The organism is Cupriavidus sp. 96C5-1 (genome assembly GCF_057798855.1).
On the sequence record NZ_JBYOJU010000017.1, the window covers coordinates 55837 to 111377 of the forward strand.

Genomic DNA, 55541 nt, shown 5'->3' on the forward strand with positions numbered 1-55541 from the left:
AGCGTCACCGGCAGGGTCAGGATCACCAGGATCGGGCGGATCAGGGTGTTGACCAGGCCCAGCACCAGCGCGGCGATCATGGCCGAACCGAAGCCGCCAAGGTGAATCCCGTTGATCAGGTTGCCCACCACGAACAGCGCGGCGGCATTGATGATCCAGACGGCCAGCAATCTCATGACGATTCCTTCGCTCGGGTTAAACGGATTCGGGGCGGGGCAGGACGACCAGGCGATCGCCCGCCGCCCTGCCGGCAATCAACAATCAATAACGGTAGTGATCGGCCTTGTAAGGGCCTTCCTTCTTCACGCCGATATAGGCTGCCTGCGCTTCGGTCAGCTCGGACAGCTGCGCGTTCAGCTTCTTCAGCTGCAGGCGCGCGACCTTTTCGTCCAGGTGCTTGGGCAGCGTGTAGACGCCGACCGGGTACTTGCCGCTTGCGCGTTCCTGCCACAGCTCGATCTGGGCGATGGTCTGGTTGGCGAACGAGCTGCTCATCACGTACGACGGGTGGCCCGTGCCGCAGCCCAGGTTCACCAGGCGGCCCTTGGCCAGGATGATCAGCTTCTTGCCGTCGGGGAAGACCACGTGGTCGACCTGCGGCTTGATCTCGTCCCACTCGTACTTTTCCAGCGAGGCGATGTCGATCTCGTTGTCGAAGTGGCCGATATTGCAGACGATGGCCTGGTCCTTCATCTTGGCCATGTGGTCATGGGTGATGACGTGGTAGTTGCCGGTGCAGGTAACGAAGATGTCGGCCTTGTCGGCAGCGTATTCCATGGTCACCACGCGGTAGCCTTCCATCGCGGCCTGCAGTGCGCAGATCGGGTCGACCTCGGTCACCCACACCTGGGCCGACAGTGCGCGCAGGGCCTGGGCGCTGCCCTTGCCCACGTCGCCGTAGCCTGCCACCAGCGCGACCTTGCCGGCGATCATCACGTCGGTGGCGCGCTTGATGCCGTCCACCAGCGATTCGCGGCAGCCGTACAGGTTGTCGAACTTGCTCTTGGTCACCGAGTCGTTGACGTTGATGGCGGGGAAGCGCAGTTCGCCCTTTTGCGCCATCTGGTACAGGCGGTGCACGCCGGTGGTGGTTTCCTCGGTCACGCCCTTGATGGCGTCCAGGTTGCGGCTGTACCAGGTCGGGTCCTTGGCCAGCTTTTCCTTGATCGCGGCGAACAGGAAGGTTTCTTCCTCGCTGCCCGGCTTGGAGATCAGCGCTGCGTCCTTCTCGGCGCGGGCGCCCAGGTGCAGCAGCAGCGTGGCATCGCCGCCGTCGTCCAGGATCATGTTGGGGGTGCCGCCATCCGCCCAGTCGAAGATGCGGTGGGTGAAGTCCCAGTATTCCTTCAGCGATTCACCCTTGAAGGCAAAGACCGGGGTGCCGGAGGCGGCGATGGCCGCGGCGGCGTGGTCCTGGGTCGAGAAGATGTTGCACGAGGCCCAGCGCACGTCGGCGCCGAGCGCCACCAGCGTCTCGATCAGCACGGCGGTCTGGATGGTCATGTGCAGCGAGCCGGCGATGCGCGCGCCCTTGAGCGGCTGGGCGGCGGCGAACTCGTCGCGGATGGCCATCAGGCCGGGCATCTCGGTCTCGGCGATGGCGATCTCCTTGCGGCCCCAGCCAGCCAGGTTGATGTCGGCCACCAGGTAATCGTTCTTCAGATCAGTCACTGCGTTCATGTTTCACTCCGATGAAGAGTGGCGACGAAGGACGAGTGCGGGAATACGGCCGCGCCATGCGGTGCCGGCAAGCGGCATGCTGCATGGCGGGCGGATAGGTCGACTCGCCTCCGTGTGTATGCCACGGATCAGCGAGCGCCGTTGAAGACAGTCCGAGCCTGGCGAATGGCACAATACCGTCCATTCGTTGCAACGCTCCTCGGAGTGGCGGTATTGTAGCCTGACCTGCGGCGGTGCGCATCGCCACGGCCACGATTTTCTTTGCCGCCCGCCTCACACATGACCCTGACGACACTCCGCCCTCCCCGCACCCTGACCATCGCCGGCTCCGATTCCGGTGGCGGCGCCGGCATCCAGGCCGACCTCAAGACCTTTGCCGCGCTGGGCTGCTACGGCATGAGCGCGATCACCGCCATCACGGCGCAGAACACCCTGGGCGTGACCGGCGTACACGCCATCCCGGCCGACATGGTGGCCGCGCAGATCGACGCGGTGGCCAGCGATATCGGCGTGGACGCGGCCAAGACCGGCATGCTTGGCAACGCCGCCATCGTCGAGGCCGTGGCCGCCGCGGCGGACCGCCACGGCATCCGGCGCCTGGTGGTCGACCCGGTGATGATCTCGACCTCCGGCGCCACGCTGGCGGACGACGCCACCACCCAGGCCATGGTGCGCCTGCTGTTCCCGCGCGCCTTGCTGGTCACGCCCAACCTGCCCGAGGCGTCCTACCTGCTGGGCCGCACGATCGCCCGGCGCGAGGACATGGAGCAGGCGGCACGCGAGCTGGTTGCGCTGGGCTGCCCGGCGGTGCTGCTCAAGGGCGGACACCTGGAGGCCGGGGACGATGGCCTGGACGACCTGCTGCTGGGCGCCGACGGCAGCGTGCGCGTGTTTTCGCACCAGCGCGTCGACACCCGCAACCTGCACGGCACCGGCTGCACGCTGGCGGCGGCCATCGCGGCCCAGCTGGCGCGCGGCGATACGCTGGAGGATGCGGTGGAAACGGCGCTGGATTTTGTGGCGGATGCGATCGTGGCGGGTGCGGATTTCGAACTTGGGGCGGGCAATGGGCCGCTCAATCACGGGTTCGCGCCGAGGGTGCTAGGCTGAATGAAGCGGGCAGCACTACCGATCCGGCCCGCGAGCAGGCTGCCCGGCCGCTCTTTTGGGCTGGCCGCGAGGGGGTTTTGAGCCCCATCCGGCGCGCCTTCCTTGCCTGCTTTCCTGGCAAGACAAGAAAGCAGGCCGCCTCCCCGCAGGGGAGGTGAAACTGACTTTGACTTTTGTCTTTGGCTTTGTAGCCAAGCCTTCGAGCCGACATCCCTGACCATGCCCACCCTGACCCACATCGACCTGCGCACCGACCCCGCCGCCGCCCCCTACCAGAAACATGAAGTCGTCCAGGTAGCCTTCGCCGCCGCGCCCGGCGAACTGCTCAGCCTGGAAGGCCCCAACCGCTACCAGCCCGGCGACGCCATCGTCACCGGCTCCACCGGCGACCGCTGGGTCGTATCGCGCGAGCGCTTCGACGCCAGGTACGCGCCGCTGCAAGCCGGCACGCACGGCCAGGACGGCGCCTACCGCAACAAGCCGGGCGTGGTGCTGGCAAAGCGGATGGACGCAGCCTTCAGCATCGCGCGCTCCACCGGCGGCGATGTGCTGCGTGGCGAGGCCGGCGACTGGCTGATGCAGTACGCCCCCGGCGACTACGGCATCGTCCAGCAGGCGCGCTTCGCGCAGGTCTACCGGCCGGCGGCAGGCAACGCCTGAAGCCTCAGTCTCCGCCGCTGCTCAGCGGCACCAGCTTGAACGCCGCACGCGCCACGCATACCACCTCGCCGGCCGCGTTCCTGACTTCGCCCTCGCAAAAGGCAATGCGGGCGCCACGCCGCATGCAACGCGCCTCCAGATGCAGCTCACCGCGCGCCGCGGCGAGAAAATGCGTGGACATATCGATGGTGATCACGCCGGTTTCCAGCGGCGCATGCGAGCGCGCGGCGCCGCTCAGCGTAAAGTCCAGCGTCGCCATCAGGGTGCCGCCATGCACGTCGCCCCGGCTGTTGACCAGGGACGGGCTGACCGGCAGGCGAGTGTGGCACAGGCCCTCTTCCATCCGCACCGGCTGCAAGCCAAGATGGCGCATCAGCGGCACGTCGATGCCGAAGTAGGGTTTCTCGGGGGTGCCCGGCGCCACCGGGACAATCTGCGCGTTGCTATCCAAAACCGTTTTCCTTTTATTCGAGTTCCACCACCGCCTGGCCCTCGGCGACGGCGTCGCCAGGCTGCACCAGGATGGCCCTGACCACGCCAGCATATTCGGATTCGAGCGGAATCTCCATTTTCATCGACTCGATCATCATCACGGCGTCGCCGGCCGCAATGGTAGCGCCGGCTTCCACGTAGACGGCGCAGACATGGCCGCTGACCGCGGCTTCGATCTTGTTCATCAGGCAACTCTCTTATCGGTAGGTGTTTCGTCTGTTTCGTCGTGCCGTGCCGGAGCGGCCAGCACACGCTGGACCAGCGCGGTATCGATACGCCCGGCCAGGAAGTCCGGATGCGCGAGCACGCGCAGGATGAACGGGATATTGGTCTTGACACCGGTGATGGCGAAGCCTTCCAGCGCCGCGCGCAACCTCGCGATGGCCTCGTCGCGCCCGGCGCCGGTGGCGATGACCTTGGCCAGCATGGGGTCGTAGTACGGCGTCACGCGGCAGCCCTCGGCATAGCCGGTCTCCACGCGCACGCCCTCGCCTTGCGGCGGGCGGAACACCTCGAGCGGGCCGGGCGACGGGAAGAAGCGCACCGGATCTTCGGCGTAGACGCGCGCTTCGATGGCATGGCCTTGCGCCGGCACGCCGCCGGTGCAGGCCGGCAGCACGTCGCCGATACGCTCGCCGCGCGCCAGCCGGATCTGCGCTGCCACGATATCGACGCCCGCGATCTGCTCGGTGACGGCATGCTCGACCTGCAGGCGCGTATTCATCTCCAGGAACACAAAGCCGGCGGCCGGCGTATGCAGCATTTCCACCGTGCCGATCACGTCGTAGCCGATGCCGGACAGCAGCGCCGACAGTTGCGCAGCCATGGCCTCGACTTCGGCGCGATCCAGCCCGTGCGCGCGCGCTTCTTCGATGACCTTCTGGTGACGGCGCTGCACCGAGCAATCGCGCTCCCACAGGATGCGCACGCCGCCGTGCCGGTCGGCCAGTACCTGGAACTCGATATGGCGCGGCTGCTCGACCAGCTTCTCCAGGTACAGCTCCGCCTGGCCGAAGCTGCGCTGCGCCACCGAGCGGGCTTGCTGCCAGGCCGCCGCCAGGGCGGCCGCGTCGCGCACCGGCACCATGCCGATGCCGCCGCCGCCGCCGGCGGGCTTGATCAGCACCGGGTAGCCAATGCGTGCGGCCGCTGCCGCAACGGTGTCCATATCGTCGGGCAGCACGCCGGAACTTGGCGCCAGCGGCATGCCTTGCGCCGCCATGAAGCTGCGCGCCTCGGTCTTGTGTCCAAGGCGCCGGATCCAGTGCGGCGACGGGCCGATGAAGCATAGGCCGGCTGCTTCCACGCGCTCGGCGAAGGCAGCGTTCTCGGACAGGAACCCATAGCCTGGGTGCACCGCATCCGCGCCGCTGGCGCGCGCGGCCTCCAGCAGCTTGTCCTGGTCGAGGTAGCTGGCCAGCGGCGGAGCTTCGCCCAGGCGCAGCGCGACATCTGCCTCGCGCAGATAGGGCAGGCCGGCGTCGGCATCGGAGTACACCGCAACCGACTCGAGGCCGAGCGCGCGCAGCGCGCGGATGATGCGCGCCGCTACCGCGCCACGATTGGCGACCAGCACGCGGCGCAGCGGCCGTACCGTGTCATAGGCGTTCGTAGCGGCATTCATGCGCTGACTCCCGCGCGGATCACCACCGCATCGACCAGCACCGGCGCCACCTCGCCGCGGTTCACCATGACGGGGTTGGCGTCCACCGAGCGAACCTGCCCCCGCGCCGCCGCCATCCAGTCGCCCAGGCGCACCAGCATTTGCGCCAGCGCGTCGATGTCGACCGCCTCCATACCGCGCTGCGCGCCGAAGGCGCGCGCAATGCGCAGCCGCCCGATGGCCTCGCGGGCCTGTGTGGCATTGAACGGCGCGACCAGGAACTGTACGTCGTCGATGGCCTCGACCAGTACGCCGCCCTGCCCCACCATCACCACCGGTCCGTAGACGTCGTCGATATGCGCGCCCACCGCCAGCTCGAAGGCGCCGCTCCGTTGGCGCGCCAGCAGCACGCCGCCGTGCCGGATGCCCTGGCTGGCGGCCAGTCCTCTCAGCGTGCGGTCGAGCTCGGCGAAGGCGGCCAGTGCCTGCGCTTGGTCGGCAAGGCCAAGGCGCACCAGGCCCAGTTCGGATTTGTGGGTGATGTCGGGCGACACGCCCTTGGCCACCACCGGCGCACCCAGTTCCGCCAGCGCCCGCCGCACGTCGTCCTCGCTGTGGCACAAGCGATGCGCCACCGCCGGCAGCCCGGCTTCGGCCAGCGCCGCCAGGCTCGCGACCTCGTCGAGCGTCACGCTGCCGGCAGCGGCATTGGAGAAGGCCGGCGGCAGCGCGGCCGGCGCGGCCCGCAGCGCCGCATTCACGGCCACGTGCCGCGCCAGCATCCCCAGCGCGCGCATGGCCGCGCGTTCGCTGTCGAACACCGGCACGCCTTGCGCACGGAAGGCTTGCGCCACCCATTCCTGGTTGGCGCTGACCGCCACCGGCACGCCGCTGGCCGCGGCAAAGCGACCGGTCTGCGCCGAGAAGCCGGCAAAATCGTAGCCTTCGCCGCCGATGGGAAAGCCCACATAGATCATGTCCGCCTGGCGCTGCGCGGCGACCACGTCGAGCGTCTGCCCATAGATCTGCGGCTGCCCCAGCAGCGCGGTGGTCATGTCGATCGGGTTGCGCGCCGACACGAAGGACGGCAGCACCGCCTTGAGCGCGGCAGCCCCGTCGCCTTCGAACTGGCACAGCGAGAGCGCGTGATCCTCGGCTGCGTCGGCGGCCAGCACGCAGGTCGCGCCCGAATTGCTGATCGCCACCACCTTGCGCCCGCGCGGACGCTGCCCGCCGACAAACACCTGGCTGTACTCGACCAGCTCGCGGAAGTCCGCCACGCGCTGGATGCCGTGCTGGCGCAGGAAGGCATCGGCCAGCGCGTCCTCTCCGGCCATCGCCCCCGTATGCGAGCTGGCGGTGAGCTGGCCGGCCTGCGTGCGGCCAGCCTTGACCGCAAGGATAGGGATATCGCGCCGATGCGCGATCTGCGCGGCCTGCGCCAGTACCGCCGGGTCCTTGAGCGATTCGACATAGAGCAGGAGCACGCGGATATCCGGGTCGTCCGCGACCGCGCGCAGCACCTCGGCGGCGGTGATATCGGCTTCGTTGCCGGTGGCAACCATATAGCGCACGCCAATGCCCTTGCGGCGCAATCCGCCATAGACGATGGAGGAGCCCGCACCGCTCTGGCTGACGATGGCGACCGGCCCGTCCTGCCCGGCTTCCTCGTTGATCATGGTCGAGAAATGCAGGATGGCGCCATCGCGGAAGTTGGCCACGCCCTGGGTGTTCGGGCCGAACAGGCGCAAGCCCCCGGCGCGCGCCCGCTCCACCAGGCGGCGCTGCTGCGCCGCGCCGCCCTCGCCCAGCTCCGCAAAGCCGGAGGAATAGATCACCGCGGCACGCGCCCGCGCGGCGATGCACTGGTCGATGGCCTGTTCGACCTCCTGCCCCGCCACGCTGACCACGACCACATCGGGCGCATCGGGCAGCGCGGCCAGTTCGGGATAGGCCTGCAGGCCCTGGATCCGCGCACGCTTCGGGTTGACCGGATACACGCGGCCGGCATAGCCGTAGCGGCGCAGATAGTCGATGGGCCGGCCGCCGGCCTTGATGGGGTTGTCGGAGGCGCCGAGGATGGCGACGGAGCGCGGCGCCAGCAGTTCGAGAACGTGATCGCTCATCTCATTCCACCTTCACCCTGGCCTCGGTGGCCACGCGCTTCCACTTGGTCAGTTCGGCCTGCACGAAGGCGCCGAACTGCTCCGCATTCAGCGTGCCCGGCGTGGTGCCGCTCTGCGCCAGGTTGGCTTTCGACTCCGGGCTGTTCATGCTTTTCACCGCATCGCGGTTCAACCGCTCCACCAGTGGCCTGGGCAGGTTGGCCGGGCCGTAGAAGCCGATCCAGGTGGTCGCCTCATAGCCAGGCACGCCCTGCTCGGCGATGGTGGGCACATTGGGCAGCGCCTCGCTGCGCCGGGCCGAAGTCACGCCGATGGCCTTGACCTTGCCGTCCTTCACGTACGGCGCCATCGTCATCACGTCGTGGAACAGCGCCGGAATCTGGCCGCCAAGCAGGTCCGACAGCGCCGGCGCCGCGCCCTTGTAGGGGATATGCGTCAGCGGCGCGTTCGTCATCAGCCGCAGCAGTTCGCCCGACATATGCGTGGCGCCGCCGATGCTCGACGAGCCGAACGACAGGCCGTCCTTCTGCTTCTTCGCATAGGCCAGGAATTCCTGCAGGTTCGACACCGGCACATTGTTGTTCACCACCAGCACATTGGGCGTGGTCGCCAGCAGCGCGATCGGCGTGAAGTCCTTGCTCGCGTTGTAGGGCAGCCTGGGCCGCACCGCCGGGTTGATCACCTGATGCGTGGCGGTAACCAGCAGCGTGTAGCCATCGGGATTGGCGCGCGCCACGATCTCGGTGCCGATCTGGCCGCTGGCGCCGGCACGGTTGTCCACCACGAAGGGCTGCTTGAACTCGGCCTGCATATCGCGCGCGATGCGCCGCGCCAGCAGGTCGGTCATGCCGCCGGCGGGAAACGGCACCACGATGGTGACGGGCTTCTGCGGCCAGTGCTCCTGCGCCTGCGCGCCGGCGGCGGGCAGCAGCGCGGCGGCGATGGCCAGCGTTGCGGTGGCGAGGCCCTTGAAGGCGGGGCTGTGCGCAAGAAAGGATCGGTGTTTGGACAAGGCGGTCTCCGGTTTTCTGTCTGCCTGGTATTGGTGGCTGGTGCTGGTCTTGTATTCGGCTCTTGTTCTTGTTCTTGTTCTCGTTCTCGGCTGCCGGTCCCGCTTCAGGGCCGGATGCCGAACCTGCTCACGCCCGGCACGCGCAGCGGTGCCGCCAGGTTGGCGAACTCGCACAGCAGCGAGCGCGTGTCGCGCGGGTCGATGATGTCTTCCACCACGAAGGCTTCGGCGCTGCGGAACGGCGAGGTCAGGCTGCGCACGCGCTGCTCGATCTCGGCGCGCTTTTGCACCGGATCGTCGGCGCCTTCGATCTCGGCCTTGTAGGCCACCTCCAGGCCGCCCTCGATCGGCAGCGAGCCCCAGTTGGCCGACGGCCACGCGTAGCGGAAATTAAAGCGCCCCATATGCTGGTGCCCCGCCGCCGCCACGCCATAGGCGCGGCGCAGGATCAGCGAACACCATGGCACGGTGGCCTGGTACACCGCCGCCAGCGCGCGCACGCCGTAGCGCATGGTGCCGGCCTTCTCGGCTTCGAGGCCGATCTGGAAACCGGCGATGTCCACCATATTCACCACCGGCAGGTGGAAGGCTTCGGCAAGATCGACGAAGCGGATGAATTTCTCCGCGGTGGGGCCGTCCCAGCCGCCACCGTAGTGATACGGATCGCTTGCCACCACCGCCACCGGCCAGCCGTCGATGCGGGCCAGCCCGGTGACGATGGCGCGGCCCCAGAAGCGGCCCATCTCGAAGAACGAACCCTGGTCCACCAGTGTCTCGACGATGGGGCGGATCTTGTAGACCGAGCGGCTGTCGCGCGGGATGGCCGACAGCAACCATTCGTCGCGGCGTGCGGGGTCGTCGGCCGGTTCGATGCGCGGCGGCAGTTCATGCACCGAGCCGGGCAGGTAGGACAGGAAGCGGCGCGCACGCGCAAAGGCCTCTTCCTCGCTGGCCACCTCGTCGTCGACCACGCCGTTGCGGGTGTGGATCTGGCTGCCGCCGAGTTCGTTCTTCTCCAGCACCTGGCCGATGCGCGCCACCACCGGCGGGCCGGCATTGAACAGTTGCGAGGTGCCCTTGACCATCACCGAGTAATGGCTGGCGGCCACGCGCGCCGCACCCATGCCCGCCACGGAGCCCAGCGCCAGCGACACCACCGGCACCAGCGACATGTTCTCCACCACGTGCTGCCAGACCTTCATGGTGGGAATGTTGGTATAGCCCTTGTTCTCGATATTGCGCACCGAGCCGCCACCGCCGGTGCCGTCCACCAGCCGCACCATCGGCAGGCGCAGGTCGTGCGCCATCTTCTCGGCGTGGATCAGCTTCTCGCCGACCGCGCCGTCGTTGGCACCGCCGCGCACCGTGAAGTCGTCGCCCACCAGCACCACCGGCCGGCCGTCGACCTTGGCGCGCCCCATCACCAGATTGGCGGGCGTCAGGCCCACCAGGCGACCGTTGCTGTCGTACTGGCCGCTGCCGGTGAGCGCGCCCACCTCGCGGAAGGAGCCGGCATCGGCGATCGCGCCGATGCGCTCGCGCACGGTCAGCTTGCCGGCATCCTTGTGGCGCTTGACCTTGTCAGGGCCGCCGAGCTGCGCGGCGAGTTGTTTGCGATAAGCCAGTTCATCGATTTCGGGCTGCCAGGACACGGCGGTCTCCTCAAGGCTGTCGTTATGTGCGCAGGCCGCTACGCGGCGCGCTTGTCGGCCTTTCTATCGCAGCAAACATGCCAGCCGCGCCAGTCCTTGATTTCATTGTTCTTTTTTTGAGCCGCTGTTATCGTGTCCGCGATAACGACACAAAAGGACACCGCGGTGTCCACGATGGAGACACGATATGTCGTCGACAGCGACAGCCGAAGACACGCGCCCAGACCCCGACGACAGCCTCGGCGTGCTGGTCGCCAGCCACGCGGGGGAAGTTCTCGCCACCCTCGGCATCGCCGCCGAGGCGGCGCTGGCCACGGCCGCCCTGGCTGCCAGCGCGCAACTCGGCGACGATCCGCACCACGACGCCGGCCGCCTGTTCGAATGCGGCCCGCCCGCTGCCGCGGGCGAGCCCGTGCGACGCTTTATCGCCATGCGCCTGCAGGACCGCGCGCGCCAGGTGATCCTGCTGCGCCCGGCCGGGCGCGATGCGGCGCTGTTCGATTTCATTGGCGCCGTGCCCTTTGCCGGCGCCATCCTCGACCACTTCATCACCAACCCCTACCAGGCCATCACCGTGGCGGACCGTGCCGGCCATATGCGTTTCATCAGCCCTGTGCACGAGCGGTTCCTCGGCTTGCGCACGGGCGAAGGCACCGGACGCCCCGCCGGACAGGTCATCCCAAACTCGCGGCTGGCGCAGGTGGCCGCCAGCGGCAAGGCCGAGATCGGGCAGCTGCAGACCATGAACGGCGTGACGCGCGTGGTGAACCGCATCCCGATCAGCGCGGGTGGCGAAGTGGTCGGCGCGATCGGGCAGATACTCTTCAAGGAACCCGAGGCCATCGGCCGCATGCATCGGGAAATGACGCGGCTGCGCTCGCAGCTGGCACAGACCCGGCGCGCGCTGGATGAACTGCGCGAGCAGCAGGCAGGACCCGGCCTGCTGATCGGCGACAGCGCGCCCATGCAGCGTCTGCGCCGCGAGATCGATACCGTGGCGCGGCTCGACGTGCCGGTGCTGATCCTGGGCGAAAGCGGCACCGGCAAGGAACTGGTGGCGCGCGCCATCCACGGCGCCAGCCGCGCTGCCGAGGGCAAGCCGCTGGTCAGCCTCAACCTGGCCGCGCTGCCCGCCACACTGATCGAGTCCGAGCTGTTCGGGCATGTGGCAGGCGCCTTCACCGGCAGCCAGCGCGGCGGCCAGGCCGGCAAGCTGGAACAGGCCGCGGGCGGCACGCTGTTCCTCGACGAAGTCGCCGACATCCCGATGGAAATGCAGGTCAAGCTGCTGCGCGTGCTGGAAGACCATATGGTGGAACGCCTGGGCAGCCGCCAGTCGCAGCGGGTGGACTTCCGCCTGGTGGCGGCCACCAACCGCGACATCCAGGCGCTGATCGACGGCGGACGCTTCCGCCTGGATCTGTACTACCGCCTGAGCGGCGTGGTGCTGCGCATTCCGGCGCTGGGCCAGCGGCGCGAGGACATACCTGCCCTGCTCGCCCATTTCGTGCGCGGCTTTTGCGCGCGCAACCAGGTGGCGGTGCCGGAGGTGGGACCCGAGGTGGCGCGCTACCTGGCCGAACGGCGCTGGCCGGGCAATGTGCGGCAGCTCCGGCAGAAGATCGAAGAGGCGCTGGTGTTCTGCGACTCACGCGTGCTGCGCGCGGCGGACTTCGCGCGGGGCGAGGAGAACATGGCGGCATTCAGCGTAAGCGAGCCAGCCTTGACGTTTGGCGCGGTGCCGGAAGACATGCCGGAAGCAACGCCGGACGAGGGCGCAACCGATGCTGCCGTGGCGTCGCCGGCGGACTTGCGGGAGGTCGCGCATGAAGCGGTGCTGCAGGCCATCGCGCGGCACGGCGGCAACAAGAAACGCGCCGCCGCGCAGCTGGGAATTTCGCGCTCGCATCTGTACAAGATACTGGAGCGCGGCCCGCGCGGCTGAGCATGCGTGCGCCTATGCCTTGAAACTCGTTTCAAGAGGAGAATTCATGTGACAGCCAATGTCACAACAGTCCGCGTCCGCACTGCCGGATGTTGCGGAGGTCGACGACCACGCCGATTGCGCAGACCCGGACTATCCAATCCGGAGCCACCGTGCCCGCCACGAATCCGCAAAGCCAGCAAGCCCGAGACGCCAGCCGCCTGCAGGGGCCGCTCTCTCGGGCGGCAGGCTTATCCCTCGAACAGCACGCGCAGCATGCGCTCGGGATTGGCCAGGAAATCGCGCGTCACGCGAAAGTGCTCGGTGTCCTGGTAACCGACGCGCGCCACACCCTCGGCCGAGCAGGCATAGATCCATGCATCCGGGTAAGCCATCAGGATCGGCGAATGCGTGGCGATGATGAACTGCGAACCATCGCCCACCAGGTCGTGGATACGCGAGAGCACCGCCAGTTGCCGCTGAGGAGAGAGCGCGGCCTCGGGTTCGTCGAGCAGGTAGAGCCCGTTGCCGCCGAAGCGATGCATCATCAGCGCGAGAAACGATTCGCCGTGCGATTGCTCGTGCAGGGAACGCCCGCCGTAGGCGTCGACAACGGGCGGGCCGAAGGCGGGCTCCGCGTCCAGGCGCTCGATTTCCGTTGCCACGTTGAAGAAGCTCTCCGCGCGCAGGAAAAAGCCATCTCGCGGACGCCTGAAACCACGCGCCACACGCAGGTACTGGTGCAGCTCCGAATGCGATCTGCGTGTGCCGAAACTGAAATTGCGCGAGCCGCCCTCGGCGTTGTAGCCCATCGCGACCGCGATGGCCTCCATCAGCGTGGACTTGCCCGAGCCGTTCTCGCCGACCAGGAAGGTAACCTTGGGATGGATCTCCAGCACATCGAGCGAGCGCACCGCGGGCAGGCTGAAGGGGTAGCGTTCGAAGCTCTCGACGATATCGCGCCGCAGGGTGACGCGGCTGATGAACTGGGAGGAGATCATGATGACAGCGAAGTGGATGGCCACGTCGCTATCGTAGCGCGGAACGAGCCTCAGAGCGGCAAGCGCATCGCGATACGCTGCCGCAAGCCAAGCGCTGCCTCGCGCGCAAGCGCTGCGGCCAGTTCGGGACACAGGCCAGCCTCTTCCAGGGGGCGGAAACCGAGCCGCTCGTAGAACGGCGCATTCCATGGCAGATGGCGGAAGGTGGTGAGCGCGAGCGATTGCAGGCCTTGCGCGCGAGCCCAGTCCGCCACGGCGCTCACCAGTGCGCGGCCGAGGCCACGGCGGGCATGGGCCGGGTGCACATCCATTTCATCCAGGTAGGCACGCTGTCCGCTGGTGCTGGCGAGCGCGAAGCCGGCTACGCCGCCATCGGAGGCAATGGCGACCCACAGGCGGCTTTCGCGCTGCGCGCGTTGCAGGTCTTCGAGCGGGGTGACGCGCCCGCGCAGCGCGGGCGGCAGGTCGTCTGCGGGAAACAGCCCGGCCGCTGCGCGTTCGATGGCGGGGAGTGTTGGCAGGTCGGCCGTGGTGGCCAGGCGGATGTCAGGGAATGGCATGGGTATGCGGCAGTATTCAGCGCGCCGGGGCGCCCGCCCTCTCCCATGGCATGGCAGAGGAGCCCGGAGGAGAGGGTGAGCGCCGGCCCGGAGCGAGCGCATTCCTGCCTGCGTACGCCGGCCTCGCCTCCGGGCCCCGTTCCGTACGCCGGAGGTTTCAGGCCGCCGGGAACATCCCCAGCAGATTCGCCACCGCAGCCGGCACGTCGTCCGCCTCGGTAATCGCGCGCACCACTGCCGCGCTGCCCACGCCGGCAGCCAGCACCTGCGGCAGGCGCGCGGCGTCCACGCCACCAATGCCCACCAGCGAAGGCACCACCGGCTGCATCAGCTTGGCATAGGCATGGAAACGGCCCAGGCCCTGCGGCGCGGTCGGCATCACCTTGGTGGTGGTGGGGAAGATCGCACCCAGCGCCAGGTAGCTCGGGCCGATGGTGGCCACGCGCAGCATCTCGGCGTAGCCATGGGTGGACACGCCGAGCCGCAGTCCGGAATCACGCAGCGCATCCAGGTCGGCCTCGTCGAGGTCTTCCTGGCCCAGGTGAATGCCGTAGATGCCGCTGCGCGCGCTGTCGTTGCCGTGGCTGGCATGGTGATCGATGGCGGCACGCCAGTGGTCGTTGATGAACAGGCGCGACGCGCTGCCGCGCGCGGCGCCGGCGGCGCGCTCGATCTCGCCGCGCACGGCCTGCGCATCGTTCGACTTGAAGCGCAGCTGCACCGTGGGCACGGCCAGCGGGACCAGGCGCTCGATCCAATCCGCCGTGGGCACCACCGCGTACAAACCCAGCGGCGGGCATGGCGCGAACGGCTTGGCGCTGCTCTCGGGCGCCACCAGCGCGGCGTGGCGCACCTGCGGGAAGCGCGCGAAATCCACCGGCCAGTCCAGCGAGCCGGGCTGCCAGGCGCGCGCCAGGCAAAGCGCGTCGTGCGCGGGAAAATGCAGCGCCAGGCAGGCCAGCAGTACCGCCACGAAGCCCGGCGAGTGGGCGGTATCGCCATCGGCACGGGCGCTGAAGACCCAGGTGCCCATCGGCGAGCGCACGGTATCGCTCCACTGCCCGCCCTCGCGGTCGCTCTCGATGGCGATGGCGCCGGCAGCGGCGATGCGAGCCAGCGTCGCCGCCTCGGCCTCGCCATCGAACAGCACCACGTCGGCATTGCCGAGTTCGGCTGGCGCGTCGGCCTGCGCCCATACGCGCCAGGCCTTGTCGGCGGTGCCAAAGGTGGCGCCGTAGCGCGCCAGCAGCGTGTCGCGCAGCGCGGCGTCGACGGCGGCCTTCACTCCGTTGCGGCTCATGCGCGGTCCTCCGCGCCTGCGGCGTGCCAGAACGGCATGCCCACCACCGGCGTGCTGGCCTGGGCGATATCGCGCTCGGGCATGGGACCGGCCAGGTAAGCGGTGCGGCCGGCATCGACCGCGAGCGCGAAGGCGCGTGCCATGTTCACCGGATAGGCCGCCTGCGCGACCGCGGTATTCAGCAGCACGCCGTCGTAACCCCATTCCAGCACCTGGGCCGCATGCGAGGGCAGCCCGAGACCGGCGTCGACGATCAGCGGGGTATCCGGCAAACGCTCGCGCAGCAGGCGCATGGCGTGCGGATTGACCGCGCCCTTGCCGGTGCCGATCGGCGCGGCCCAGGGCATCAGCGCCTGGCAGCCCACGTCGAGCAGGCGGCGGCACAGGACCAGGTCTTCGGTGCAATACGGCAGCACCTTGAAGCCTTCCTTGATCAGCGTCTCGGCCACCGCCGGCAGGTTGAGCGTATCGGGCTGCAGGGTATAGTCGTCGCCCACCAGTTCAAGCTTGATCCAGTCGGTCTCGAACACCTCGCGCGCCATCATGGCGGTGGTGATGGCTTCCTGCGGCGCCATGCAGCCGGCGGTATTGGGGAGCACCGGCACATCCATCGACCTGAGCATCTGCCAGAAGGCCTGGCCGCCCTCGCCCTCCCCCACCGCGCCCTGGCGGCGCAGCGCCACCGTCAGCATGGCGGGCCGCGCCACTTCCACCGCGGCCTGCAAGGTGGCGGGAGACGGATAGCGCGCGGTGCCCAGCAACAGGCGCGAGGCGAACGACTCGCCATAGAGCACGAAGGGGTCGCCGAGCAGGTCGCGGCGGGATTCTGCGGTATTGAGCGTCATGTAGGGTCAGCCTCCCGTCACGGGTTGCACAAGGTCGATACGGTCGCCGGCGGCGAGCGTGGTGGCCGCATGCGCGGCGCGCGGCACGAACTGGCCGTTGAGCGCGGCGGCAAAAGGCGGCGCGATGCCGGCGCAGGCCACCGCATCGGCCAGGGTCGCGTTATCGGCAAGCCCGAGCGGACGGCCGTTGAGCAGGATATCCATGGTCATTGTCGTTCAGTGCAGCACCGGCGAGCCGGCAACGGTGTCGAGCGCGGGCTCGATCATGCCGGGCCAGCGCAGCGCGGCGGGCACGGCATGGGCGGCGGGATCGTCATCGAGCAGCGCCCGCACCACCTGGCAGGCCGCCTCGGTGACCGCCGGGGCGATCAGGAAACCGTGCCGGTACAGGCCGTTGAGACGCACGATGCGGGCATGCTGGTCCACCCGGATGGCCGGCAGATGGTCCGGCCGCGTCGGGCGGCGCTGCACATTGAGTTCCAGCACGCGCGCCTCGCCGAACGCCGGGTCCAGCGAGTAGGCTGCCGAGAGCAGTTCCAGCGCGGAGCGCACGCTCATCGGCGAATCGTCCTCGCTTTCGAGTTCGGTGGCGCCGATCACGTAGAGATCGTTGGGCTTGGGCGCGATATAGATCGGATAGCGCGGATGCAGCAGGCGCACCGGGCGGTGCAGCTTGACCTCGGGCGCGTGCACGCGCACCACTTCGCCGCGCAGGCCGCGCAAGCCCGGCATGCTGCCGTGCGCGGCCGGCTGTCCGGGCCACGCGGCGCGCGCGCCCAGGCCGCGGCAATCCAGCACCACGCGGGCACCGATGCCAAGCGCCGGCAGGTCGCCCGCCTCGACTTCACCGGCTTCCCATACGCAATGCAGGCCGCTGGCAACCGCGCAGGCCAGCAGCGCACGCAGCGTGCCGCGGTTATCGAGTTGCCCTTCGCCGGCCAGCAGCAGGCCTTGCGAGAAGCGGCCCGCGAGCGCGGGCTCGAGCGCGGCCACGCCGTTGCCGTCCAGCGCGCGCATGCGCTCGGCCACCAGTTCGGGCGGCGCCACGGCGCGTACGCGGCTGGCGAACAGCGACATCTCGCTGCGGTCGCGCGTATGCCATACCACCAGCGTGCCGTCTTCCTGGAAAAACACCGGCTCCGGCAATTCGGCTATCCAGGCGCGCCACAGGTCCACGCTGGCGGTGCCCAGTTCGACGATGCGGCGCTCGGCAATGGCGGATTCCGCCAGGGGCGCCAGCATCGCCGCCGCCACATACGCGGCCGAGCCCGCGCCGTCGGGGCCGGCGCGCTCGATCAGCGCCACGCGCAGGCCGGCGCGTACCAGTTGCCAGGCGGATAGGCGCCCGGCCAGGCCGGCGCCGAGCACCGCCACATCAAACGACTGCACTGTCATGGGGATGATTGTGCCGGCGCGCCCCCCGCCGGGGGGGCGAGCGGCCGGCGCCCTAAAGTGCTGGGCGGCCCCGCATCCCGGGGCACGGAACCTCACGTGCCAGGCGCGCGCGTTCGCGCGCCTGGCACCCACTTCGTCACGAGTAGATCTTGCTGCCGCTCTTGACGAACTCGATCGACTTCTCCTGCATGCCCTGCTCGGCTTCCGGCTTGAGCGAGGCGGCGTAGTCGCGCACTTCCTGCGTGATCTTCATCGAGCAGAACTTGGGACCGCACATCGAGCAGAAATGCGCGATCTTGGCGCCTTCGGCCGGCAGCGTGGCGTCGTGGTACGAACGCGCGCGCTCGGGATCCAGGCCGAGGTTGAACTGGTCCTCCCAGCGGAACTCGAAGCGCGCCTTGGACAGCGCGTTGTCGCGCAGCTGCGCGCCCGGCCAGCCCTTGGCAAGGTCGGCCGCGTGCGCGGCGATCTTGTAGGTGATGATGCCTTCGCGCACGTCTTCCTTGTCGGGCAGGCCCAGGTGTTCCTTCGGCGTGACGTAGCACAGCATGGCAGTGCCCATCCAGCCGATATTGGCTGCGCCGATGCCGCTGGTGATGTGGTCGTAGCCGGGGGCGATATCGGTCACCAGCGGTCCGAGCGTGTAGAAGGGCGCTTCATAGCAGTGCTTCAGCTCTTCATCCATATTGGCCTGGATGCGCTGCAGCGGCACGTGGCCCGGGCCTTCGATCATGACCTGCACGTCGTGCTTCCAGGCCTTGGCGGTCAGCTCGCCGAGCGTGCGCAGCTCGCCGAACTGGGCGTCGTCGTTGGAGTCGGCGATACAGCCGGGACGCAAGCCATCGCCCAGGCTGAACGACACGTCGTACGCCTTCATGATTTCGCAGATCTCGTCGAAGTGCGTGTACAGGAAGTTTTCCTTGTGATGCGCCAGGCACCACTTGGCCATGATCGAGCCGCCGCGCGAGACGATGCCGGTGACGCGGTCCGCGGTCATCGGCACGTAGCGCAGCAGCACGCCGGCGTGGATGGTGAAGTAGTCCACGCCCTGCTCGGCCTGCTCGATGAGCGTGTCGCGGAACATTTCCCAGGTCAGGTCCTCGGCGATGCCGCCGGTCTTGTCCAGCGCCTGGTAGATGGGCACCGTGCCGATGGGCACCGGCGAGTTGCGCAGGATCCATTCACGGGTTTCGTGGATGTGCTTGCCGGTGGACAGGTCCATGATGGTGTCGGCGCCCCAGCGGATCGACCACACCATCTTTTCCACTTCCTCGGCCAGCGACGACGTCACCGCCGAGTTGCCGAGGTTGCCGTTGATCTTGACGCGGAAATTGCGCCCGATGGCCATCGGCTCCAGCTCGGTGTGGTTGATGTTGGCGGGAATGATGGCGCGGCCGGAAGCGATTTCGCGGCGCACGAACTCCGGCGTCATGTCTTCCGGGCGCAGCGGCAGCGCGGCACCCAGCGCATTGCCGGGGTGCTGGCGCAGCAGCGCCTTGTATTCGGGCTTGTCGTACAGGGCCTGCAGGTTCAGCGACTCGCGCAGCGCGACGTATTCCATCTCGGGCGTGATGATGCCGCGGCGGGCGTAGTGCATCTGCGACACGTTGGCGCCGGCCTTGGCGCGGCGCGGATTGGTCAGCTGGGCAAAGCGCAGGTGGGCGGTGGCCGGGTCCGCGGCGCGCGCCAGGCCGTACTCCGACGACAGGCCGGGCAGGACCTCGGTATCGCCGCGCTCTTCGATCCACTTGCCGCGTACCGACGGCAGGCCGGCCTTCAGGTCGATATGGATGTCCGGATCGCTGTACGGGCCCGAGGTGTCATACACGGGAATCGGCGGATTGGACATTTCGCCCTTGTCCGTGCGCGTGGACGTCTGCAGGATCGTGCGCAGCGGCACGCGGATATCGGGGCGGCTGCCGGTCAGGTAGGTCTTGCTGGATGCCGGATAGGCGAACTTCTTGTCGAGATCGGTTTCGAGCGACTCGAAGGAAGCGGCGGGGGCGGTATTTGTGCGGGCCATGGGTGTCGTCCTCTCTTGCGGGGATGGACGAAACCAGGAGCCCTGTGAGCATGTCCGCGGCGGTGAGGCCGGGTCATGTGCCTTGGAGAAGGCAGGAGCTGTTCGGTAACCATGAAACTTCCCACGCCGGTACTAGCCGGATCGGGTTCGAAGGGACTCTCTCAGCCGCACGGCCCATCCGTACGGCACCCCTGTTTCATCCAACGGGGTGAATTTAAGCACAAGGTTCCGGACTTGACCACCCCTGTTTCGATCTGGAGTGTCGTGCGCTGCGGTATGAGCGCCGGCAACGGCGCCTCCGGAGCGAGCCGCGCACCATCGCGCTGCAGCGCACAACAACACTGGGCAGCAACCATCACCCGGCGCCCCGCAAGTCAGGCTTTGAAGGTCACCCAGGGCTTCAGCCGCGCCACCGCCTCGATCAGGCCAGCCTCTTCCTGCGCCTGCAGCACCGGGCCAATCGGCTTGTACGCCTCGGGCGATTCTTCGATCAGGCGCTCCTCGCGCAGGGTGATGCAGCGCCAACTGTTGTCTGCCTGATGGCCTCTGACGCGACGCAAGGCCTGGCGCCGGACACTGCGGCCAGCGCCATGGCTGCACGAGGAGAGCCAGCCGGCATGCCCCAGACCACTTACGATAAAGGATGCGTCCCCCATCGAGCCAGGAATCAAAGCCAGCTCGCCGTGATGGGCGGGAGTGGCCCCCTTGCGGTGGATATTGAGATCCTGTTCACGCAGGACGACGTTATGCGGCACGTCGACCACCAGGCGCGATGCTGCCGCGCCGCACAGTTCCGCCAACTCCTTGCGGACCAGTTCGGCCAGCACCACGCGATTGGCCCATGCATAGCGGGCCGCCGTCCCCATCGCCACCATATATTCGCGCGCCAGGCCGCCCGACAGTCCGTAAAGCCCGCTTTGCGGGTGCTTCAGGCCGGCAGGCCAGGCCCGGCGCGCCTGGTCCATCCAGCGCCGGCCCACGTAGAAGCCGACATCGCGCGAACCGCTGTGGATCATCGCCACGACATCGCCTGGCGCGAGGCCGATGCGATACGCGGCGTGCCGGTCGAAAATGGCGTCCACGACCTGCAGTTCGACGAAGTGATTGCCGCCGCCAGGCGTACCGAGACAGGGATCGCGAAAGATCTCGCGATTGCCGACGTGCGCATCCGGCGCATGGCGGGCACTCCCGCCGAAGGCGTCCAGCCCGACGCAGGCGGCAAGTTCGGCCTCCAGACGGCTGCGATCCACCTGTCCCCACAATCCGTGCGGGGCCACGCGATCGATGAACGCGGCCGGCCCCTCGTCGAACAAGGCGCGAAACGCGGCGCCATGCACCGGCACGTCGCGGCCGTTTTCCAGCAAGGCACGCGTCAGCCTGCGCACCAGGCCTTCCTGCAGCGGCTCCAGGGCGGCGCGCGTCAGGCCGGTGGTGATCAGGCGCATGCCGCAGTTGATATCGGTACCGATCGCGGCGGGAATGACGAAATCCGCATCGGTGGCAACGACCGATCCGACCGGCGCGATGCCGCCCGGATGAAAATCCGGCGTTGCACAGGCTTTGCAGACGCCGTGGTGGCCGTCCGGAGAGCGCACCGCGGCAAAATCGAGCAACTGGCGCACGGCTTTTGCTTCCAGGGGAAGCGTGGCTGGCAACAGCACCGAGGCCTGGGCGTGTTCGTTGCGCAGGTGATAGACGCCTTCGCTGTGCTCGACGTGGATACCCTGGCGCTGCAGGGCTTTTTTAAGACGGGGAAATGAGGACATGGCTGCTGGAATTGCAAGGTACGCGGGTGCCTCCGGAATACCGGGGCAAAAAGTACCTTCTGCGCAGCAGCGTCGAGAAAGGAGCGTGCAGTGTAGCGCCGGAAAGCGGCGTGCGGCAAGCGCCCGGCCCGCAATGCCGTGCCGTTGCGGCGCAAAGTGTTGGCGGCCGGACACATTGCGAGCCCCGCACATAGTCCGCCGCTTGCTCTACCATGCAGTCAGGCATGCCCATTCGCAACGCGCGCAGAAGATTGCACAGGAGACCCCATGACCGAAGCCGCCACCCATCGCGTGTTCAACCAGGTACCGGACCTGACCGGCTACAACCTGTTCACCGGCGACCCCGCGCTGCGCGCTGCGCTGGAACGGCTGGGCGGCGGCTGGCACGCCGGTGCGCTGGATGCGTTCGGCGCCCGCCTGGGCGAGGCCGATGTGCTGCAGTGGGCGGCCGAGGCCAATCGGCACACGCCCGAGTTGCATTCGCACAGCCGCACCGGCGAGCGCATCGACGAGGTGGAGTTCTCGCCCGCGTGGCATGCGCTGCTGGCCTTGCTGCGCAGCCAGCAATTGCAGGCGCTGCCGTTCGCCCGGCCGCGCGAGGGCGCCTGGGTGGCGCGGGCGGCGGGCTACTTCCTGCAGGCACAGGCCGAGTCGGGCTCTCTGTGCCCGCCCACCATGACCTTCGCCAGCATCCCCGTGCTGCAGCAGGAAGCGGCACTGTTCGCCGAGCTGGGGCCAAAGCTGTTCGCCACCGAACACGATCCGCGCGACCTGCCCTGGCGCGACAAGCGCGCGGTGATGATCGGCATGGGCATGACGGAAAAGCAGGGCGGCTCCGATGTGCGCAGCAACACCACCATCGCGCGTCCCGTGCGCGGCGAGGGCCGCGGCGCCGAGTACGCGATCACCGGGCACAAATGGTTTTTCTCCGCGCCGATGTGCGACGCCCACCTCGTGGTGGCGCGCATGGGCGCCGAGGATGGGCCGCTGTCGTGCTTCTTCGTGCCGCGCTTTCGCGACGACGGCAGCAAGAACCCGGTGCAGATACAGCGCCTCAAGGACAAGCTGGGCAACCGCTCCAACGCCAGCAGCGAGGTGGAATTCCGCGATGCCACCGGCATCCTGATCGGCGAAGAAGGCCGCGGCATCCCGACCATCATCGAGATGGCCACCTATACCAGGCTGGATTGCGTGATCGGCAGCGCCGCCATCATCCGCGCGGCGCTGGTGCAGGCCATCCACCATGCGCGCCACCGCATGGCCTTTGGCCGCCTGCTGGCGGACCAGCCGCTGATGCGCAACGTCCTGGCCGACCTGGCGCTGGAGAGCCAGGCCGCGACCTTGCTGACGATGGAACTGGCGCACGCGTTCGAGCGGGCCGATGCCGATCCGCTTGCCACCGCCTGGAAACGCGTCGTCACGCCCGCGGCCAAGTTCTGGGTCTGCAAGCGCGCCATCGAGGTCACCGGCGAAGCCATGGAGGTATGGGGCGGCAACGGCTACGTCGAGGAAGGGCCGATGGCGCGCCTGTACCGCGAGGCACCCGTCAACTCGATCTGGGAAGGTTCGGGCAACATCATGTGCCTGGACGTGCTGCGCGCGCTGCAGCGCAATCCCGAGGATGCCGCGCGGCTGCTGCAGGACCTGGCCCAGCGCGCCGGCGGCCATCCGGCGGTGCGCGCCGAACTCGCCTCGCTGCAGGCGATGCTGCGCGATGCGCCGGAACACCTCGAAACCGGCGCCCGGCGCTTTGCCCAGGGGCTGGTGCTGACCGCGCAGGCGGCGCTGATGCTGGCCCATGCCGATGCGGACGACGCCGAGCGCTTCGCGGCCAGCCGGCTGGGACGCCAGCACGGCCGCGTGTTCGGCACGCTGGAAGGCGACGCCGCGGCGCTGGCGCGCGTGGTGGAACGCGCCTGGCCGGCCTGAAGGCAGCGCGCCTCGGGCGATGACCGGGTGCGCCCTCCGGCGCACTCGCGCACCCGCCAGAGCGGGCACGCCCTCTCCCCGTATCGCTTCGCCTCATCCCGTGCCGGCACCCGGGCATGCCCCGGCGTGCGGCATGCGTCGCCTTGCGCATCCTCCAGCGCTTCCTGCACGGTTTTTCCCCCGCTCCTGCTTCAGTGTGTCGAGGGCCTGCCGTAAACCGTTGATATTAAAGGCACATATTGAATGCATAAGTGCCTGATAGCCCCCATCCATGACTTAGCGGAACGCCCTGCCGGGCGCCGGAATCCTGACATGAACATCAGTCAACGCCTGCTGCTTTCCCTCTCCCTTGCCCTGCTCGCCTTGCTCGCCGTGGGCCTCGGCGGCATCTGGCAGCTCAGCCAGTCGGAACAGCGCTTCGAGTATTTCAACGACAACACGCTGGGCAGCGTACGCGTGCTCGACAGTCTCAAGGACAACGTCAATGCGATGCGCATCTCGCTCTACCGGCACAGCATGACTGACGACCTCAAGGCCAAGACCGATGCCGAAGCGGACCTGGCCAAGGCGGACGAGAAGTTCGACGCCACCGCGGCAAAATACGAGCGCGAGGATATCTCCGACGAAACCGACCGCAAGATGCTGGAAGCCGACCGCGCCACGCTCAAGCGCTATCGCGAGACGCGCGTCGCCCTGCTGGAAAAATCGCGCGCCAACGACCATGCCGCAGCGCACGCGATGCTGGTATCCGGCGAGCTGAACGAAGCGTCGATCGCCTTGCGCAAGGCGATCGACGATCACATCGCCTACAACGCGGACCTGGGCGAGCGCGCCGTGGTGCATAACCGCGCGCAATACGACACGGTCGTGGCGGTATTCGCCGCGGTGATCGCCGTGGCGATGCTGGTGACCGGCTACCTGGCGGTAACGGTGTACCGCCGCATCCACAGCAGCCTGGCCGAGATCGAGCACACCCTGGAATATGTCAGCGACTCGCTCGACCTCGACCGGCGCGCGCCGGTTGGCAGCATGGACGAGATCGGGCGCACCGCCACGGCTTTCAACCGCTTGCTCGAACGTGTTGCGGGGGCGCTGCGCGAAGTGCGTCACTCGACGGAATCGGTGGGCGTGGCGGCACGCCAGATCGCTGCCGGCAATACCGACCTGTCGGCGCGGACCGAGCAACAGGCGGCATCGCTGGAAGAAACGGCGTCGAGCATGGAACAGCTGACCACCACCGTGCGCCAGAACGCCGACAACGCGCGCCAGGCCAGCGGCCTGGCCAGCAATGCCGCCGACGTGGCGGAGCACGGCAGCTCGGCCGTGCAGCAGATGGTGCAGACGATGGGCGCGATCAGCGCCAGTTCCAACCGTATCGCCGAAATCACCAGCCTGATCGAGGGCATTGCCTTCCAGACCAATATCCTGGCGCTCAACGCCGCGGTGGAAGCGGCGCGCGCCGGCGAGCAGGGCCGTGGCTTTGCGGTGGTGGCGGGCGAGGTGCGCAGCCTGGCGCAGCGCTCTTCCAGCGCCGCCAAGGAGATCAAGGACCTGATCGAAAGCTCGGTCGACACCGTGCGCACCGGCTCGGCGCAAGCCGAGGGCGCCGGCAAGACCATGGACGAAGTCCGCCAGGCCGTGAAACGCGTGTCCGACATCATTGGCGAGATTGCCGCCGCCTCGGACGAGCAAAGCGCCGGCATCGAGCAGGTCAACCAGGCAGTCGGCCAGATGGACGAAGTCACGCAGCAGAACGCTGCGCTGGTGGAAGAGGCAGCCGCCGCCGCCCAGTCGCTGGACGACCAGGCCGGCAAGCTGCGCGATACGGTGTCGACCTTCCGCCTGGCGGCGGGCTGAACGGCGGCCGGCGGGCCGCGCAGCGGTCCGCGGATCGCCTCGCGCCCGGCATCGAGACCGGGCCGCGCTTCATACCGCCAGCACCTCGGCCAGCCGCAACACCACGCGCGGACCGTTCCGGATCAGGTCATGCGCGCGCTCGCCGATCATGATGGCCGGCGCATTGGTATTGCCCCCTATCAGCGTCGGCATGATCGAGGCGTCCACCACGCGCAGGCCTTGCACCCCCCGCACGCGTAACTGCGGGTCCACCACCGCGTATTCGTCCATGCCCATGCGGCAGGTCCCCACGGGATCGTAGCTGGTGTCCGCATGCTCGCGGATCATGGCGCGGATCGCGCTGTCGTCGCTGCCGTCCGCGGCCAGGTGCGACGAATACAATTCCTTGCCGCCGAACGCCGCAAGCTGCGGCTGGGCCAGGATGCGGCGCACGATCCGCACCCCCGCCACCAGATCGTCGAGGTCGCGCGGGTCCGACAGGAAACGGGGATCGATCAGCGGCGCATCGCGGACGTCGGGCGAGGCCAGCCGCACTTCGCCACGGCTGCTCGGCCGCAACACGCACACATGGCAAGCGTAGCCGTGGCCCAGGCGGATGTGGCGCATATGGTCGTCGGCCATGCCGACCACGAAGCGCAGCTGCAGGTCGGGTTCGTCGAGATCGGGGTGGCTCTTGAGGAAGGCGCCGGCTTCGGCGAAGTTGGAGGTCAGCATGCCGGTGCGCTCGCGCCGGTAGCGCAGGATCTCGGCCAGCAGGCGAAAGGCGCCACCCACCGACACGCCGAACAGTTCGGGCGCGGCGACGCGCTTGTGCACGACGATGTCGGGATGATCCTGCAGATTGCCGCCCACGCCTGGCAGATGGTGCACCACGGGAATGCCCAGTTCGCGCAGGTGCGCAGCCGGCCCCACGCCCGATGCCATCAGCAGTTGCGGCGAACCAAAGGCACCGGCCGACACGATGACTTCGCGGCGCGCGCGCAGCACCGTCTCGCGTCCATCCAGGCGCACCAGCACGCCGACCGCATGGCGGCCCTCGAACTCGATGCGCTGCACCTGCGCGCCGCTCAACACATGCAGATTGGCGCGGCCGCCGTTGCAGGCACGGTCGGCGGCATCGCCGCGATGCAGGTAGGCGCGTGCGGCGTTCCAGCGCTCGCCGCCGTACTGGGTCACCTGGTACCAGCCCGCTCCTTCCTGGTCCACGCCGTTGAAATCGTCGTTGCGGCGGTAGCCAGCCTGCTGTGCCGCCTCGATGAAACGCTGGCCAAAGGGATTGGGCGTACGCAGGTCCGACACAGGCAGCGGGCCGCTGCCGCCGTGCAGGGGATCGTCATCGCGCCCGGCGAGCCGCTCGTTGCACTCGGCGCGGCGGAAATACGGCAGGACGTCGTCCCAGGACCAGCCATCGCAGCCAGCCATGGCCCAGCCGTCGTAGTCGGACGGCCGGCCACGCGTGTAGATCATGGCATTGATGGAGGAACTGCCCCCCAGGCCGCGCCCGCGCGGCTGGTAGCCGCGGCGCCCGTCCAGCCCCGGCTGCGGCACGGTGCAGTAGCCATAGTTGTGGCTGCCGGCACGCGGCAGCATCGCCGCGTAACCGGCCGGGGTCGACACCAGCGCATGGTGATCGTGGCCGCCGGCCTCGAGCACCGCCACGCTGTCGCTGCCGCTGTCCGCCAGCCGGCTGGCCAGGGCACACCCGGTCGAGCCGCCGCCGACGACGAGATAGTCAAAGGTGGTTTCCATCTGTCTCCCCGCGTGGTCGGAGGTCAGGACGCCGGGGTTGCGCCGGCCTCTTTATCCGTCCGGGCATGCCGGGCACCCCGGTCTGGCGGGCACGCCGCGAGCACGCCGCGAAATCAGTTTAGGCGCTATGCCGGGGGGGTGGAAAGGGGGATGGAAAGGGCGGCACGCATGGCTGCCTGAAGCGCGGCGCTAGTGCCGTGCCGCCACTGCCGGGCGGCCACGCATGGCTAGGGCATGGGGGTCAGAACGCCTTGCCCGCCACGGCCCAGGAAGTGCGCAGGATGCGCCAGCGCGGCTTGAGTGCCCGAGGGTTGCCGCCCCCCTCCCACAGATGGGCGAAGGGGGCAGCAGACCTGCAGTGGTCTACCCCCAGGGCCTCACGCCACCACCATCGGCCGCCCCAGCATCCGCGACAGCACTGCCTCGGGCGAATGCGTGTGGTCGCTGATGGCCTTCGGCGACAGATAGTAGGTCTGCTCCATCATGGCCCGCCCGCGCATGGCCGCATGCAGCACCTGGTCGCTGAAGACGATCCAGGTCGATCCCGGCGGGAACTGGAATTCCTGTTGCGGCACACTGGCCTGGTAGTCGAGATCCGCCTTGGCCAGGTCATGCAGCTGCAGCATGCGATGGTCGTACTCCGAGCGCCGGCGCTTGGTGATGTGCAGCAATTCCATCATCCGTGCCTGCCCCGGCCACATCCCCCGGGTTTTCGGCACGAAGCGCTTCGCGAAGTCGCCAAAGGGCTCGCCCACCCGCCACACGCGCGGCGCCTGCGGGTCGATATTGTGGAACACGCGCAGCAGACGCTGGCCCAGCAGCGGATTGGACGGAAAGGAATCCACATGCAGGCGGGTGTCGTCCTTGCGCCAGCTCACCGGGCGGCCGGCGATTTCGCTCGGGCGCAGCGAGGTGCCGGCGCGCACCAGATGCGGGCCGTATTCGGGGAACAGGGTCAGCACCAGCTTCTCGCTGTATTCGGCATAGCGGCGGATCAGGCGATAAAGATCCTTCAGGTCCTGCTCGCCGCCGGTGGCGCCGCGCACGGCCTGGTCATTGGCGCGCAGGTTGATGTTCTTCGACTTGCCGTCCGACCAGCGGCTGTCGAGAAAGCGCTCCTCGCCAGCCTCGAAACGGAAGTGCAGTTGCGGGAAATACAGCACCGCGCCCTGCTCCAGTTCGCGGCGCAGCCCGGCTCTGGTGCCGGCATCGACCTGCGGTGCCCACTCGGTAAAAGGCTGCGGCCGGATCAGGTTGAACGCGTGCGTGCCTGCCGCGGACGCGGCGGCGCTGGACGCGGAAGGCGTAGGGGTCGAATCAGGTGACATGGGCATCCTCGGTATGCGGGCTCCGGCGACCTGGGCGCGTGCCTGCGGCACGGCGGCAGGATCACAAAGCGCCACTCGCCGGACCGCTTTGCCATCCCGCGATTCTACCCTCGCGGCCGTGCGGCGCCACGCCTGGCGGCGTCGCGCTTGATCCTGGACAAGATGGGCACGGGCCGGAGCCGCGCTTGCGCGCCATGGAAAAACGCCGCCCGATGGGCGGCGCTCAGACTGCCGGCAGCGCTGCGGTGCAGGCACATCCTGCCGGCCTGGTCTGCAGCCTTACAGGCCCGCGGCAGCGCGCAGCACCGCGGCCTTGTCGGTCGCTTCCCACGAGAATTCCGGCTCTTCGCGGCCGAAGTGGCCGTAGGCTGCCGTCTTCTCGTAGATCGGGCGCAGCAGATCCAGCATCTGCACGATGCCCTTCGGACGCAAGTCGAAATGCTCCTGCACCAGGGCGGCGATGGCCTCGTCGGAAATCTTGCCGGTACCTTCGGTATAGACAGTGACGTTGATCGGGCGCGCCACGCCGATGGCGTAGCTGACCTGGACCTGGCACTGGCGCGCCAGGCCGGCAGCGACCACGTTCTTGGCCACATAGCGGGCCGCGTAGGCGGCCGAGCGGTCGACCTTGGACGGATCCTTGCCCGAGAACGCGCCGCCGCCGTGCGGCGATGCGCCGCCGTAGGTATCGACGATGATCTTGCGCCCGGTCAGGCCGCAATCGCCCTGCGGGCCGCCGATAACGAAGCGGCCGGTCGGGTTGACCAGGTACTTGGTGTCCTTGAGCATTTCGGCCGGCAGCACCGGCTTGATGATTTCCTCGATCACGGCTTCGCGGATCTGCGCCTGGGTGATATCCGGCGCATGCTGGGTCGACAGCACCACGGTATCGACGCTGTGCGGCCGGCCGTCGACATAGCGCACGGTCACCTGCGACTTCGCGTCCGGACGCAGCCAGGGCAGGCGGCCATCACGGCGCAGCTGCGACTGGCGCTCGACCAGGCGGTGCGCATAGTAGATCGGGAAGGGCATCAGCTCCGGCGTTTCGTCGCAGGCGTAGCCGAACATCAGGCCCTGGTCGCCGGCGCCCTGGTTCAGGTAGTCGTCGGAGGCGCGGTCCACGCCCTGGGCGATGTCGGGCGATTGCTTGTCGTAGGCGACCAGCACGGCGCAGCCCTTGTAGTCGATGCCGTACTCGGTGTTGTCGTAGCCGATGCGCTTGATGGTGTCCCGTGCGACCTGGATGTAGTCGACGTTGGCGGTCGTGGTGATTTCCCCTGCGAGAACCACCAGCCCGGTGTTGCACAGGGTTTCGGCAGCCACGCGAGCATACTTGTCCTGGGCCAGGATGGCATCGAGGACAGCGTCGGAAATCTGGTCAGCGACCTTATCGGGATGGCCTTCGGAGACGGATTCCGAAGTGAACAGGAAGTCGTTTGCCACGAACTTTTTCTCCAGGTTAGCTATTGCGTGCCAACCTTTCAGCCCGGGCGGCGACGCTTTAGCGGTATTTTCACGCCGTTCCGGTAGAACGGTATCGCCCCGCAAGTTGTCAGTTAACTCGGCGATACGCGTTATTATACGCGCCTGCAAGCTGCCCTGCAGCGCTACTGGCCGGGCGCAAGGCCGCAGCCATGCAAACCGTACAGTGGGCTCCGTAATGACGGCGGGATCCATTTGCTTGCCCCCACTAACGGCACTGCCTGGCAAAACATTAATCACCCACCCGGCCCGCCGGGCCGCTATCCCAATCCGATGACCTTTCTGTTCTGGCTGATTTCCCGCTTGCCGCTCTCGTGGCTGCACGCCATCGGCGGTACGCTCGGATTGCTGGCGGCGCGCCTGCCGGGACGCTACGGCAGGCGGCTTGGCGGGAACCTGCGCCAGGCCTACCCCGACGCCGGCGAGGCGATGCTGGCCGAGGCGGCCCGCTCGACCGGGCGCATGATCCTGGAAATGCCCTACTTCTGGAGCCGGCGCAATCCCGAAGCCCGCATGTACGGCTTCGCCGGCCCGCTGTGGCCGGAAATCGACCGGCTGATGGCACAGGGCCGGGGGCTGATCATCCTGGTGCCGCATCTCGGCTGTTTTGAAGTGCTCCCGCAGGCATTCGCCCTGCGGCATCCCGTCACCGCCCTGTACAAGCCGCCGCACCAGGCATGGCTGCGCGACTGGATCGTCAAGATGCGCACCCGCCCCAACCTGGCCATGGCGCCGGCGCAGCCGCGCGGCGTGCGCATGCTGGTCAAGGCACTCAAGCGCGGCGAAGCCATCGGCATCCTGCCGGACCAGGTCCCCACCGGGGGCGAAGGCGCCTGGGCGCCGTTTTTCGGCAAGCCGGCCTACACCATGACCCTGGTGCAACGCCTGCAGCAGCTCACCGGCGCGCCCATCGCGGCGATCTTCGCCGAGCGCCTGCCGCGCGGCGACGGCTTCCTCGGGCATATGCAGGTCATCGACGACATGCTGCCGGAGGATCAGGCCGAAGCCGCCGCGGTGATCAACCAGGCCGTCGAGAAACTGGTAATGGCAGCCCCCACCCAGTACCTGTGGGGCTACAACCGCTACAAGCACCCGACCGGCGCCGAGTTGCCGCCGGCCCAGCCGCCCCGCGCGCCGCCACCCGGCGCCTCGCGCGATCCACTGGCGGTGCCGCCGGCGGCGGCGCCGCATCAACCAGCGCCGCTTGCGGCGCACAACCCGCCGGCGGTACCGGGCCCGGCGCCGGCATCCATCTCCCACGACCCCAAATGAGCCGTATTTTTACCTGGCTTGGCATCGGCCTGCTGACCGTGCTGGGCAAACTGCCCTATCCGCTGGTGGCGCGCTTTGGCGAAAGCCTGGGCAGCCTGCTCTACCTGATTCCCAGCAGCCGGCGCCGCGTGGTGCAGACCAATCTGCGCCTGTGCTTCCCCGACGCAAGCGAGGCCGAGATCGAAACGCTCTCGCGCCAGACCTTCCGTACCGTCTTCCGCAGCTTCGCCGAGCGCGGCATCTTCTGGACCGGCAGCGAGAAACAGATGCGCCGCTGGGTCCAGATCGACGACCAGGCCAACCTGGTCGCGCTGGACGGCACGCCCCACATCCTGGTCACGCTGCATCTCTCCGGCGTGGAGGCGGGCGCGATCCGGCTGACCATCCACCTGCGCGAGCACGTCGGGCGCTCGGGCGCCTCGCTGTACACCAAGCAGAAGAACGACCTGTTCGACGGCTTCCTCAAGCATGCGCGCGGCCGCTTCGGCGCCAAGATGATTGCCCGCAACGACAGCGCGCGCGACATCATCCGCTGCCTGCGCAAGGGCGAGGCCCTGCAACTGATCGCCGACATGGACTTCGGCGAGCGCGACTCCGAGTACGTGCCGTTCTTCGGCGTGGAAGCCCTGACCCTGACCTCGGTATCCCGCCTGGCGCGGCTGGCCGGCGCCAAGGTAGTGCCGATCTATACCGAAATGCTGCCCGACTACCAGGGCTACGTGCTGCGCATCCTGCCGGCGTGGGAGAACTATCCCGGCGACAGCGTGACCGAGGATACCCGGCGCATGAACGCCTTTTTCGAGGATTGCATCCGCCCGCGCGTGACCGAGTACTACTGGGTACACAAGCGCTTCAAGCACCGCCCCGGCGGCGAGCGCGAAAACTACTGACAACGCGGGCGCGGCGCAGGCTAACGATGTGCCGCCTCCGCCCTCCTCCGGCATCGCCCCCTCCCCCGACACCTCGCCAGCAAGTCCCCGCCGGCCCGACTACAATCGCACCATGAAACTCCAGTTCACCAAGATGCACGGCGCCGGCAACGACTTCGTCGTGTTCGACGGCATCCACCAGACCCTGAACCTGACGCCCGCGCAGTGGCGCGCGCTCGCCAACCGGCATTTCGGCGTGGGTGCCGACCAGATGCTGGTGGTCGAGAAGCCCACCCGCGACGACGTCGATTTCCGCTACCGTATCTTCAACGCCGACGGCAGCGAAGTGGAGCACTGCGGCAACGGTGCGCGCTGCTTCGTGCGCTTCGTCACGGACCACGGCCTGACCGACAAACGCTCGGTGCGCGTGCAGGTGATGAACGGCGTGATCACGCTGACGCTGCAGGACGACGGCCAGGTCACGGTCGACATGGGCGCGCCGGAACTCGAACCGGCGCGCGTGCCGTTCCGCCCCGACGGCCTGCCGACCCGGGCCGAAGGCCGCGATACCGTCTACGGGCTGGAAGTGAACGGCCGCACCGAATGGATCTCGGCCGTCTCGATGGGCAATCCGCACGCGGTACAGGTGGTGGACGACACCGAAACCTTCCCCGTACTGCAGGACGGCCCCATCATCGAGCACCACGCGAGCTTCCCGAACCGCGTCAACGCGGGCTTCATGCAAGTGCTGGCGCGCCATGAAATCCGCCTGCGCGTATTCGAGCGCGGCGCTGGCGAAACGCTTGCCTGCGGCACCGGCGCGTGCGCCGCCGTCGTGGCCGGCATCCGCCGCGGCCTGCTCGACTCGCCGGTGCTGGTGCACACCCACGGCGGCGACCTCACCATCGGCTGGGACGGCGAGGAAGAACCGGTGCGCATGACCGGCCCCGCCACCACGGTCTTCGAGGGCAGCATTGACCTGGACCGCTTGCCTGCCTGACCATAGGGGCCTGCGGCCGGCCCCGGCCGCGCCCTCCATGGAGTGCCAATGGCAATGCCGCTTGCAGATTTCCGCATCACCTCGGGCAAGAACTTCAGCCTGGACGGCTTCAATGCCGACGCAAAGCCGCTGTCCAGCGGCGACAAGGCTGCCGACCAGGCCCGCCTGACCGAACTGAGCACCCATCTGGACGCGCAGCAGGACATCTTCTACGCCGAGCATCGGCGCAAGCTGCTGATCGTCCTGCAAGGCATGGACACCAGCGGCAAGGACGGCACCGTACGCGGGGTCTTCCGCAGCTTCGACCCCCTGGGCATTCGCGTCGTCAGCTTCAAATCCCCCACCGCCGAGGAACTCGCGCACGACTACCTGTGGCGCATCCACGCCCAGGTGCCCCGCGCCGGCGAGATCGTGGTGTTCAACCGCAGCCACTACGAAGACGTGCTGATCACGCGCGTGCACGATTGGATCGACGAGGCCGAATGCGAGCGCCGGTACAAGCAGTTGCGTGCGTTCGAGACCATGCTGATGGAAACCGGCACGACCATCGTCAAGTGCTTCCTGCATATTTCCAAGGACGAGCAGAAATCCCGGCTCGAGGCGCGATTGGCCGACTCGCAGAAGCACTGGAAGTTCGACCAGAAGGATCTGGAAGAGCGGCAGTACTGGAAGAACTACATGGCCGCCTATGAGGCCGCGATCGCGGCCACCAGCACGCCGGAAGCGCCCTGGTACATCGTGCCGGCGGACTCGAAGACGCATCGGAACCTGATGGTGGCGGAAATACTGGCCGAGGTGTTCGGCAAGCTGAAGCCGCAGTATCCGGCCGGCAAGCCGGAACTGGCGAAACTGAAAGTGGTATGAGGGCGTTGCCTGCTGGCGCGGCAGATCGACGTTGGGGTCGAGGCCGTGGGGAATGAAGGAAGTCAAAGGCACCCGTGCCTTTGACCTTGGCGTCAGGCTGATGGCTTCGCCACCGCCATCACATCGTGATGCCCGTTCCCCCGATGGATATCGTGCGTGATGAACGGCCGTTCGTGCGTCGGCATGGCCAGCCACTCCGGATGCTTCAGCGTCTCCCGGATGTCATCCAGCCCGCTGGTCCAATGCTCGTTCATGGTCAGCAAGCCAAACTGGTAGTCCTTGGCGTTGCCCTCGAACGTCTTGTCCCGGTAGATCAGCTGAATCACATTGCGGCGGGCATCGCAGGCGTACTCCGCCGCCTTCCGGTACCAGTCGTTGTCGCGCTGCGCCTGCGGCACCAGCGCCATCACCTCGCTCAGCATGCGCCGGTAATTCTGCTGCTCGCCCATGTAATCGGTAATGGTGCGCGTGCGGCTGGAATACTGGATGTCTTTCTGGCGCTCGGCCACGTCCAGCAGGTTGTGCGGCAGCTTGCCGCGCGCGCTCCACAGGTCCACCTGGAAGATCAGCGCATCGCGGCGCGGCTGGGCGGTCAGCACTTCGGACAGCGGCGTGTTGGACACCAGGCCGCCATCCCAGTAGAACTCGCCGTCGATCTCCACCGCGGGAAATCCCGGCGGCAGCGCGCCCGATGCCATGAAATGCTCGGCGCGCAGCTTGCGGCGGGTATTGTCGAAGTAGGCAAAATTGCCGGTCCGCACGTTGACCGCACCCACCGAAACCCGCATCTCCTGGTGCGCGGCGTTGATGCGGTCGAAATCGACGAAGCGCTCCAGCGTGGACTTGAGCGGGCCGGTGTCGTAGTAACTGGCGTTGGCGGGACCGGCATGGCGTTCGAGCAGGCTCGGCCAGGGCCGCGGCTGGAAGAATCCACGCTGGCCTTCGAAGACCGCGCGCGCCGCCTCGATGCCATCGAACCAGACCCGCAGCGGGTCGGGCCAGTGGGTAGCGCTCTCCGCCAGCAATTCATATGGCAGCAGGCTCGGCAGCCACGGCTGCTGGCAGATGTACTCCCAGAAGGCGCGCAATTGCTCGACCCTGCGCTCCGGCGCGTTGCCGGCGATCACCGCGGCATTGAGCGCGCCGATCGAGATGCCGGCCACCCAGTTCGGCTGGATGCCCGCCTCGACGAGGCCTTGCAGCACGCCCGCCTGATAGGAACCGAGCGCGCCGCCACCCTGCAGCACCAGCGCCCTCACCGTGTACTCGTGATGCACCGGCACCCTTTGGCCGGCGCCCAGCGCAGCGGGGTCGGGGGGAGCGCAACCGCCAGGGGGCAGGTAGTTCGGCTCCGGCTCCCCTGGCGCTTCGGGCTTGGGCGCCCGCCCTGCCGGGTCCGCCACTACGGCAGCCGCCTCGCCCGCCACTGCGGGTTTCGCCGCGCCCGCGCCGTTTTCCTGTGCCACTTTGTCCAGCTTCTGCCGACGTCCACCAGCCACGGCCTCTCCTTGCTTGTTGTGTTTGCCAAAGCGGCCGGCTGCGATGCCGGCCGTGCGGCGGGACGGTGGCGCCTCGCGCCACACCATGCCGCCGCTTACTGCATATACCAGCCGTGACTCACGATAAAGGACTGCCCGGTCAAGGCCGCCGATGGGAACGCGCACAGGAACAGCGCGGTCTGGGCCACGTCGTCCACGGTGGTGAAGACGCCGTCCACCGTGCCGCCCAGCATCACGCGGCGGATGACTTCCTCCTCGCTGATGCCCAGTTCCTTGGCCTGCTCGGGAATCTGCTTGTCCACCAGCGGCGTGCGCACGAAACCCGGGCAGATCACGTGCGAGCGCACGTTGTACTCGGCGCCTTCCTTGGCCAGCACGCGCGCCAGCCCGAGCAGCGCGTGCTTGGCAGCGACGTAGGCGGATTTCAGCGGCGAAGCCTCGTGCGAATGGACCGAGCCCATATAGATCACGGTGCCGCCGCGCTTGTCCTGGTACATGTACTTGAGGGCCGCCTTGGTGGTCAGGAAGGCACCGTCGACGTGGATGGCCTGCATCTTCTTCCAGTCGGAGAAGGCGTAGTTCTGGATCGGGTTGACGATCTGGATGCCAGCGTTGGAAACCAGGATATCGATGCCGCCGAAGGCCTTGGCGACCTCGTCGGTGGCACTGTTGACGGCATCTTCATTGGTCACGTCCATCGCCACCGCGATGGCGCGCCCGCCGGCCGCCTCGATGTCGGCGGCGGCTTTCTGCGCTGCCTCGAGATTCAGGTCGGCGATGGCCACCGCCGCGCCTTCCCTGGCCAGCAAGTCAGCGATAGCCTTGCCGATGCCGCTGGCGGCGCCGGTAACGATGGCGGATTTTCCCTGGAGCTTCATGGACCTACCTCCTGTGCGGATGATTCGGTTGGACGGGTTGAGGGGTTGAGAGGTTGACCGGATGGACCGGCTGCATCGGAATGAGCGCGACCGATCGGAATCGGAGGCCGTTCAGGCCAGATAGTCGAACACCACCTCGCCCAGCGCGAGGGTGAGGTCGGCGACGTAATGCCTGGCGCCGAGCACTTCGAGCACCGGCAGGCTGGCCACCGGCGCCAGCGCATGGGGCGACAGCGATAGCGCGGCGGGACCGGTCCAGGCGCCTTTCATTTCCACGTCCTTGAGGAAGTAGCAGACCAGTTCGCAGATGCGCGTGCTGCCGTCCACGTGGGGAATGATCTTGAGCAGGTAGTTGGGCGTGGTGGCAAGCGCCAGGCCCAGCGCGTCCTTGTCCAGCTCGCGATGCTTGTACCCCATGGTGCCGGTGGCGATGCGCACCGGGCCGTAGTCGAGCGTGCCGACCAGGGTATCCGTATGGACGGCCAGCTGCGGCGAGGCGAGCTTCTTCGGAAAGCCCCATAGCTCGCGCCCGCCCGCCAGCGGCGGATGGTCGTCGAGGTACATGGCGTGGGTGTAGTTGCCGGGCTTGCCCTGGTAGGTGACGGGAATCACCTGGCCCGATTCGGTGTAGTCGCCGAAGCCGGTGGAGTCCGGCATGCGGATGAACTCGTAGTTGACCACCGCGTCGGCGATCTCCAGCGGTTCCGGCACCACCGCGCGCAGCAGCGCCGGATCGGTGCGGTAGGTGATGATGAAGAATTCCCGGTGGATGAAGCGGTATGGCCCCATCGGATAGGCCGGACTGGTGAGCGGCATGGCGAATGCCTGCTCGCGGATCGTCTTGATGTCCATCGCCAGCTAACCTCCTGAAGAGATGCTGCGCCGCCTTGCCGGACGGCAAGGCGAATCGCTGGCGGCCGGGGAAAGCCCGGTAGGCCGGCCAGCGAGATCAGTCAGACCGGCGATTTTCCTGCGCGGTTCCCGCTTTCTGCTGCATTGCGGTAAACCTTTGCAAGCGGCAGGCAACAGATCCCAGACTATACGCCGTAGCGCTGCCGATAGGCCGCCACCGCCTCGCGCGAGCCGCCCAGCGCGGGATCCTGGGATGCGTCCAGGTAAGCCAGCAGGTCCTTCAGGCTGGCGATCGAGATGACCGGCACGCCATATTCGCGCTGCACGTCCTGCACTGCGGAATGCGTGCCCACCTGGTCGGCGGTGCCGCTCTTTTCCATCCGGTCGAGCGCGATCAGCACGGCCGCGGGTTCCGCGCCCGCCGCGCGAATCATCTGCATCGACTCGCGCACCGAGGTACCGGCCGAGATCACATCGTCGACGATCACGACCTTGCCCTTGAGCCTGGCGCCCACCAGGGTGCCGCCTTCGCCGTGGTCCTTGGCTTCCTTGCGGTTGTAGGCGAAGCCCACGTCGCGCCCCAGGCCGGACAGCGCCACCGCCGTGGCGGACGCCAGCGTGATGCCCTTGTAGGCCGGCCCGAACAGCACGTCGAAGTCCAAACCGGAGGCGAGCAGGGTTTTCGCATAGAATTGCGCCACCTGGCCCAGCATCGCGCCCTGGTTGAACAGGCCCGCGTTGAAGAAGTAGGGCGACTTGCGGCCGGCCTTGGTCACGAATTCGCCGAAGGACAGCACGCCAGCGTCCAGCGCGAAGCGGATGAAGGTCTGGCTCAAGTCACCAGCGCCGGGCTGCGGTGTCGTCTGCTGCGTCATCATTTCTCTCTGATTTCAAAATTTCCCGAGATGTTACGGATTATCAGCGCCAACCTCAACGGCATCCGCTCCGCGGCCAAGAAAGGCTTTTTCGAATGGATGGGCAAGCAGGACGCCGACATGGTCTGCGTCCAGGAGCTCAAGGCGCAGGCCGCCGACATGACGGAAGCGTTCCTGGCGCCACATGGCTACCACGGCTACTTCCATTATGCGGAGAAAAAAGGCTACAGCGGTGTCGGCCTCTACACCCGGCACAAGCCGGAGCGCATCATCACCGGCTTCGGCGTCCCCGAGTTCGATAACGAGGGCCGTTATGTCGAAGTGCAATATCCGCATCTTGCCGTGATCTCGGTCTACGTGCCGTCGGGCTCCAGCGGCGAAGAACGCCAGCAGGCGAAATTCCGCTTCATGGAAGCCTTCCTGCCCCACCTGCTGCAGCTCAAGGCCAGCGGGCGCGAGATCGTGCTGTGCGGCGACGTCAATATCGCGCACAAGGAAATCGACATCAAGAACTGGAAGGGCAACCTGAAGAACTCGGGTTTCCTGCCGGAAGAGCGCAGCTGGATCGGCGAACTATTCGACCAGCACGGCTATGTGGACGTGTTCCGCAGGCTGGACCCCCGCCCCGAGCAATACACCTGGTGGAGCAACCGCGGCCAGGCTTATGCCAAGAACGTCGGGTGGCGCATCGATTACCACCTGACCACGGCGAAGATCGCGGAAACGGCGCGCGCCACCTCGATCTACAAGGACGAGAAGTTCAGCGACCACGCGCCGCTGTCGATCGACTACGACTTCCCGCTGTAGTGGAGTGGGTGCCGGGATGCGCCAGGCTACGCCGAACGCACCTCGTCCAGCAGCTCAGGGTGCCGCTCCAGCACCTTGAGCAGCTTGACCAGCGCCAGCGGCGGCCTGGTCTTGCCGGTCTCGTAGCGCGAGAAGGCATTGACGCCGCCGCCGAAGATCTCGGCGGCCTCGCGCTGGTCCAGGCTCAGCTTCTTGCGCACGGCGATGATGAAGGCCGGATCGACGATCGCGGCGTTGACCTGCTTTTGGAATGCCACTGCCGCTTCGCCGTACCGGTCCGCTTGATCCGGATCCAGCACGATTTCCCCGCATACCGGACAAAAGCCGCCCGAGACCGCGGGAACGATGACCGTTTCGCCCTTGTACGTATAAGGCACGTCGCGCGTGTCCTGCACCAGTTCCGCACCCCCGCATTCCGGACATTTCATGATTCCAGCTCCTTGAATGACACGACCAGCACGGCATCGGTGACCGTCAGTTTCAGATACAGTGCACCGGCGGCGGTCATCGGCCGGTAAACGTCCTGCCATACCTTGTGATCCGCGTAGGTCGTCATGCTCTTGTAAAAGTCGGCCGAAGTCAGCGAAGCAATGACGCCGATCACGTCGGCACTGTCGAATCCGAGCTTGCGACTGTAAACGGCAGCGGAGCTCGTCAGGCAAACTCGCCCTTCGATTGCCAAGGTCCTGACCACCGAGAGCCTACAGTGAGGTGTATGTTTCTCCATCAAATTTAACCTACTAGGTTATGAATGACAAGGGGATTTGCGCTGCACTGCGGCACGCTCCCTGCCACGTCCCGCCAACCTAGTTACAATGCTGGTTCCCGTCCGATTCCGGCATGGGACCTTTCGTATTTCCAAGTGAGTCCGCCATGGTTTTCAAAGTGTTCGTAGATGGTCAGGAAGGCACCACCGGTCTCCGGCTGCTCGACTATCTGTCCGGCCGTTCCGATGTGGAGCTGCTGCGTATCGCCGATGACAAGCGCAAGGATCCGGCCGAACGAGCACGCTTTCTGAATGCCGCCGACGTTGCTTTCCTGTGCCTGCCCGACGTTGCCTCGCGCGAGGCCGTGTCGCTGGTGACCAACCCCAACACCTGCGTGATCGACGCCAGTACGGCGTTCCGCACCACCGACAGCTGGGCCTACGGCCTGCCGGAACTGACCCGCGGCCAGCGCGAGAAGATCCGCACCAGCAAGCGCATCGCCGTGCCGGGCTGCCACGCCAGCGCCTTCGTGCTGGCCGTGCGTCCGCTGGTGGAAGCCGGCGTGATGCAGGCCGACTACCCGGTCTCGGCCTTCTCGCTGACCGGCTACAGCGGCGGCGGCAAGAAGATGATTGCCGAGTTCGAAGCCGGCGGTAACCCGAAGCTGGACAGCCCGCGCCCCTACTCGCTCGGCCTCGAGCACAAGCACCTGCCCGAGATGCGCGTGCAGACCGGGCTGGCGCAGGCGCCGATCTTCAACCCGATCGTCGGCAACTTCCTCAAGGGCCTGGCCGTGACGGTGCCGGTGTACCCGGATCGCCTGGCGCGCAAGGTCACGCCCGGGCAGATCGCCGATATCTACCGCAAGCACTACGAAGGCGAACAATTCGTGCGCGTGATGCCGGTGGGCGACGAAGCCAACCTGGACGGCGGCTTCTTCGACGTACAGGCCAGCAACGACACCAACCGCGTCGACCTGTTCGTGTTCGGTTCGGACGAACGCATCGTGCTGATGGCGCGTCTGGACAACCTGGGCAAGGGCGCTGCCGGCGCCGCGGTGCAATGCATGAACGTGCATGTGGGCGCGGACGAAGCGACCGGGCTGGCGATCTGATATCTGCAAGCCTACCGCGCCAGCGGCAAACGAAAAAAGCCGGCCATTGAGCCGGCTTTTTTTTTCGACGCGGCAAGGGCAACCCCGCCGCCGCCTTTACCGCTTCAGCGGCTTCTGCCGGTCGTCGTCGCCGCTATCCACCGGCGCGGCGCCCAGGTTGGCCATATTGGCCCGATAGGGCTGCAGCTTGGCGACGCTGGTATCGATGGCCCGCGCGTAAAGCGGCAGCACCTCGGGCATGTGCTTCTCGAGTTCGGCGATGCGGGTGCGGCCCGACGGGTGGGTGGAAAGGAACTCCGAGCCCGACTGCGCCGAGGCTTGCGATATCGCGCCCATCTTCTGCCACAGCGATACGGATGCGCGCGGGTCGTAGCCGGCGCGGGCCGCGATATCCATGCCGACCAGGTCGGCCTCGGTCTCGTCCGAGCGCGAGAAGCGCAGCGTGAGCAGTTGCGCCCCGGTGCCCAGGGCCATATTGCCCAGGTTGCCGAAGCCGAACAGCTGCGAAATCACGTTGGCGCCCAGATTGGTGATCTCGGACTTGGCGGCCCGCTCGCGCGCATGCTCCTGCAGCGCGTGGGCGATCTCGTGGCCCATTACCATGGCGACTTCATCGTCGGTCAGCTTGAGCTGGTCGAGCAGGCCGCTATAGAAGGCGATCTTGCCGCCCGGCATGCAAAAGGCATTGACCTGCCTGGAGTTGATCAGGTTGACCTCCCACTTCCATTGCTTCGCGCGTTCATTCCAGCGCGGGGTTTCCGGCAGGATGCGCTTGGCGATGGCGCGCAGGCGCAGCACCTGCGGATTGTTGTCGCCCAGCAGCGTGCGCTTGGACTGCGCCTCCTGCTTGAGCTGCTCGTACTCCTGCGAAGCCTGCTGCTCGATGACCTCGACCGGCACGATCTGGCGGACCGACGCCCCGCCGCGCTGCACGCGGATGCCGCCTTCGTCCTGGTCCGGGACCTGCTGCTGCGCCTGCGCCGCACCCATGCCCAGGGCGGCGGCCAGCGCCAGCGCGGCCAGCCGGCATGGCAACGTAATCCCGGTGCGCTGGTGGCGGCGCTGACAACGCTGGCGATCGGACATGGACAATTCCTTGGATGCTGTTTGCGGCAAGCAGGGGACGAAGAGGTCGCGTCAAAAAGATGCTGGCGCCGCGGCAGCGGCAACGCATCCCGCGAATCAGGTCGGGCGGGCACAAGCGGTAATGCAATAATACACGGCGCCTTGCCCCGCCCGATCGCCATCCTGATTCATGACCTTCCAAGACTATCTCGACATTTTCCGCAATCGCCGCATCGGCGCCATGCTCACGCTAGGCTTCGCTTCCGGGTTGCCGCTGGCGCTCACCTCCGGCACCTTGCAGGCATGGATGACGGTGGAAGGGCTGGATATCAAGACCATCGGTTTCTTCTCACTGGTGGGCCAGGCCTATATCTTCAAGTTCCTGTGGGCGCCGCTGATGGACCGCTACACGCCGCCGCTGCTGGGCCGGCGCCGTGGCTGGCTGCTGCTGACCCAGCTCGGCCTGGTGCTCGGCATCGCGGGCATGGCCTTCTGCCCGCCGCACGAGGCGCTGTGGACGCTGGCGGCGCTGGCCACGCTGGTGGCCTTCCTGTCGGCCTCCCAGGACATCGTGTTCGACGCCTACAGCACCGACGTACTGCGCGCGCCCGAGCGCGGGGTGGGGGCGGCGGTCAAGGTGTTGGGCTACCGGCTGGCGATGCTGGTGTCGGGCGGGCTGGCGCTGTGGCTGGCCGACCGCGTGATGGGCTGGCAGCAGATGTACATCCTGATGGCGGGCCTGATGGGCATCGGCATCTTCAGCCTGCTGTGGGTGCCGGAGGCGGAGTCTCCGGCGCGCACGCCGCGCTCCATGGAGGAGGCCATCCTTGGCCCGCTGCGCGACTTCTTCTCGCGCCCCGGCGCCTGGTGGCTGCTGCTGCTGATCGTGCTCTACAAGCTGGGCGATGCCTTTGCCGGCAGCCTGTCCACCACCTTCCTGATCCGCGGCGTGGGCTTCTCGGCCGGCGAGGTGGGGCTGGTCAACAAGACGCTGGGGCTGGCCGCCACCATCGTGGGCGCGCTGTTCGGCGGCACGCTGATGGTACGCCTGGGGCTGTACCGCTCGCTGATGCTGTTCGGCATCCTGCAGGCGGTGTCCAACCTGGGCTACTGGATCCTGGCGGTGACGCCGCAGCACCTGTGGACCATGGGCGCCACCATCGCAGTGGAAAACCTCTGCGGCGGCATGGGCACGGCGGCCTTCGTGGCGCTGCTGATGACGCTATGCAACCGCTCCTTCTCCGCCACGCAATATGCGCTGCTGTCGGCGCTGGCGTCGGTCGGGCGCGTCTACGTGGGGCCGAGTTCGGGCTATCTGGTGGAGGCGTTCGGCTGGCCGGCCTTCTACCTCAGCACGGTGGTGGTGGCGCTGCCCGGCGTGGTGCTGCTCTGGGCCATGCGCCACACCGTCCACCGCTACGAGGCGCAAGCCCGCGCCGCGGCCTGACGCCTGGCCGCGCGCCTACTGCTTGTAGTAGACGATCTGGTGCGAGGTCGCGAGCAGTTCGCCCCGCGGGCTCCAGATCTGCGCGCTCTGGTCGAAGAAGCCCTGGCGGAACACCTGGGCCTGGGCGCTGCCCAGCACATGGCTGCCGCCCAGCGCGGCCAGCGTGGGCGCGTCGGCATGGAAATACGTGGTCAGCGAGACCGTCCCGGCCGGCACGAAGCCGGCGCGCTTGAGGAAGATGCGCGGGTAAAACGTGTCGCACCATGCCGCCACCGCGGCAAAGTCCGGTGTCCGCGCCGGCGCGTCGCGCAGCCAGAACTGCGTCAGGCTGTCCGGGTTCTCGGTGCCCGCCTCGACATTCGGCTTGGCGCCGCGCACCGGCCGCAATTCATAGGCGTCCAGCCAGCGCACCGGCGCGAACCCCGCCATCGGCGCGATGTCGCTGGCGGGCGGCACCTGCGGAAACACGGCCTCGCCGCAGTCCCAGGTCTCGCGGCGCACCGCGAAGAAGGCGGTGGCGGTGGTCGCCACTTCGTCTCCCTGGCGCAGCTCGATGGACCAGTGCTGGGTGTTGCGGTTGGTGCGCACCGGACGCGCCTCGATCACGAACGGCCCTTCCACGATCGGGCCGGCAAAGTTGACGGTCAGCGCGGACGGATCGCCGAGCCGGGCCGGATGCTGCAGCACGGCCTGCAACAGCGTGGCCGCGGTGATGCCGCCGAACGGGCCGATCATGTTCCAGTAGGCCGGCGTGGTGCGGCCGTGGAACAGGTTGTCGCCTGCCGGCTCGAGCGCGAGCGCGTGATCGAAGGCATGGACGGACTGGCTGGCGGCGGGCGTGTTGGACATGATGGCTGAAGATCAAAAAAGTACGATCGTTCGATAATACGCCAAACCGCGACCATGCGCCGGGTGCGTCAACCGGGCACCACTTCCAATCCGGCGCAGTCCGTCTCAGCCCCTGGCCGCGCGCCCCCGCCGCAGCGGATTCCAGCCCAGCTGGTTGCCGATCACCGCCAGCAGGATCAGCGCCATGCCCGCCAGCTGCAGCGGCGTGAGCACCACGCCGAACACCAGTACGTCGATCACGATGGCCACCAGCGGGTAGACAAAGGACAGTGTGGCGATCGACAGCACGTTGAGGCGCTGGAAGGCGCCGTACAACAGCGTGTACATCACCCCGGTATGCACCAGGCCCAATGCCAGCAGCGCGCCCCAGGTGCGTGCGCCGAAGGTCGCGGCGGCCGGGTGCGCCAGGGGGAACAGCAACACCACCCCCATCGCCATCTGCAAACCCGCGATCTGCCCGGCCGGAATCCCCTTGAGGCGGCGCGTGGCCATGGTGGTGACGGCGTACAGCAAGGCCGCCAGCATCGCCAGCCCGACCCCGGACAGCATGCCGCCATCCGCCCCGCCATGCTCCAGCCCCGTGATCAGCACCACGCCGCCAAAGGCCAGCACCAGCCAGGCCAGCCGCCCGGGCGGGATGGCCTCGCGCTGGAACAGCGCCGCCAGCAGGAGCAGGAAGAAAGGCTGGGTGTGATAGACCACGGTGGACACCGAGATGCCGCTATAGGCATAGGCCGAAAACAGAGCCAGCCAGTTAAGGATCAGCGTGACGCCGCCGAGCGCCAGCCAGCCCCAGTCGCGAGCGCGCATGGGCCGCCAGCCCCGGCGCAGGGCCAGCGTGCCCAGCAGCGCCGCGCCGCCGAACAGGCAGCGGAAGAACACCACGTCGAGCGGCGGCTGCCCGCTGGTCACCACGAACCAGCCGATGGTGCCCGACAGGGCCATGGCGGCCACCATCCGCCACGCGCCGCCGCGCCGGGCGGGTTCGCTGGCCGGGGAGGCCGGGGTGCCGGCCTGCGCCGCGGCGGTACCTGCATTGATCGTCATGTCGTGTCTCCTGCACTGCTCACCGATGGACGTCATTGTTCCACCAATGCATCCAGATCAACAATCCATCCTCAGAGCAATTACTATTTGATCTCTGATCACGAATCCAGGAGACAGCGCCATGCCGGTCGCCCATCTGAATGCCATGGCGGTATTCGCCCGGGTGGTGGAATGCGGCAGCTTTTCGGCCGCCGCCCGCGAGCTCGGCATGACGCCTTCGGCGGTGAGCCGGCACGTGACGCGCCTGGAGGCGGCTATCGGCGGCAGCTTGCTGCAACGGACCACGCGCGCCTTCTCGCTGACCGAGCTGGGGCAGGCCGTGCATGCCGCCTGCGCGCGCATGGTGGCGGCCGCGCAAGAGGTGAACACCCTGGCCGGCGACCACGGCGGCACGCCGCATGGCTTGCTGCGGGTCAGCGCGCCGGTGGCATTCGGGCAGGCCTGGCTGGCGCCGCGGCTGCCGGTCCTGCTGGACCGCTTCCCGGCGCTGGAGCTGCAGCTGACGCTGGCCGACCGCATGGTGGACCTGGTGGAGGAAGGCATCGACGTGGCCATCCGCATCGCGCGCGAACTGGCGCCGGAGCTGGCGGCGCGCCCAATCCGCGCGGTGCGCTACCGGCTGGTGGCGTCGCCCGGCTGGCTGGCGCGGCATGGCACGCCGCCGGCGCCGGCGGCGCTGGCGGACCATCGCTGTCTGTATCTTGGCTACGGCGCCTTCGGCGAACGCTGGAGCCTGCGGCACCAAGGCGACGGGCAGGCCGTGACGCTGCGCATCCCGCCGCGGGCCACGCTGAACAACAGCGCGGCCATCGTCGCCATGGCGCAGGCCGGCGGCGGCATCGGGCTGGTGCCCGACTTCTCGGCCACCGCGGCGCTGGCGTCAGGCAGCCTGGTGACCGTGCTGGACGACTGGGAAATCCTGGAACCCTATGTGGGTACCGCGTTCGCGGTCTATACGCCGACCCGCCACCTTGCGCCCAAGGTGCGCGCCTTCGTCGATCACCTGGTGGCGCAGGCCGCGCTGGAAAACGGCACGGCAGGCGGCTGAGGGAAGCCGGCCGCCGGGCTGGCGGCGGCCGGCTTCCCGCTCAGGTGGAACAGACGCGGTACACCGCCAGGCTGCCGCGCCAGTTCACCCCCCAGTTGACGGTCACGCCTTCGTGCATCACCACGCGATCGAGGATGCGCAGCCCGACCTTGGGCGCCAATGCCTCGAAATCGCTGATGGTCAGCACGCGCACGTTGGGCGTGTCATACCACTGGTAAGGCAGCGACTCCGACACCGGCATGCGTCCGCGAAACACCGACAGCCGGTGCGGCAGGTAGCCGAAGTTGGGGAAGGACACGATGCATTCGCGCCCCACCCGCAGCGTGTCGCGCAGCACCTGCGCGGTGTTGTGGATGGTCTGCAGCGTCTGCGACAGGATCACGGTATCGAAGCTCTTGTCCTCGAACAGCGCCAGGCCGCCTTCCAGGTTCTGCTGGATCACGTGGACGCCCTTCTCCACGCAGGCCAGCACGCCCTCGTCGCGGATCTCGATGCCGTAGGCCTGCACGTCGAGCTCGTCCTGCAGCACGCGCAGCAGGCTGCCGTCGCCGCAGCCCAGGTCGAGCACGGTGGAGTTGGGTTCGATCCAGCGCGCGATGGCGCGGAAGTCGGGGCGCAGCGCCAGGATATTGGGGTTGGCCGCGGCATTCATGCGCCTATCTCCTCGGCGATGCGTTCGTAGTAGGCGCGCATCAGGTTGTGATAGCGCGGGTCGTCCAGCAGGAAGGCGTCGTGGCCATGGGGCGCGTCGATCTCGGCGTAGCTGACCGGTCGCTTGTTGTCGAGCAGCGCCTTGACCAGTTCGCGGCTGCGGTTGGGCGCGAAGCGCCAGTCGGTGGTGAAGCTGGCCACCAGGAAGCTGGCCTGCGTCTGCGCCACCGCGCGCGTGAGGTCGCCGCCGAAGGCCAGCGCCGGATCGAAGTAATCGAGTGCGCGCGTGATCAGCAGATAGGTATTGGCGTCGAAGTACTCGGCGAACTTGTCGCCCTGGTAGCGCAGGTAGCTCTCCACCTGGAACTCGACATCGAAGGAGAAGCGGATATCGTCGGTCTTGAGCTCGCGGCCGAATTTCTCCGCCATGTCCTCGTCGGACAGGTAGGTGATATGGCCGATCATGCGCGCCACGCGCAACCCGCGCTTGGGCTTCACGCCATGCGCGTAGTAGTTGCCGCCGTGGAAGTCCGGGTCCGACAGGATGGCGCTGCGCGCCACCTCGTTGAAGGCGATGTTCTGCGCCGACAGCTTGGGCGTGGAGGCCACCACGATGCAGTGGCGCAGCCGCTGCGGATACATCAGGCTCCAGGCCACCGCCTGCATGCCGCCAAGGCTGCCGCCCATCACCGCGGCGAACTGGCCGATTCCGAAGGCATCGGCCACGCGCGCCTGTGCATTGACCCAGTCCTCGACAGTGACCACCGGAAACAGCGCGCCGTACGGCTGGCCGGTGGCGGGGTTGGGGCTCATCGGCCCGGTCGAGCCGAAACAGGAGCCGAGGTTGTTGACGCCGATGACGAAAAAGCGGTTGGTATCGAGGGGCTTGCCGGGGCCGACCATATTGTCCCACCAGCCCACGTCGCGCAGGTCGTGCGCATACACGCCGGCCACGTGGTGCGAGGCATTGAGCGCATGGCACACCAGCACGGCATTGGAGCGCGCGGCGTTGAGCGTGCCGTAGGTCTCGACCATCAGGTCGTAGTCGGCGAGCGAGGTGCCGTTGCGCAGCTTCAACGGCTCGGAGAAATGCATGCGCTGCGGCGTGACGATGCCGACCGAATCGGTCGGCAGGTCCAGCACGGCAGGAGGCGGAGCTACGTCTGTCATGGAATCGGCCCGTCGGCGAACGGGCATAAAAAAACCCGACCGGCATTGCTTGGACGTTGCATGCACATGGCATGAACGACGGCGCAGCCAAATCGGGTTTTGCACGGGCCTTGATTCCCGCGTGTCGGTGCCTTGCGTGGCAGGGAACCGACCCACCTCTTTAGCCGCATTTATATTGGCTGCCGGATTCCCCCAGGACAATACTTCAGGGGTTACCATGCCGCCGCGCGCCCGCAAGCCAGTCATCAAATCGGCGCGACCCGCTTATTATAGAGCAAACAAGAGCGCCGGCGGCGGCGCATCGCTGCATAGCCAATCCGGAACCGAGCCCTGCCTTGACGAAACCACCCAATATCCTGGTCATCGAAGACGAATCCGCGATCGCGGACACCATCCTCTATGCGCTCTCGACCGACGGCATGGCGGTCGAGCATTGCGCGCTTGGCGGCGCCGCGCTGGAACGCCTGCGGGCGCAGGCGCCCGACCTGGTGATCCTCGACGTCGGCCTGCCCGACATCAACGGCTTCGAGGTCTGCCGCACGCTGCGCACCTTCTCCGATGTGCCGGTCATCTTCCTCACCGCGCGCAACGAGGAGATCGACCGCATCGTCGGGCTGGAGATCGGCGCCGACGACTACGTGGTCAAGCCCTTCTCGCCGCGCGAACTGGCCGCGCGCGTGCGCGTGATCCTGCGGCGCACCGGCTTGCGCGCCGCCCAGCCGCCGGCGGCGCAGGCACCCGCCGGCGCGCCGGCGCAAGGCTTCACGCTGGACGCGGACGGTGCGCGCCTGGCCTGGCGCGGGCAATGGCTGGACCTCACCCGCTACGAATACCGGCTGCTGGCGCTGCTGCTGCGCCAGCCCGGGCGCATCTATTCGCGCGCGCAGCTGATGGAGCTGGTCTGGCACGACGCCATCGACACCATCGACCGCACCGTCGACACCCACATCAAGACCGTGCGCGCCAAGCTGCGCGCGCTCGACCCCGACTGCGACCCGATCCGCACGCATCGCGGCATGGGCTACTCGCTCGAGCCCTGAACCCTTCCCTCCCGCACCGGACCTACGGCCACACATGCATATCGGGCTTCGCATCTTCTTCGGCTTTTTCCTGATCGTCGGGCTGGCCGCCTTCCTCACGCTGCGGGTATTCGTGCAGGAGGTCAAGCCGGGCGTGCGCCAGGCCATGGAAGACACGCTGGTCGACACCGCGCACGTGCTGGCGGTGCTGGCCGCCGACGACATGAAGAACGGCCGCATCGCCGACGGCAGCTTCGCGCGGCGGCTGGCGCGGCTGCGCGGCGACAAGGTCGACGCCAATGTGTGGGGCATGCACAAGAATGCGGTGGGCTACCGCATCTACATCACCGACCAGCGCGGCATCGTGCGCTTCGATTCCGGCGAGGCCGCGGTCGGCGCCGACTACTCGCGCTGGAACGACGTCTACCGCACCCTGCGGGGCGAATACGGCGCGCGCAGCACGCGCAGCAACCCCGAAGACGACGCCAGCACGGTGATGCACGTGGCGGCGCCCATCCGCGACGGCGACAAGACCATCGGCGTGCTCACCGTGGCCAAGCCCAACGTGACCATGGCGCCCTTCATCGAACGCAGCCAGCGCAAGATCCTGCAGAGCGGCCTGCTGCTGATGGGCGGCGCCTTCGTGATCGGGCTGGTCTGCACGCTCTGGCTGGTGCACGGGCTGCGCCGCCTGCAGCGCTATGCGCGCGCGGTGGCCGCCGGCGAGCGCGCCGAGATGCCGCTGCGCGGTGCGAGCGAGCTGGCCGAGCTGGGCCGCTCGGTGGAAAGCATGCGGCTGCGGCTCGAGGACAAGCAGTATGTCGAACACTATATCCACACGCTCACGCATGAGATGAAGAGCCCGCTGGCGGCCATCAGCGGCGCCGCCGAACTGCTGCAGGAAGACATGCCCGCCGCCGACCGCAACCGCTTCGTCGCCAATATCCGGCGGCAGGCGCAACGGCTGGAGGAAATGATCCGCAAGCTGCTGGCGCTGGCGGCGCTGGAACAGCGGCAGAGCCTGGAGACCCACGAGCCGGTCGCGCTGGTACCGCTGATCGGGCAGCTGCTGCAGGAGCTGGAGCCGCGCGCGCGCCAGCGCGGGCTGGCCTTGCGCCTGCTGCCGCCGGCCCAGCCCGCGCCCATGGTGAAGGGCGACCGCTTCCTGCTGCACCAGGCACTGTCCAACCTGCTGGAGAACGCGCTCGATTTCGCCCCGGAAGCGAGCGTGGTGGAAATCGCCGTCGAGCGCCGCGGCGATCCCGCAGACACCATTGCCCTGCGGATCACCGATCACGGTCCCGGCATTCCCGACTATGCCCTGCCCCGCCTGTTCGAGCGTTTCTACTCGCTGCCGCGCCCCGGCGGGCAGGACAAGAGCACCGGCCTGGGCCTGTGCTTCGTGCGCGAGATCGCCACCCTGCATCACGGCGAGGTTGCGCTGGCCAACCGGGCCGAGGGCGGAGCCTGCGCCACGCTGACCCTGCCCGCGGCCTAGGGGCCTGCCGGCGTCGAAGCCAGCAGGGCGGCTTCACGTTCGCCACACACAGGCTTCACGCGGGCTTCCCCGGCACCTCACATGGCGGTCCTAAGCTGGCGGCATCGTGACTCCCGCGCGCCTGCCGCCATGAACCGAATCCTTCTCTGCAAGTCCGCCATCACCGCAGTGCTGATCCTGCTGATCCTGATCCCGCTGCACCTTGTCGGCAACGCGGTGCAAGACCGCAAGCATTTCCGCGAGGAAGCCGTGCACAGCGTCTGGCAGAGCTACGCCGGCCAGCAGACCCTGACCGGCCCGGTGCTGGTGCTGCCGTACAAGGAAATCCTGCGCGTGGCCGACAACAGCGACCCGAAGCGGCCCAATGCCACCGTGCTGCAGGCCGAGGCCCTGCAGGTGCTGGCCTTCCCCAAGACCCTGCGCATCAACGGGGAGGTAACGCCGAGCGAGCGCTACCGCGGCATCCACAAGGTGCTGGTGTACGAGATGCAGAGCCGCTGGCAGGGCACCATCGAACTGCCCGATCCGGGCGCGCTGCCGAAATCCGCGGGCCACGTCGGCTTTGAGGTGGGACAGCCCTATATCGCGATCGGCATCAGCGACACGCGCGGCCTGATGGCGGCGCCCACCTTCGAGCTCGACGGCAAGCCGCTGAAGCTGGAGCAAGGCGTGCGGCTGAAGAGCCTGACGCAGGGCCTGCACGCGGAGATCGACCTGCCGCCCGTCAAGGCCGCGAAACCCGGCCTGGATGGCCGGTCCGCGCAGGCACAGCGCGTGGTGCCGTTCTCGCTGACCCTGCCGCTGCTCGGCGCGCAATCGCTGGCCTTTGCCCCGGTGGCCGACCAGAACGACATTGCGCTCACCTCCGCATGGCGGCATCCGAGCTTCGACGGCGATTTCCTGCCGCGCACCCGCACCGTGGATGCGCAAGGCTTCCGCAGCAACTGGAGCGTGACCTCGTACAACACCAAGGTCCGCGGCCAGCTCGCGGGCACCGGCGACGGCATGCTGGAGACGGTTTCGGTGACGCTGATCGATCCGGTCAACATCTACCTGCAGGCGGAACGCGCGGTGAAGTACGGCGCGCTGTTCGTGCTGCTGACCTTCGCCGGCTTCTTTATGTTCGAGCTGGTCAAGCGGCTGCGCATCCATCCCATCCAGTACCTGCTGGTGGGCCTGGCGCTGGCGGTGTTCTTCCTGCTGCTGCTGAGCCTGTCGGAGCATATCGCCTTCGCGCTGGCCTACCTCGCCGCCAGCGCCGCCTGCATCGGGCTGCTGGGCTTCTACCTGTCCTTCGTGCTGCAGAGCTGGCGGCGCGGGCTGGCCTTCGCCGCGCTGCTGACCGTGCTGTATGGCGCGCTCTATGGCCTGCTGCTGTCGGAAGACAACGCGCTGATGCTGGGTTCGCTGCTGCTGTTCGTGATCCTGGCCGCCATCATGGTGATGACCCGGCGCATCGACTGGTACGCTGCGGGCGCCGCCTGGCAGCCGCTGCGCGACAAGCCCGCCGCCGACGCCCCCGCCGTGCAAAGCTGAGCCGGCGGCGCGCATCATGCCCACCTACCTCCACTGCGCTCCGCCGCTCGCCCTGGCCGCCGCGCTGGGCCGGCACCGGGTACCGGCAAGCCTGATGCTGGCCGGCGTCGCCGCCAGCATCCTGCCCGATGCCGACATGCTCAACGTCTGGTATGCCGGCGTGCGCTACAGCAGCGTGCTGGGCCATCGCGGCCTGACCCATTCGATCGGCTTCGCGCTGGCGCTCGGGCTGCTGGCCGCGCTGGCGGCGCGGCGCTGCGGCTGGCGGCGCGGCATCGCCTTCCTGTTTATCGCCGCCAGCGCCGCCTCGCACCCGCTGCTGGACCTGCTGACCGACCGCGGCATCGGCACGGCGCTGTTCTATCCGCTGCTGGACCGGCGCGTGACCCTGCCGTGGCGGCCGCTGCCGCTGACCGGCGCGGGACTGTTCGGCACAGCCCGCCTGTGGCTGGAATGCCTGTGGATCGGGCTGCCGATGCTGACGCTGGCCACGCTCGGCGCCGCGCTGCGCCAGCGGCTCGATCGCAAGCAGCCGCTCCAGCAGGGTGCGGCCATGGCGACCGCGCGCGCCAGTGCGGATTGAAACCGCCATGACCACCCGCGCCACGCAGATGCCCGACCTGCTCGACACACTCGACCCGCGCCTTGGGCCGCCCGGCGGCCCAGGCCCCTCGCACAACCGGCTCGACCGCTTCCTGACCGCGCCGCGCCCTGGCCTCGCTCTGGCCGGCACCGCACGCGCGCTGTGCGAGTTCCTGGCCTTCGGCGTCAAGGAGGCCCGCTCCTGCCTGTTCGCGGGGCTGTTCTTCCTGGCCGTCTTCGCCGTGCCGCGCGGCGGCTGGCTGGGCATCCCGCGCTACGACCTGCTGCTGGCGGCAGCGCTCGGCATCCAGGCGGCGATGGTCTGGGCGCGGCTGGAAACGCTGGACGAACTCAAGGCCATCAGCCTGTTCCACGTAGTGGGCTTCGCGCTGGAGGTATTCAAGACGTCAGGCGGCATCCAGTCGTGGAGCTATCCGGACTTCGCCTACACCAAGGTACTGGGCGTGCCGCTGTTCTCGGGCTTCATGTACGCGGCGGTGGGCAGCTACATCATCCAGGCCTGGCGCATCCTGGACGTGCGCGTGCGGCATCACCCGCCATACTGGATGGCGGGCCTGATGGCGGCGCTGGTGTACGCGAACTTCTTCACCCACCACTTTATCGGCGACTTCCGCTGGTACCTGGCCTGCGGCATCGCGGGGCTGTATGCGCGCGCCACCGTGCGCTTCCGGCCGCTGGACCGCGAGCGCGAGATGCCGCTGCTGCTGGCTTTCGTACTGATCGGCCTGTTCGTCTGGATCGCGGAGAACATCAGCACGTTCTTCGCGGTATGGCGCTACCCCAACCAGCTCGGCGCGTGGTCGGCGGTGCATGTGGGCAAATGGAGTTCGTGGTCGCTGCTGATCGTGATGACCTTCACCATCGTGGCCAACCTGAAGCACATCAAGGCCAGCATCCATGTGCCGGCGGCCTGATGCTGCCGGCAACGCCGCATCGGTGCTGCGCGCTTGCACTTGTGTCCCGGCTGGGAGGAAGGCCGGGGGAGAGGGAGTGACAACCCTCGGGCGCCGCAGGCCGCACTGGCGCATCCTGCCGGCTTCGGCCAGTGCCTCAGCTTTGCCGGCAGGCGCGATTAGCCCAGCAACACCCGCAACTGCGCGTCCGCGTTCTCGCTCGGCAGCTTGCGGAAGCCGCTCTTGGCATAGCGGTGCCACAGGCCCTGCACGGTCGCCACGATCAGCGCCGCGCGCACCGGCACGTCGGTGTCGGATGGGAAGGCGCCCTGGCTGATGGCGATCTTCAGGCACTGGCGCAGCGAGGCCTCGATGCGGTCCACTAGCTGGTTGATGCGCTCCTGCAGGCGATCGTGCTCGCCCACCAGTGCTTCACCGGTAAGCACACGCGTCATGCCGGGGTTTTTCTCGGCAAAGGACAGCAGCATGCGCACCACCGCGTGCGCCTGGCGCAGGCCATGCTCTTCCTGGGTGGTGATCTGGTTGATCAGGCCGAATACGGTCTGCTCGATAAAGCCGATCAGGCCCTCGAACATCTGCGCCTTGCTGGCGAAATGGCGGTACAGCGCCGCCTCTGAAACGCTGAGCTTGGCGGCCAGCGCCGCGGTGGTGATCTTTTCCCCGCGCGGCACTTCCAGCATCCCGGCCAGCGTCTGCAGGATCTGCACGCGCCTTTCGCCCGGACGCGGGCGCTTGCGTGGCGGCGCCTCGTCGGCGTCCACGCCTGTCCCGCCGGCGGCGGGAACCGCGCCCGGCGGGCGACCATTACTGTGCATCATGACCCGATTCTCCGAATTCGTCGTTGGAGTTGATGCATGGATTGTACTTTTACGTCCACATAGCCGGGGCGATTTACGATGCGCGCCCGCACGCGCGGTGCCGATGCCGGCAGCGCCTGCGGCGCCGTCGCGCCTTGCGGCCGCGACGGCGGGTCCTGCGTCTCGGCCGCCACCAGCGTTACCGAATGCTCCTGCGCGGCATGGCCGGCATGCCGCCGGTTTTCCGCGTCCAGCGTGGTACGCAGCACAGTGTCGCCGCTGACGCCGGCCACCGCGGCATTGGCGGGCATCGGCACGTCGTGCGGGCGCGACGGCGCCAGCGTGCGCAGATAGCCCGTCACCCAGGCGGTGCGGATGCCGGTGCCAGCATAGCGCTTGAGATGGGAGAGCGTGTCCTCCACCAGCACCGCGCGGTGCGGCGCCACGCCTTGCTGGACCAGCAGGCGGCGCAGCATGCGCCGGTCCGGCTTGGGCCGCAGGTGGCCGTGCACCCACATGTCCTCGATCGCTACCACGCGCTCGAAGCAATGCTGGATACCCGCCACGCGCATCACCGCACGCGCGTAATGCTCCGGCGCATTGGTCACCAGGATCTTGCGGCCCGGCAGGCGGCGCAGGTGAGCGACCAGGCCGCGCTGCACCCGCACCATCTCCGCCAGTTGCGGGAAGTCGTGCGCGGCGCGCAGGAAGTCGGCCGGGTCCACGCCGTGATGGCGGATCATGCCGAGCAGGGTCGCGCCATAGCGCTGCCAGTACTTGACCCGTACCTCGCTGGCGGTGGCCTCGTCGCTGCCCAGCACGCGCGCGACATACGCCGTCATCAACTGGTTGATAGCGGGAAAGATCGCGTGCGACGCGTCGTGCAGCGTGTTGTCGAGGTCAAACAGCCAGACCGTGCGGCCGGAATTGTCGCCCGCAGGGCGGCGTCGGCGCGCACCGCGCAGGCTGCGGCGCAAGGGCGGTGAAATAGGTGGCACGCGGGAAAGAAAGAGGGGTGAGGCGGCAGCGCGCGGCGCGCGCTGCCGGGGGATGCGTTCTAGTGCGAACGGATCATGGTGCCGAACGCCTGTTCGGTCAGGATTTCGAGCAACAGCGAGTGTTCGATGCGGCCGTCGATGATGTGCACCGAATTGACGCCGCTCTTGGCCGCGTCCAGCGCCGACGAGATCTTGGGCAGCATGCCGCCGGAGATGGTGCCGTCGGCGAACAGTTCCTCGATCTCGCGCGCCGACAGGTCGGTCAGCAGGTTGCCGGCCTTGTCCATCACACCCGGGATGTTGGTCATCATCACCAGCTTCTCGGCCTTGAGGATCTCGGCCATCTTGCCCGCCACCACATCGGCGTTGATATTGTAGGCCTGGCCGTCGTCGGAGAAACCGATCGGCGAGATCACCGGGATGAAGGCATCGTCCTGCAAGGCCTTGACCACCGCCGGGTTGATCGCCTCGATATCGCCCACGTAGCCGATATCGATAAAGGCCCCCGGGTTCTCGCGGTCCGGCATCTTCAGGCGCTTGGCGCGGATCAGGCCGCCGTCCTTGCCGGTCAGGCCCACGGCCTGGCCGCCGTACTGGTTGATCAGCATGACGATGTCCTGCTGCACTTCACCGCCCAGCACCCATTCGACCACTTCCATGGTCTCTTC

51 protein-coding genes and 2 riboswitches (2 of these 53 only partly in view) are annotated in these 55541 nt (G+C 67.8%); of the genes, 18 read left to right on the plus strand and 33 right to left on the minus strand.

From position 1 onward, the window contains the following. Nucleotides 1-176: the 5' portion of a phage holin family protein gene (locus AC3FOF_RS19445; RefSeq protein ID WP_017226151.1), read on the minus strand. 178 nt of this gene lie to the left of the window's left edge; 176 of the gene's 354 nt are visible here — the first part of the coding sequence; it begins with the start codon at nt 174-176; the stop codon falls past the left edge of the window. A gap of 85 nt (nt 177-261) precedes the next feature. After that, the gene (gene ahcY, locus AC3FOF_RS19450; protein ID WP_017226150.1) at nt 262-1680 is read right to left on the minus strand and encodes an adenosylhomocysteinase; all 1419 of its coding nucleotides are present in this window, start codon (nt 1678-1680) and stop codon (nt 262-264) included. A 126-nt stretch (nt 1681-1806) separates the two neighbouring features. Beyond that, nucleotides 1807-1887, minus strand: a riboswitch (S-adenosyl-L-homocysteine riboswitch). Between the two features lie 72 nt (nt 1888-1959). Here ahcY and thiD point away from each other — a divergent pair. Both thiD and AC3FOF_RS19460 read left to right on the plus strand, forming a co-directional pair. Continuing rightward, nucleotides 1960-2790: a bifunctional hydroxymethylpyrimidine kinase/phosphomethylpyrimidine kinase gene (gene thiD, locus AC3FOF_RS19455; RefSeq protein WP_488727516.1), complete on the plus strand. Its 831-nt coding sequence runs from the start codon at nt 1960-1962 to the stop codon at nt 2788-2790. A 219-nt stretch (nt 2791-3009) separates the two neighbouring features. After that, entirely contained in the window at nt 3010-3450 is a 441-nt protein-coding gene (locus AC3FOF_RS19460; protein ID WP_488727517.1) for a PGDYG domain-containing protein, read from the plus strand. Between the two features lie 4 nt (nt 3451-3454). On the opposite strand, the gene AC3FOF_RS19465 is transcribed toward AC3FOF_RS19460, so the two are convergent. The 6 genes from AC3FOF_RS19465 to AC3FOF_RS19490 all read right to left on the minus strand — a co-directional run bounded on the left by AC3FOF_RS19465 (nt 3455) and on the right by AC3FOF_RS19490 (nt 10335). Further along, nucleotides 3455-3901, minus strand: coding sequence for a PaaI family thioesterase (locus AC3FOF_RS19465; protein WP_017227265.1), 447 nt, complete (start codon nt 3899-3901; stop codon nt 3455-3457). A gap of 13 nt (nt 3902-3914) precedes the next feature. Next, nucleotides 3915-4127 carry an acyl-CoA carboxylase biotin carboxyl carrier protein subunit gene (locus tag AC3FOF_RS19470; RefSeq protein ID WP_017227264.1) on the minus strand — a complete coding sequence of 71 codons (213 nt, stop codon included), beginning with the start codon at nt 4125-4127 and terminating at the stop codon, nt 3915-3917. Further along, nucleotides 4127-5566 (minus strand): acetyl-CoA carboxylase biotin carboxylase subunit, encoded by a 1440-nt coding sequence (locus AC3FOF_RS19475; protein WP_488727518.1) that lies wholly within the window; start codon nt 5564-5566, stop codon nt 4127-4129. Before AC3FOF_RS19475 ends, AC3FOF_RS19470 begins: the two co-directional genes overlap by 1 nt. Beyond that, on the minus strand, nt 5563-7671 hold the full coding sequence (locus AC3FOF_RS19480) for an acetate--CoA ligase family protein (RefSeq protein ID WP_488727519.1): 2109 nt from the start codon (nt 7669-7671) through the stop codon (nt 5563-5565). Before AC3FOF_RS19480 ends, AC3FOF_RS19475 begins: the two co-directional genes overlap by 4 nt. 1 nt (nt 7672) lies before the next feature. After that, nucleotides 7673-8683 carry a tripartite tricarboxylate transporter substrate binding protein gene (locus tag AC3FOF_RS19485; protein WP_488727520.1) on the minus strand — a complete coding sequence of 337 codons (1011 nt, stop codon included), beginning with the start codon at nt 8681-8683 and terminating at the stop codon, nt 7673-7675. A 104-nt stretch (nt 8684-8787) separates the two neighbouring features. Next, entirely contained in the window at nt 8788-10335 is a 1548-nt protein-coding gene (locus AC3FOF_RS19490) for an acyl-CoA carboxylase subunit beta (protein WP_488727521.1), read from the minus strand. 187 nt (nt 10336-10522) lie between these two features. On the opposite strand from AC3FOF_RS19490, the gene AC3FOF_RS19495 reads away from it, so the two are divergent. Beyond that, nucleotides 10523-12280 carry a sigma-54 interaction domain-containing protein gene (locus AC3FOF_RS19495; RefSeq protein ID WP_488727522.1) on the plus strand — a complete coding sequence of 586 codons (1758 nt, stop codon included), beginning with the start codon at nt 10523-10525 and terminating at the stop codon, nt 12278-12280. A 230-nt stretch (nt 12281-12510) separates the two neighbouring features. Here the strand turns inward: AC3FOF_RS19495 and AC3FOF_RS19500 are convergent, their stop codons facing one another. The 8 genes from AC3FOF_RS19500 to AC3FOF_RS19535 all read right to left on the minus strand — a co-directional run bounded on the left by AC3FOF_RS19500 (nt 12511) and on the right by AC3FOF_RS19535 (nt 21149). Continuing rightward, nucleotides 12511-13260: an AAA family ATPase gene (locus AC3FOF_RS19500; RefSeq protein ID WP_035816088.1), complete on the minus strand. Its 750-nt coding sequence runs from the start codon at nt 13258-13260 to the stop codon at nt 12511-12513. 50 nt (nt 13261-13310) lie between these two features. Further along, the gene (locus AC3FOF_RS19505; RefSeq protein WP_488727523.1) at nt 13311-13820 is read right to left on the minus strand and encodes a GNAT family N-acetyltransferase; all 510 of its coding nucleotides are present in this window, start codon (nt 13818-13820) and stop codon (nt 13311-13313) included. A gap of 157 nt (nt 13821-13977) precedes the next feature. Continuing rightward, on the minus strand, nt 13978-15120 hold the full coding sequence (locus tag AC3FOF_RS19510; RefSeq protein WP_488727524.1) for a thiamine phosphate synthase: 1143 nt from the start codon (nt 15118-15120) through the stop codon (nt 13978-13980). Next, nucleotides 15117-15965 carry a thiazole synthase gene (locus AC3FOF_RS19515; RefSeq protein WP_488727525.1) on the minus strand — a complete coding sequence of 283 codons (849 nt, stop codon included), beginning with the start codon at nt 15963-15965 and terminating at the stop codon, nt 15117-15119. The genes AC3FOF_RS19510 and AC3FOF_RS19515 overlap by 4 nt, the downstream gene beginning before the upstream one ends. Nucleotides 15966-15971: 6 nt before the next feature. Next, nucleotides 15972-16169: a sulfur carrier protein ThiS gene (gene thiS, locus AC3FOF_RS19520; RefSeq protein ID WP_488727526.1), complete on the minus strand. Its 198-nt coding sequence runs from the start codon at nt 16167-16169 to the stop codon at nt 15972-15974. Between the two features lie 12 nt (nt 16170-16181). Further along, nucleotides 16182-17360, minus strand: a complete 1179-nt coding sequence (locus AC3FOF_RS19525) for an FAD-dependent oxidoreductase (protein ID WP_488727527.1) — start codon at nt 17358-17360, stop codon at nt 16182-16184. A gap of 136 nt (nt 17361-17496) precedes the next feature. Beyond that, complete coding sequence (thiC, locus tag AC3FOF_RS19530; protein ID WP_017226364.1) at nt 17497-19383, minus strand: phosphomethylpyrimidine synthase ThiC; 1887 nt, start codon at nt 19381-19383, stop codon at nt 17497-17499. A gap of 101 nt (nt 19384-19484) precedes the next feature. Next, a riboswitch (TPP riboswitch) is annotated at nt 19485-19586 on the minus strand. A 171-nt stretch (nt 19587-19757) separates the two neighbouring features. Further along, nucleotides 19758-21149 (minus strand): RtcB family protein, encoded by a 1392-nt coding sequence (locus AC3FOF_RS19535; protein ID WP_017226365.1) that lies wholly within the window; start codon nt 21147-21149, stop codon nt 19758-19760. Nucleotides 21150-21416: 267 nt separating this feature from the next. Between AC3FOF_RS19535 and AC3FOF_RS19540 the strand changes: the two genes are divergently transcribed. Together AC3FOF_RS19540 and AC3FOF_RS19545 are read left to right on the plus strand one after the other, a co-directional pair. After that, nucleotides 21417-23078 carry an acyl-CoA dehydrogenase family protein gene (locus AC3FOF_RS19540; protein ID WP_488727528.1) on the plus strand — a complete coding sequence of 554 codons (1662 nt, stop codon included), beginning with the start codon at nt 21417-21419 and terminating at the stop codon, nt 23076-23078. A 312-nt stretch (nt 23079-23390) separates the two neighbouring features. Next, nucleotides 23391-24935, plus strand: coding sequence for a methyl-accepting chemotaxis protein (locus AC3FOF_RS19545; RefSeq protein ID WP_488727529.1), 1545 nt, complete (start codon nt 23391-23393; stop codon nt 24933-24935). Nucleotides 24936-25004: 69 nt separating this feature from the next. Here the strand turns inward: AC3FOF_RS19545 and AC3FOF_RS19550 are convergent, their stop codons facing one another. The 3 genes from AC3FOF_RS19550 to metK all read right to left on the minus strand — a co-directional run bounded on the left by AC3FOF_RS19550 (nt 25005) and on the right by metK (nt 29455). Further along, entirely contained in the window at nt 25005-26684 is a 1680-nt protein-coding gene (locus AC3FOF_RS19550; RefSeq protein WP_276265535.1) for a GMC family oxidoreductase, read from the minus strand. Between the two features lie 377 nt (nt 26685-27061). Beyond that, nucleotides 27062-28012, minus strand: coding sequence for a Kdo hydroxylase KdoO (kdoO, locus tag AC3FOF_RS19555; RefSeq protein ID WP_017228138.1), 951 nt, complete (start codon nt 28010-28012; stop codon nt 27062-27064). 279 nt (nt 28013-28291) lie between these two features. Then, nucleotides 28292-29455 (minus strand): methionine adenosyltransferase, encoded by a 1164-nt coding sequence (gene metK, locus AC3FOF_RS19560; RefSeq protein WP_017228137.1) that lies wholly within the window; start codon nt 29453-29455, stop codon nt 28292-28294. Between the two features lie 312 nt (nt 29456-29767). Here metK and AC3FOF_RS19565 point away from each other — a divergent pair, with 312 nt between their 5' ends. The 4 genes from AC3FOF_RS19565 to AC3FOF_RS19580 all read left to right on the plus strand — a co-directional run bounded on the left by AC3FOF_RS19565 (nt 29768) and on the right by AC3FOF_RS19580 (nt 33499). Continuing rightward, a complete protein-coding gene (locus tag AC3FOF_RS19565; RefSeq protein ID WP_488727530.1) occupies nt 29768-30766 on the plus strand; it encodes a lysophospholipid acyltransferase family protein in 999 nt (332 codons plus the stop codon). Then, complete coding sequence (locus AC3FOF_RS19570; RefSeq protein WP_488727531.1) at nt 30763-31656, plus strand: lipid A biosynthesis lauroyl acyltransferase; 894 nt, start codon at nt 30763-30765, stop codon at nt 31654-31656. The genes AC3FOF_RS19565 and AC3FOF_RS19570 overlap by 4 nt, the downstream gene beginning before the upstream one ends. A gap of 112 nt (nt 31657-31768) precedes the next feature. Beyond that, complete coding sequence (dapF, locus tag AC3FOF_RS19575; protein ID WP_488727532.1) at nt 31769-32635, plus strand: diaminopimelate epimerase; 867 nt, start codon at nt 31769-31771, stop codon at nt 32633-32635. 54 nt (nt 32636-32689) lie between these two features. After that, complete coding sequence (locus AC3FOF_RS19580; RefSeq protein ID WP_488727559.1) at nt 32690-33499, plus strand: polyphosphate kinase 2 family protein; 810 nt, start codon at nt 32690-32692, stop codon at nt 33497-33499. 92 nt (nt 33500-33591) lie between these two features. On the opposite strand, the gene AC3FOF_RS19585 is transcribed toward AC3FOF_RS19580, so the two are convergent. The 4 genes from AC3FOF_RS19585 to pyrE all read right to left on the minus strand — a co-directional run bounded on the left by AC3FOF_RS19585 (nt 33592) and on the right by pyrE (nt 37603). After that, the gene (locus AC3FOF_RS19585) at nt 33592-34926 is read right to left on the minus strand and encodes a DUF3734 domain-containing protein (protein WP_488727560.1); all 1335 of its coding nucleotides are present in this window, start codon (nt 34924-34926) and stop codon (nt 33592-33594) included. Nucleotides 34927-35093: 167 nt separating this feature from the next. Next, nucleotides 35094-35876 (minus strand): 3-hydroxybutyrate dehydrogenase, encoded by a 783-nt coding sequence (locus AC3FOF_RS19590; RefSeq protein WP_017231313.1) that lies wholly within the window; start codon nt 35874-35876, stop codon nt 35094-35096. Nucleotides 35877-35987: 111 nt separating this feature from the next. Further along, a complete protein-coding gene (locus AC3FOF_RS19595; RefSeq protein WP_488727533.1) occupies nt 35988-36728 on the minus strand; it encodes an acetoacetate decarboxylase in 741 nt (246 codons plus the stop codon). 185 nt (nt 36729-36913) lie between these two features. Further along, nucleotides 36914-37603 carry an orotate phosphoribosyltransferase gene (pyrE, locus tag AC3FOF_RS19600; protein ID WP_035819221.1) on the minus strand — a complete coding sequence of 230 codons (690 nt, stop codon included), beginning with the start codon at nt 37601-37603 and terminating at the stop codon, nt 36914-36916. Between the two features lie 30 nt (nt 37604-37633). Between pyrE and AC3FOF_RS19605 the strand changes: the two genes are divergently transcribed. Then, nucleotides 37634-38410 (plus strand): exodeoxyribonuclease III, encoded by a 777-nt coding sequence (locus AC3FOF_RS19605; RefSeq protein WP_017231310.1) that lies wholly within the window; start codon nt 37634-37636, stop codon nt 38408-38410. Between the two features lie 26 nt (nt 38411-38436). Here AC3FOF_RS19605 and AC3FOF_RS19610 read toward each other — a convergent pair whose 3' ends face one another. Beyond that, complete coding sequence (locus AC3FOF_RS19610) at nt 38437-38838, minus strand: type II toxin-antitoxin system MqsA family antitoxin (protein ID WP_017231309.1); 402 nt, start codon at nt 38836-38838, stop codon at nt 38437-38439. Further along, nucleotides 38835-39137 (minus strand): type II toxin-antitoxin system MqsR family toxin, encoded by a 303-nt coding sequence (locus AC3FOF_RS19615; protein WP_276266851.1) that lies wholly within the window; start codon nt 39135-39137, stop codon nt 38835-38837. Before AC3FOF_RS19615 ends, AC3FOF_RS19610 begins: the two co-directional genes overlap by 4 nt. A gap of 146 nt (nt 39138-39283) precedes the next feature. Between AC3FOF_RS19615 and argC the strand changes: the two genes are divergently transcribed. Continuing rightward, nucleotides 39284-40231 carry an N-acetyl-gamma-glutamyl-phosphate reductase gene (gene argC, locus AC3FOF_RS19620; protein WP_017231307.1) on the plus strand — a complete coding sequence of 316 codons (948 nt, stop codon included), beginning with the start codon at nt 39284-39286 and terminating at the stop codon, nt 40229-40231. A 96-nt stretch (nt 40232-40327) separates the two neighbouring features. Here the strand turns inward: argC and AC3FOF_RS19625 are convergent, their stop codons facing one another. Further along, a complete protein-coding gene (locus AC3FOF_RS19625) occupies nt 40328-41221 on the minus strand; it encodes a M48 family metallopeptidase (RefSeq protein WP_276266856.1) in 894 nt (297 codons plus the stop codon). 265 nt (nt 41222-41486) lie between these two features. Here AC3FOF_RS19625 and AC3FOF_RS19630 point away from each other — a divergent pair, with 265 nt between their 5' ends. Beyond that, nucleotides 41487-42743 (plus strand): muropeptide transporter, encoded by a 1257-nt coding sequence (locus AC3FOF_RS19630; RefSeq protein ID WP_276266850.1) that lies wholly within the window; start codon nt 41487-41489, stop codon nt 42741-42743. 15 nt (nt 42744-42758) lie between these two features. Here the strand turns inward: AC3FOF_RS19630 and AC3FOF_RS19635 are convergent, their stop codons facing one another. Beyond that, on the minus strand, nt 42759-43592 hold the full coding sequence (locus AC3FOF_RS19635) for a thioesterase family protein (protein ID WP_017231304.1): 834 nt from the start codon (nt 43590-43592) through the stop codon (nt 42759-42761). A 105-nt stretch (nt 43593-43697) separates the two neighbouring features. Next, on the minus strand, nt 43698-44549 hold the full coding sequence (locus AC3FOF_RS19640; protein WP_276266855.1) for a DMT family transporter: 852 nt from the start codon (nt 44547-44549) through the stop codon (nt 43698-43700). Between the two features lie 211 nt (nt 44550-44760). Between AC3FOF_RS19640 and AC3FOF_RS19645 the strand changes: the two genes are divergently transcribed. Further along, a complete protein-coding gene (locus tag AC3FOF_RS19645; protein WP_488727534.1) occupies nt 44761-45687 on the plus strand; it encodes a LysR family transcriptional regulator in 927 nt (308 codons plus the stop codon). A 40-nt stretch (nt 45688-45727) separates the two neighbouring features. Here the strand turns inward: AC3FOF_RS19645 and metW are convergent, their stop codons facing one another. Together metW and metX are read right to left on the minus strand one after the other, a co-directional pair. Beyond that, complete coding sequence (gene metW, locus AC3FOF_RS19650; protein WP_017225260.1) at nt 45728-46339, minus strand: methionine biosynthesis protein MetW; 612 nt, start codon at nt 46337-46339, stop codon at nt 45728-45730. Then, the gene (metX, locus tag AC3FOF_RS19655; RefSeq protein ID WP_035807871.1) at nt 46336-47508 is read right to left on the minus strand and encodes a homoserine O-succinyltransferase MetX; all 1173 of its coding nucleotides are present in this window, start codon (nt 47506-47508) and stop codon (nt 46336-46338) included. The genes metW and metX overlap by 4 nt, the downstream gene beginning before the upstream one ends. A 335-nt stretch (nt 47509-47843) precedes the next feature. On the opposite strand from metX, the gene creB reads away from it, so the two are divergent. From creB to AC3FOF_RS19680, 5 genes are all read left to right on the plus strand, one after another. After that, nucleotides 47844-48548: a two-component system response regulator CreB gene (gene creB / locus AC3FOF_RS19660; protein WP_276266847.1), complete on the plus strand. Its 705-nt coding sequence runs from the start codon at nt 47844-47846 to the stop codon at nt 48546-48548. A 34-nt stretch (nt 48549-48582) separates the two neighbouring features. Continuing rightward, entirely contained in the window at nt 48583-50025 is a 1443-nt protein-coding gene (gene creC / locus AC3FOF_RS19665; RefSeq protein WP_488727535.1) for a two-component system sensor histidine kinase CreC, read from the plus strand. A 129-nt stretch (nt 50026-50154) separates the two neighbouring features. Continuing rightward, nucleotides 50155-51561 (plus strand): cell envelope integrity protein CreD, encoded by a 1407-nt coding sequence (gene creD, locus AC3FOF_RS19670; RefSeq protein WP_488727536.1) that lies wholly within the window; start codon nt 50155-50157, stop codon nt 51559-51561. Between the two features lie 16 nt (nt 51562-51577). Then, nucleotides 51578-52144 carry a metal-dependent hydrolase gene (locus tag AC3FOF_RS19675; RefSeq protein WP_488727537.1) on the plus strand — a complete coding sequence of 189 codons (567 nt, stop codon included), beginning with the start codon at nt 51578-51580 and terminating at the stop codon, nt 52142-52144. Nucleotides 52145-52256: 112 nt separating this feature from the next. Beyond that, nucleotides 52257-53078, plus strand: coding sequence for a DUF817 domain-containing protein (locus AC3FOF_RS19680; protein ID WP_035809173.1), 822 nt, complete (start codon nt 52257-52259; stop codon nt 53076-53078). Nucleotides 53079-53236: 158 nt separating this feature from the next. Here AC3FOF_RS19680 and slmA read toward each other — a convergent pair whose 3' ends face one another. The 3 genes in view from slmA to argB are tightly spaced (at most 59 nt apart) and all read right to left on the minus strand, a layout consistent with a single transcriptional unit that may run on beyond the window. Continuing rightward, complete coding sequence (gene slmA / locus AC3FOF_RS19685; RefSeq protein WP_488727538.1) at nt 53237-53896, minus strand: nucleoid occlusion factor SlmA; 660 nt, start codon at nt 53894-53896, stop codon at nt 53237-53239. After that, entirely contained in the window at nt 53893-54873 is a 981-nt protein-coding gene (locus AC3FOF_RS19690; RefSeq protein WP_346430329.1) for a pyrimidine 5'-nucleotidase, read from the minus strand. The genes slmA and AC3FOF_RS19690 overlap by 4 nt, the downstream gene beginning before the upstream one ends. A 59-nt stretch (nt 54874-54932) precedes the next feature. After that, nucleotides 54933-55541, minus strand: the 3' portion of a protein-coding gene (gene argB / locus AC3FOF_RS19695; protein ID WP_017226062.1) for an acetylglutamate kinase. 321 nt of this gene lie beyond the right edge of the window; the window shows 609 of its 930 coding nt (coding positions 322-930); its start codon lies beyond the right edge, outside the window — the gene reads right to left on this strand; the stop codon is at nt 54933-54935.

What these genes read in the sequence shown, in the direction of transcription:
- ahcY (WP_017226150.1), bottom strand. Translation starts at nt 1,680, where the DNA reads ATGAACGCAGTGACTGATCTGAAGAACGATTACCTGGTGGCCGACATC.
- thiD (WP_488727516.1), top strand. Translation starts at nt 1,960, where the DNA reads ATGACCCTGACGACACTCCGCCCTCCCCGCACCCTGACCATCGCCGGC.
- AC3FOF_RS19460 (WP_488727517.1), top strand. Translation starts at nt 3,010, where the DNA reads ATGCCCACCCTGACCCACATCGACCTGCGCACCGACCCCGCCGCCGCC.
- AC3FOF_RS19470 (WP_017227264.1), bottom strand. Translation starts at nt 4,127, where the DNA reads ATGAACAAGATCGAAGCCGCGGTCAGCGGCCATGTCTGCGCCGTCTAC.
- AC3FOF_RS19475 (WP_488727518.1), bottom strand. Translation starts at nt 5,566, where the DNA reads ATGAATGCCGCTACGAACGCCTATGACACGGTACGGCCGCTGCGCCGC.
- AC3FOF_RS19480 (WP_488727519.1), bottom strand. Translation starts at nt 7,671, where the DNA reads ATGAGCGATCACGTTCTCGAACTGCTGGCGCCGCGCTCCGTCGCCATC.
- AC3FOF_RS19495 (WP_488727522.1), top strand. Translation starts at nt 10,523, where the DNA reads ATGTCGTCGACAGCGACAGCCGAAGACACGCGCCCAGACCCCGACGAC.
- AC3FOF_RS19500 (WP_035816088.1), bottom strand. Translation starts at nt 13,260, where the DNA reads ATGATCTCCTCCCAGTTCATCAGCCGCGTCACCCTGCGGCGCGATATC.
- AC3FOF_RS19505 (WP_488727523.1), bottom strand. Translation starts at nt 13,820, where the DNA reads ATGCCATTCCCTGACATCCGCCTGGCCACCACGGCCGACCTGCCAACA.
- AC3FOF_RS19510 (WP_488727524.1), bottom strand. Translation starts at nt 15,120, where the DNA reads ATGAGCCGCAACGGAGTGAAGGCCGCCGTCGACGCCGCGCTGCGCGAC.
- AC3FOF_RS19515 (WP_488727525.1), bottom strand. Translation starts at nt 15,965, where the DNA reads ATGACGCTCAATACCGCAGAATCCCGCCGCGACCTGCTCGGCGACCCC.
- thiS (WP_488727526.1), bottom strand. Translation starts at nt 16,169, where the DNA reads ATGGATATCCTGCTCAACGGCCGTCCGCTCGGGCTTGCCGATAACGCG.
- AC3FOF_RS19525 (WP_488727527.1), bottom strand. Translation starts at nt 17,360, where the DNA reads ATGACAGTGCAGTCGTTTGATGTGGCGGTGCTCGGCGCCGGCCTGGCC.
- thiC (WP_017226364.1), bottom strand. Translation starts at nt 19,383, where the DNA reads ATGGCCCGCACAAATACCGCCCCCGCCGCTTCCTTCGAGTCGCTCGAA.
- AC3FOF_RS19535 (WP_017226365.1), bottom strand. Translation starts at nt 21,149, where the DNA reads ATGTCCTCATTTCCCCGTCTTAAAAAAGCCCTGCAGCGCCAGGGTATC.
- AC3FOF_RS19540 (WP_488727528.1), top strand. Translation starts at nt 21,417, where the DNA reads ATGACCGAAGCCGCCACCCATCGCGTGTTCAACCAGGTACCGGACCTG.
- AC3FOF_RS19545 (WP_488727529.1), top strand. Translation starts at nt 23,391, where the DNA reads ATGAACATCAGTCAACGCCTGCTGCTTTCCCTCTCCCTTGCCCTGCTC.
- AC3FOF_RS19550 (WP_276265535.1), bottom strand. Translation starts at nt 26,684, where the DNA reads ATGGAAACCACCTTTGACTATCTCGTCGTCGGCGGCGGCTCGACCGGG.
- kdoO (WP_017228138.1), bottom strand. Translation starts at nt 28,012, where the DNA reads ATGTCACCTGATTCGACCCCTACGCCTTCCGCGTCCAGCGCCGCCGCG.
- AC3FOF_RS19565 (WP_488727530.1), top strand. Translation starts at nt 29,768, where the DNA reads ATGACCTTTCTGTTCTGGCTGATTTCCCGCTTGCCGCTCTCGTGGCTG.
- AC3FOF_RS19570 (WP_488727531.1), top strand. Translation starts at nt 30,763, where the DNA reads ATGAGCCGTATTTTTACCTGGCTTGGCATCGGCCTGCTGACCGTGCTG.
- dapF (WP_488727532.1), top strand. Translation starts at nt 31,769, where the DNA reads ATGAAACTCCAGTTCACCAAGATGCACGGCGCCGGCAACGACTTCGTC.
- AC3FOF_RS19580 (WP_488727559.1), top strand. Translation starts at nt 32,690, where the DNA reads ATGCCGCTTGCAGATTTCCGCATCACCTCGGGCAAGAACTTCAGCCTG.
- AC3FOF_RS19590 (WP_017231313.1), bottom strand. Translation starts at nt 35,876, where the DNA reads ATGAAGCTCCAGGGAAAATCCGCCATCGTTACCGGCGCCGCCAGCGGC.
- AC3FOF_RS19595 (WP_488727533.1), bottom strand. Translation starts at nt 36,728, where the DNA reads ATGGACATCAAGACGATCCGCGAGCAGGCATTCGCCATGCCGCTCACC.
- pyrE (WP_035819221.1), bottom strand. Translation starts at nt 37,603, where the DNA reads ATGACGCAGCAGACGACACCGCAGCCCGGCGCTGGTGACTTGAGCCAG.
- AC3FOF_RS19605 (WP_017231310.1), top strand. Translation starts at nt 37,634, where the DNA reads ATGTTACGGATTATCAGCGCCAACCTCAACGGCATCCGCTCCGCGGCC.
- AC3FOF_RS19610 (WP_017231309.1), bottom strand. Translation starts at nt 38,838, where the DNA reads ATGAAATGTCCGGAATGCGGGGGTGCGGAACTGGTGCAGGACACGCGC.
- AC3FOF_RS19615 (WP_276266851.1), bottom strand. Translation starts at nt 39,137, where the DNA reads ATGGAGAAACATACACCTCACTGTAGGCTCTCGGTGGTCAGGACCTTG.
- argC (WP_017231307.1), top strand. Translation starts at nt 39,284, where the DNA reads ATGGTTTTCAAAGTGTTCGTAGATGGTCAGGAAGGCACCACCGGTCTC.
- AC3FOF_RS19625 (WP_276266856.1), bottom strand. Translation starts at nt 41,221, where the DNA reads ATGGGTGCGGCGCAGGCGCAGCAGCAGGTCCCGGACCAGGACGAAGGC.
- AC3FOF_RS19630 (WP_276266850.1), top strand. Translation starts at nt 41,487, where the DNA reads ATGACCTTCCAAGACTATCTCGACATTTTCCGCAATCGCCGCATCGGC.
- AC3FOF_RS19635 (WP_017231304.1), bottom strand. Translation starts at nt 43,592, where the DNA reads ATGTCCAACACGCCCGCCGCCAGCCAGTCCGTCCATGCCTTCGATCAC.
- AC3FOF_RS19640 (WP_276266855.1), bottom strand. Translation starts at nt 44,549, where the DNA reads ATGGTGGCCGCCATGGCCCTGTCGGGCACCATCGGCTGGTTCGTGGTG.
- AC3FOF_RS19645 (WP_488727534.1), top strand. Translation starts at nt 44,761, where the DNA reads ATGCCGGTCGCCCATCTGAATGCCATGGCGGTATTCGCCCGGGTGGTG.
- metW (WP_017225260.1), bottom strand. Translation starts at nt 46,339, where the DNA reads ATGAATGCCGCGGCCAACCCCAATATCCTGGCGCTGCGCCCCGACTTC.
- metX (WP_035807871.1), bottom strand. Translation starts at nt 47,508, where the DNA reads ATGACAGACGTAGCTCCGCCTCCTGCCGTGCTGGACCTGCCGACCGAT.
- creC (WP_488727535.1), top strand. Translation starts at nt 48,583, where the DNA reads ATGCATATCGGGCTTCGCATCTTCTTCGGCTTTTTCCTGATCGTCGGG.
- creD (WP_488727536.1), top strand. Translation starts at nt 50,155, where the DNA reads ATGAACCGAATCCTTCTCTGCAAGTCCGCCATCACCGCAGTGCTGATC.
- AC3FOF_RS19675 (WP_488727537.1), top strand. Translation starts at nt 51,578, where the DNA reads ATGCCCACCTACCTCCACTGCGCTCCGCCGCTCGCCCTGGCCGCCGCG.
- slmA (WP_488727538.1), bottom strand. Translation starts at nt 53,896, where the DNA reads ATGATGCACAGTAATGGTCGCCCGCCGGGCGCGGTTCCCGCCGCCGGC.